Origin of the sequence: Capnocytophaga canis (genome assembly GCF_000827555.1) — a bacterium.
Classification (GTDB): Bacteria; Bacteroidota; Bacteroidia; order Flavobacteriales; family Flavobacteriaceae; genus Capnocytophaga; species Capnocytophaga canis.
In genome coordinates, this window is the sequence record NZ_CDOI01000101.1 from 1 (window position 1) to 57,671 (window position 57,671).

Annotated in this window: 43 protein-coding genes and 1 tRNA gene (1 of these 44 running past the window's edge); 16 read left to right on the forward strand and 28 right to left on the reverse strand. The window is 36.4% G+C overall.

What is annotated here, in order from left to right:
• The 3 genes from CCAND38_RS02835 to CCAND38_RS11325 form a co-directional block, all read right to left on the reverse strand.
• Positions 1–3,015: efflux RND transporter permease subunit (locus CCAND38_RS02835; protein WP_042343827.1), on the reverse strand; the 3,015-nt coding region annotated here is incomplete at its 3' end.
• A 589-nt stretch (positions 3,016–3,604) separates the two neighbouring features.
• A complete protein-coding gene (locus CCAND38_RS02840; RefSeq protein WP_052458096.1) occupies positions 3,605–4,702 on the reverse strand; it encodes an efflux RND transporter periplasmic adaptor subunit in 1,098 nt (365 codons plus the stop codon).
• Positions 4,699–5,166, reverse strand: a complete 468-nt coding sequence (locus CCAND38_RS11325; protein WP_052458098.1) for a GbsR/MarR family transcriptional regulator — start codon at positions 5,164–5,166, stop codon at positions 4,699–4,701. Before CCAND38_RS11325 ends, CCAND38_RS02840 begins: the two co-directional genes overlap by 4 nt.
• Before the next feature lie 182 nt (positions 5,167–5,348).
• On the opposite strand from CCAND38_RS11325, the gene CCAND38_RS02850 reads away from it, so the two are divergent.
• The gene (locus tag CCAND38_RS02850; protein ID WP_042009628.1) at positions 5,349–5,912 is read left to right on the forward strand and encodes a hypothetical protein; all 564 of its coding nucleotides are present in this window, start codon (positions 5,349–5,351) and stop codon (positions 5,910–5,912) included.
• Between the two features lie 88 nt (positions 5,913–6,000).
• Positions 6,001–7,455, forward strand: coding sequence for an alanine/glycine:cation symporter family protein (locus CCAND38_RS02855; protein ID WP_042009626.1), 1,455 nt, complete (start codon positions 6,001–6,003; stop codon positions 7,453–7,455).
• Positions 7,456–7,495: 40 nt separating this feature from the next.
• On the opposite strand, the gene CCAND38_RS02860 is transcribed toward CCAND38_RS02855, so the two are convergent.
• Positions 7,496–8,662: a dicarboxylate/amino acid:cation symporter gene (locus CCAND38_RS02860; protein WP_042343777.1), complete on the reverse strand. Its 1,167-nt coding sequence runs from the start codon at positions 8,660–8,662 to the stop codon at positions 7,496–7,498.
• Positions 8,663–9,008: 346 nt separating this feature from the next.
• Here CCAND38_RS02860 and aspA point away from each other — a divergent pair, with 346 nt between their 5' ends.
• Together aspA and CCAND38_RS02870 are read left to right on the forward strand one after the other, a co-directional pair.
• Positions 9,009–10,400, forward strand: coding sequence for an aspartate ammonia-lyase (gene aspA, locus CCAND38_RS02865; RefSeq protein WP_042343779.1), 1,392 nt, complete (start codon positions 9,009–9,011; stop codon positions 10,398–10,400).
• A 164-nt stretch (positions 10,401–10,564) separates the two neighbouring features.
• Positions 10,565–12,064 carry a GH3 auxin-responsive promoter family protein gene (locus CCAND38_RS02870; RefSeq protein ID WP_042343780.1) on the forward strand — a complete coding sequence of 500 codons (1,500 nt, stop codon included), beginning with the start codon at positions 10,565–10,567 and terminating at the stop codon, positions 12,062–12,064.
• 75 nt (positions 12,065–12,139) lie between these two features.
• Here the strand turns inward: CCAND38_RS02870 and brnQ are convergent, their stop codons facing one another.
• Positions 12,140–13,438 (reverse strand): branched-chain amino acid transport system II carrier protein, encoded by a 1,299-nt coding sequence (brnQ, locus tag CCAND38_RS02875; RefSeq protein ID WP_042006367.1) that lies wholly within the window; start codon positions 13,436–13,438, stop codon positions 12,140–12,142.
• A gap of 1,418 nt (positions 13,439–14,856) precedes the next feature.
• On the opposite strand from brnQ, the gene CCAND38_RS02885 reads away from it, so the two are divergent.
• The 3 genes from CCAND38_RS02885 to CCAND38_RS02900 all read left to right on the forward strand — a co-directional run bounded on the left by CCAND38_RS02885 (position 14,857) and on the right by CCAND38_RS02900 (position 17,966).
• Positions 14,857–15,456, forward strand: coding sequence for a hypothetical protein (locus tag CCAND38_RS02885; protein WP_156129752.1), 600 nt, complete (start codon positions 14,857–14,859; stop codon positions 15,454–15,456).
• Positions 15,457–16,171: 715 nt separating this feature from the next.
• Complete coding sequence (locus CCAND38_RS02895; RefSeq protein WP_182859263.1) at positions 16,172–16,348, forward strand: CAL67264 family membrane protein; 177 nt, start codon at positions 16,172–16,174, stop codon at positions 16,346–16,348.
• 31 nt (positions 16,349–16,379) lie between these two features.
• Entirely contained in the window at positions 16,380–17,966 is a 1,587-nt protein-coding gene (locus CCAND38_RS02900) for an NADP-dependent glyceraldehyde-3-phosphate dehydrogenase (RefSeq protein WP_042343791.1), read from the forward strand.
• Positions 17,967–18,083: 117 nt separating this feature from the next.
• Here the strand turns inward: CCAND38_RS02900 and CCAND38_RS02905 are convergent, their stop codons facing one another.
• Positions 18,084–21,284 carry a glycoside hydrolase family 2 TIM barrel-domain containing protein gene (locus CCAND38_RS02905; RefSeq protein WP_500681092.1) on the reverse strand — a complete coding sequence of 1,067 codons (3,201 nt, stop codon included), beginning with the start codon at positions 21,282–21,284 and terminating at the stop codon, positions 18,084–18,086.
• A gap of 79 nt (positions 21,285–21,363) precedes the next feature.
• Positions 21,364–22,281 carry a GYDIA family GHMP kinase gene (locus tag CCAND38_RS02910; protein WP_042343831.1) on the reverse strand — a complete coding sequence of 306 codons (918 nt, stop codon included), beginning with the start codon at positions 22,279–22,281 and terminating at the stop codon, positions 21,364–21,366.
• A 145-nt stretch (positions 22,282–22,426) separates the two neighbouring features.
• Here CCAND38_RS02910 and nadE point away from each other — a divergent pair, with 145 nt between their 5' ends.
• From nadE to purD, 3 genes are read left to right on the forward strand one after another with little or no spacing between them, the layout of a single operon-like run.
• Entirely contained in the window at positions 22,427–23,218 is a 792-nt protein-coding gene (gene nadE / locus CCAND38_RS02915) for an NAD(+) synthase (protein WP_042006356.1), read from the forward strand.
• A gap of 45 nt (positions 23,219–23,263) precedes the next feature.
• Positions 23,264–24,154 carry a carboxypeptidase-like regulatory domain-containing protein gene (locus CCAND38_RS02920; protein ID WP_082024940.1) on the forward strand — a complete coding sequence of 297 codons (891 nt, stop codon included), beginning with the start codon at positions 23,264–23,266 and terminating at the stop codon, positions 24,152–24,154.
• Between the two features lie 43 nt (positions 24,155–24,197).
• Positions 24,198–25,469 carry a phosphoribosylamine--glycine ligase gene (gene purD, locus CCAND38_RS02925; protein ID WP_042343795.1) on the forward strand — a complete coding sequence of 424 codons (1,272 nt, stop codon included), beginning with the start codon at positions 24,198–24,200 and terminating at the stop codon, positions 25,467–25,469.
• A gap of 222 nt (positions 25,470–25,691) precedes the next feature.
• On the opposite strand, the gene CCAND38_RS02930 is transcribed toward purD, so the two are convergent.
• The 12 genes from CCAND38_RS02930 to CCAND38_RS02985 all read right to left on the reverse strand — a co-directional run bounded on the left by CCAND38_RS02930 (position 25,692) and on the right by CCAND38_RS02985 (position 41,154).
• A complete protein-coding gene (locus CCAND38_RS02930) occupies positions 25,692–26,501 on the reverse strand; it encodes a formylglycine-generating enzyme family protein (RefSeq protein ID WP_042343796.1) in 810 nt (269 codons plus the stop codon).
• A gap of 125 nt (positions 26,502–26,626) precedes the next feature.
• A complete protein-coding gene (locus CCAND38_RS02935; protein ID WP_041990812.1) occupies positions 26,627–27,142 on the reverse strand; it encodes a P-loop nucleotide/nucleoside kinase family protein in 516 nt (171 codons plus the stop codon).
• Between the two features lie 11 nt (positions 27,143–27,153).
• Positions 27,154–29,049 (reverse strand): amidophosphoribosyltransferase, encoded by a 1,896-nt coding sequence (locus CCAND38_RS02940; protein ID WP_042343797.1) that lies wholly within the window; start codon positions 29,047–29,049, stop codon positions 27,154–27,156.
• A gap of 112 nt (positions 29,050–29,161) precedes the next feature.
• Positions 29,162–30,088 carry a PfkB family carbohydrate kinase gene (locus tag CCAND38_RS02945; RefSeq protein WP_042006344.1) on the reverse strand — a complete coding sequence of 309 codons (927 nt, stop codon included), beginning with the start codon at positions 30,086–30,088 and terminating at the stop codon, positions 29,162–29,164.
• Between the two features lie 55 nt (positions 30,089–30,143).
• Positions 30,144–31,877 (reverse strand): TonB-dependent receptor, encoded by a 1,734-nt coding sequence (locus CCAND38_RS02950; RefSeq protein ID WP_042343798.1) that lies wholly within the window; start codon positions 31,875–31,877, stop codon positions 30,144–30,146.
• A 79-nt stretch (positions 31,878–31,956) separates the two neighbouring features.
• Positions 31,957–34,950: a tetratricopeptide repeat protein gene (locus tag CCAND38_RS02955; RefSeq protein ID WP_042343799.1), complete on the reverse strand. Its 2,994-nt coding sequence runs from the start codon at positions 34,948–34,950 to the stop codon at positions 31,957–31,959.
• Between the two features lie 283 nt (positions 34,951–35,233).
• The gene (locus CCAND38_RS02960; protein WP_042343800.1) at positions 35,234–36,727 is read right to left on the reverse strand and encodes a YfcC family protein; all 1,494 of its coding nucleotides are present in this window, start codon (positions 36,725–36,727) and stop codon (positions 35,234–35,236) included.
• 23 nt (positions 36,728–36,750) lie between these two features.
• The gene (gene pth / locus CCAND38_RS02965; protein WP_042343801.1) at positions 36,751–37,317 is read right to left on the reverse strand and encodes an aminoacyl-tRNA hydrolase; all 567 of its coding nucleotides are present in this window, start codon (positions 37,315–37,317) and stop codon (positions 36,751–36,753) included.
• Between the two features lie 24 nt (positions 37,318–37,341).
• Entirely contained in the window at positions 37,342–37,797 is a 456-nt protein-coding gene (locus CCAND38_RS02970) for a hypothetical protein (RefSeq protein ID WP_042343802.1), read from the reverse strand.
• Between the two features lie 64 nt (positions 37,798–37,861).
• On the reverse strand, positions 37,862–39,103 hold the full coding sequence (rocD, locus tag CCAND38_RS02975; protein WP_042343833.1) for an ornithine--oxo-acid transaminase: 1,242 nt from the start codon (positions 39,101–39,103) through the stop codon (positions 37,862–37,864).
• 611 nt (positions 39,104–39,714) lie between these two features.
• Positions 39,715–40,827: a HigA family addiction module antitoxin gene (locus CCAND38_RS02980; protein WP_042343803.1), complete on the reverse strand. Its 1,113-nt coding sequence runs from the start codon at positions 40,825–40,827 to the stop codon at positions 39,715–39,717.
• Positions 40,828–40,839: 12 nt separating this feature from the next.
• The gene (locus CCAND38_RS02985) at positions 40,840–41,154 is read right to left on the reverse strand and encodes a type II toxin-antitoxin system RelE/ParE family toxin (protein ID WP_042343804.1); all 315 of its coding nucleotides are present in this window, start codon (positions 41,152–41,154) and stop codon (positions 40,840–40,842) included.
• A gap of 133 nt (positions 41,155–41,287) precedes the next feature.
• Between CCAND38_RS02985 and CCAND38_RS02990 the strand changes: the two genes are divergently transcribed.
• The 5 genes from CCAND38_RS02990 (at position 41,288) to CCAND38_RS03010 (ending at position 46,443) form a co-directional block, all read left to right on the forward strand.
• Positions 41,288–41,758 carry a hypothetical protein gene (locus CCAND38_RS02990; RefSeq protein ID WP_197066319.1) on the forward strand — a complete coding sequence of 157 codons (471 nt, stop codon included), beginning with the start codon at positions 41,288–41,290 and terminating at the stop codon, positions 41,756–41,758.
• A gap of 451 nt (positions 41,759–42,209) precedes the next feature.
• A complete protein-coding gene (locus CCAND38_RS02995; protein ID WP_042343807.1) occupies positions 42,210–43,469 on the forward strand; it encodes a putative DNA modification/repair radical SAM protein in 1,260 nt (419 codons plus the stop codon).
• Entirely contained in the window at positions 43,469–44,224 is a 756-nt protein-coding gene (locus CCAND38_RS03000; protein ID WP_042343808.1) for a TIGR03915 family putative DNA repair protein, read from the forward strand. The genes CCAND38_RS02995 and CCAND38_RS03000 overlap by 1 nt, the downstream gene beginning before the upstream one ends.
• A 266-nt stretch (positions 44,225–44,490) precedes the next feature.
• Positions 44,491–45,795, forward strand: a complete 1,305-nt coding sequence (locus tag CCAND38_RS03005) for a Na+/H+ antiporter NhaC family protein (protein WP_042009601.1) — start codon at positions 44,491–44,493, stop codon at positions 45,793–45,795.
• A gap of 51 nt (positions 45,796–45,846) precedes the next feature.
• Complete coding sequence (locus CCAND38_RS03010) at positions 45,847–46,443, forward strand: NAD(P)H-dependent oxidoreductase (RefSeq protein WP_042009598.1); 597 nt, start codon at positions 45,847–45,849, stop codon at positions 46,441–46,443.
• A gap of 148 nt (positions 46,444–46,591) precedes the next feature.
• Here CCAND38_RS03010 and CCAND38_RS03015 read toward each other — a convergent pair whose 3' ends face one another.
• From CCAND38_RS03015 to CCAND38_RS03060, 9 genes are all read right to left on the reverse strand, one after another.
• Positions 46,592–48,943 carry a GumC family protein gene (locus tag CCAND38_RS03015; protein WP_042343809.1) on the reverse strand — a complete coding sequence of 784 codons (2,352 nt, stop codon included), beginning with the start codon at positions 48,941–48,943 and terminating at the stop codon, positions 46,592–46,594.
• Positions 48,944–48,946: 3 nt separating this feature from the next.
• Entirely contained in the window at positions 48,947–49,699 is a 753-nt protein-coding gene (locus CCAND38_RS03020; protein WP_194295667.1) for a polysaccharide biosynthesis/export family protein, read from the reverse strand.
• Positions 49,700–49,706: 7 nt separating this feature from the next.
• On the reverse strand, positions 49,707–50,099 hold the full coding sequence (locus CCAND38_RS03025) for an HIT family protein (RefSeq protein WP_042343811.1): 393 nt from the start codon (positions 50,097–50,099) through the stop codon (positions 49,707–49,709).
• 23 nt (positions 50,100–50,122) lie between these two features.
• Positions 50,123–50,596, reverse strand: coding sequence for a transcription elongation factor GreA (gene greA / locus CCAND38_RS03030; protein ID WP_042009591.1), 474 nt, complete (start codon positions 50,594–50,596; stop codon positions 50,123–50,125).
• Positions 50,597–50,729: 133 nt separating this feature from the next.
• Positions 50,730–51,206, reverse strand: coding sequence for an S-ribosylhomocysteine lyase (locus CCAND38_RS03035; protein WP_042009588.1), 477 nt, complete (start codon positions 51,204–51,206; stop codon positions 50,730–50,732).
• A gap of 722 nt (positions 51,207–51,928) precedes the next feature.
• The gene (gene trxA / locus CCAND38_RS03045; protein ID WP_042009583.1) at positions 51,929–52,249 is read right to left on the reverse strand and encodes a thioredoxin; all 321 of its coding nucleotides are present in this window, start codon (positions 52,247–52,249) and stop codon (positions 51,929–51,931) included.
• A 153-nt stretch (positions 52,250–52,402) separates the two neighbouring features.
• Positions 52,403–52,473, reverse strand: a tRNA-Gln gene (locus CCAND38_RS03050).
• A 136-nt stretch (positions 52,474–52,609) separates the two neighbouring features.
• The gene (locus CCAND38_RS03055) at positions 52,610–54,094 is read right to left on the reverse strand and encodes a M56 family metallopeptidase (RefSeq protein WP_042343814.1); all 1,485 of its coding nucleotides are present in this window, start codon (positions 54,092–54,094) and stop codon (positions 52,610–52,612) included.
• A gap of 3 nt (positions 54,095–54,097) precedes the next feature.
• The gene (locus CCAND38_RS03060; RefSeq protein ID WP_042009579.1) at positions 54,098–54,457 is read right to left on the reverse strand and encodes a BlaI/MecI/CopY family transcriptional regulator; all 360 of its coding nucleotides are present in this window, start codon (positions 54,455–54,457) and stop codon (positions 54,098–54,100) included.
• Between the two features lie 317 nt (positions 54,458–54,774).
• Here CCAND38_RS03060 and mfd point away from each other — a divergent pair, with 317 nt between their 5' ends.
• Positions 54,775–57,671: the 5' portion of a transcription-repair coupling factor gene (gene mfd / locus CCAND38_RS03065; RefSeq protein ID WP_439096213.1), read on the forward strand. The gene runs 412 nt beyond the window's last position; only the first 2,897 of its 3,309 coding nucleotides appear in the window; the start codon lies at positions 54,775–54,777; its stop codon lies beyond the right edge, outside the window.

Consider the following 57,671-nt stretch of genomic DNA (forward strand, 5'->3'; position numbering starts at 1 on the left):
CCCTGTGGCTACCGATCGGTTACCTGCTGCCCCCACGCCACCGGCAAATACTAAAGGTAGTAAGCCTACGATAAAGGCAAATGAGGTCATCAAAATGGGTCTGAGCCTTGCCATAGCGGCATTGATTGCCGATTTGGATAGGCTCTCGCCGTGATGCCTACGTTGTACGGCAAATTCCACGATTAAGATGGCATTCTTAGCCAACAAACCGACCAACATAATGAGCGATATCTGAAAGTAAATATTGTTTTCCAAGCCCATTGCCCATTGCCCCAAATAAGCGCCCATAATTCCGAACGGAAGTGAGCAGATTACCGCCAAGGGTAACAGATAACTTTCATACTGAGCCGATAGAATGAAATAGGTGAAAATCAGCGAAAGTGCAAAAATAACAAGGGTTTGCGTACCTGCACGTTGCTCTTCGCGAGTAAGCCCCGTATAGTCAATGCCATAATTACTATTTAAAGTTTCCGATGCCACCTCTTTTACTGCATTTAAGGCATCGCCGGTACTGTATCCTTCGGCATTAGCGCCGGTTAAGGCTACCGAAGTAAACAGATTATAGCGGTTCACACTCTGCGGACCAAAGGTACGTTTGAGCGTAACGAATTGCGAAATAGGTGCCATCTGCCCGTTGGAGGTACGTACGGTAAGTCCGTCAAGGCTTTGAATGCTTTTTCGGTCATCAGGAAGTGCTTGTACCATTACTCGGAATTGTTTTCCGTACTTGGTAAAGTCTGTTGCATAGAGTCCACCGATATAATTTTGTAGCACCGAAAGGATATGCGTAACGCTAATGCCCGATTGTGCAGCACGTTCTACGTTTATTTCCAACTGATACTGCGGATAGTTTACGTTGAAAGAGGTTTGCACATACTGAATTTCAGAGCGTTGGTTAAGGGCTTGAAGGAACTGCTGTGTGGTGCTGTTAAGTTCGCTGATTTCGCCCCCTGTTTTGTCCAACAAAACCATTGAAAACCCTGAACTCATACCGAAACCGGGTACAGCAGGTGGCTGAAAGAAAATGACTTTGGCATCGGTAATACCTGAAACTGCCCCAAAAGCCTGACCTAATATAGCTTGTATGCTTTGCCTTGGGTCAGCTTGTCGCTCGGCGAAGGGTTTTAATCGTAAAAAGCCCATTCCGTAGTTGCTTCCGGCACCTGAGATAAAGCTTCTACCTGAAATTCCTGTTACCGAATGCACTCCGGGTATTTTACGAACTCGCTCCTGTACCTCTTGCAGTACGTTTGCCGTACGCTCCATCGAAGCACCGGGGATAAGCTCTACGTTCATCATCAGCATACCATTATCTTCCGTAGGAACGAATCCTGTTTTCATTTTCTCGTTACTGTAATAAAGCACACCTCCTGCCACTACAAAGAGGATAAGCGTTACCCATTTGTGGCGTAAAAAGAAGGTAAAGGTTTTTCCGTACCGCTTGGTGGCTGCCTCGAAAGCAAGGTTAAACTTATGGAAAAACTTGCCAATGAAAGATTTTTCTTCATAGGCTTTATCCGGATGAGGTTTCAGTAGTAAAGCACATAGTACGGGGCTAAGCGTAAGGGCATTTACTGCCGAAATAGCAATAGCAATGATAAGTGTAATCCCGAATTGTTTGTAAAATACACCTGTAGTTCCGCCAATGAACGTTACCGGAATGAATACCGCAGCCATTACTAAGGTTACCGAAATAATCGCACCTGTTATCTCGTGCATAGCCGATAGGGTAGAAGCCTTGGCTTTGTCGCGAGTTTGCTCCATTTTGGCGTGTACGGCTTCCACTACAATAATAGCATCGTCCACTACAATACCAATGGCAAGTACCAAAGCGAATAGCGTAAGCATATTTATAGAGTATCCGAATAGGTTCAAGAAGAAGAATGTACCTACTATTGATACCGGAACTGCTATGGCAGGAATTAGTGTGGAGCGGAAATCTTGTAGGAATAAGTAAACTACTAAGAAAACAAGTAGAAAGGCTTCGAGTAAAGTGGTTAAAACTTTGGAAATGGAAGCGTCTAAGAACTCATTAGAGTCCATATTTATGGTGTATCCGATACCTTCAGGAAGGGCTAACTCGGCTTCTTTGAGGTATTTTTTTACATCGTTGATAATGTCACGTGCGTTAGAGCCCGGCGTTTGATATACTCCCATTGAAACGGCAGGGTTTCCGTTATTACGTGCAAATCCTGTGTAATACAAAGCCCCTAATTCAATATCAGCTACGTCTTTCAATCGGAGTATCTGACCGTTGTTCATTGCCTTTATTACGATGTTCTCATATTCTTGAACCTCATTATATTTTCCTTTATACTTGATTACGTATTCGTAAGAGCTACCGCTGTTCTGACCGAGTGTACCTGCTGCAGCCTCACGACTTTGGTCGGTAATGGCAGCGGTAACTTCAGCAGGGTTTAAACCATAAGCGGCTAACTTTTCGGGGTGTAGCCAAATCCGCATAGCGTAATCCTTCCCACCGAATACATTGGCATCACCCACACCATTGATACGCTTTATGGCAGGAATGATATTGATATTTAAGTAATTCTGTATAAAGATGTCGTTAATCTTATCATTGGTGGAGTAAAACGTCATAAACATCAAAGCCCCTGTGTTTTGCTTTTGAGTAACCACCCCTGCGCGAGTAACTTCGGCAGGTAAAATGGAGTTGGCACGAGCCACACGATTCTGTACGTTAACTACAGCAATATCAGGATTAGTTCCCTGCTTAAAATAAACGTTTATCGATGCCGAACCATTGTTCGTAGCGGTAGAGGTGATATAATCCATATTCTCCACACCATTGATTTGCTCCTCTAACGGAATTACTACCGATTTCAAAACGGTTTCCGCATTAGCACCGGTATAATTTGCTGATACTTGAACCGTCACCGGAGCAATATCAGGGTATTGCGAAATGGGTAAGCCTACAATACCCAATATACCGAGTATTACAATGAGTATGGAAATCACTGTTGACATTACAGGTCTGTCGATAAATAGTTTTACCATATTTGTTTTATTTTGATTTTTTATGGTTTTATATACGGATAAACATATAAATACGATGAATTGAATGAGTTTATCTGATTTATAAAACTTATTTTTCTATAAATGATTATTGTTTGTTATTCGTTGTAACCTATCTTTATAACTGACTTACGTAGTTTTATACTTTTAAAAACTGCTATAATTTTCCGAGAAATGGCTTTTTTACTTTTGAAAATGACTATATTTTTCAGATATGTCGTTTTTCACTTGTAAAAAACTGCTATAATTTTCCAAGAAATAGCTTTTTCACTTTTAAAAACTGCTATAATTTTCGGATATGACGTTTTTCACTTGTAAAAAACAGATATAATTTTCCAAGAAATGGCTTTTTCACTTTTGAAAACGACTATATTTTTCGGATATGACGTTTCTCACTTGTAAAAAACCGATATAATTTTCCGAGAAATGGCTTTTTCACTTCTGAAAACGACTATATTTTTCAGATATGGCGTTTCTCACTTGTAAAAAACCGATATAATTTTCGGATATAGCATTTTTAATTATTGATAAACTCAAAAAATAGGTTGCTTTTATTGTTTTTATATAGAAATTATCTGAAAGCAGGTTTGATGGCTTGTACTAAGCTATCCATAGAAACGGGTTTCGTTTGGATTTTCATACTTGTTCGGATACCATTAAGTCCTTGCACGACCAAAATATCGCCTTTTTGCAGTCCGTCAGACACTACGGCTAAGTTATTATTTCGGTTTTTAAGGGTAATGATGACTTGTTTTACAGTGTCTTGCTCTACTTTATAGGCGAAAATTAAGCCTTGTTGCTCAAAGGTGGCTACCTCCGGAATTACTAAACTATTTGCGTGTACCTCCGGAATAAGTATGGTACCGCTGTTACCATTAGTAAGCAGTCCTTCCGCATTGGGGAATGTAGCTCGAAACCGAATGCTTCCGGTGTTTTTATCAACTTGACCCGTTACGGTACTGATGGTTCCTTGGTGTGGATAGCGTTCGCCATTGGCTAAAACTAATGTAATCTTGGGCAAATTACCGATTTTTTCATTCAAGGACTTGCCTTTGGCAACCTCTAAGAAGGTAATATAGTCTTTCTCATTCATAGAAAAGTAAGCATATACCTCTTTCACATCTGAAACGGTAGTCAAAACCGTGTTATTGGCACTAACCAAAGCACCTTCACGTAAGGGAATGCTACCCACTACACCTGTTACAGGGGCTCTGACTATGGCATAATCAATGTTGGCATTCACTTCGGCATAACTTGCCTTTATCCGAGCCAAGTTGGCTTTGGCAGTTTCTAACTGTACGGGACTGATAATATTTTTGGCGACAAGAGGTTCAAGGCGATTGACTTCCACCAGCGCTGCATCTACTGCCGATTTGGCGGCTTGAGAGCTTTGGTTAAGTGCTTGAGTTTCCAATCTAAAAAGAGGTTGACCTTTGGTTACTTGCTGACCTTCATCAACCAACACTTGTGTAATATATCCCGATATCCGCGCTTGTACAGGGCTATTCACTTTTCCTTCAATGTTCACCGGATAAGAAAGGTGATACGTACTGCTTTGTTCCCCCACCGTGATTACCGGAAGCGTTTTTATACCTTGTTGAACTTGTTTTGGGGTGTTGTTACAGGCTGTCATTAGGCTCAAACCTGCCAAAATGAAGAATATTCTCATACGTTTTCTATTTTAAAAAGGGTTTCTTTAAATGCTTCTATACCTTGTTGTAAAAATTCTTGATGGATTTGTTTGCGTTTTAGTAAGGTTTTAGGAGTATTGGGGTGCTTTTTCGATAGGTTATTAACGCGTTGTACTACGCTAAGGGTGTATTCCATCCGTTCGATGGATTGTTTTAACCATAGTATAATATAGTCTTGATTGTAAACGAAGTAGGTTTTTCTCTCGTTGAACTTGTTAATTTCTAAAATAATCCCCTTATCGATGAGTTTACGTAGGTTCATCGAGATGGAACCCTTACTTACCCCTAAGGCTTGTTGAAGTTGGTCGAAGGTAGCACCATTTCCTTCGAAGTCCAATTTCAGATAAGCACAAATTTTTGCCATAATAGGGCTTAGCCCAAAATGGTTGGTGTACAAGGTAATCAAATCTTGTAGTAAAGTATGGTCTGTGTTTTTTATCATTTCTGCGAAAAAATCATTTCGGAGCAAAAGTAGAAAAAAAAGTTTAATTAGTTCAATAAGTATTGAACTTTTTAGATTTTTTTAATTGTTAGAGGTGTGAAAAAGACGATTAAAGATGTTCATGGGTTTGTATTTTAATTTTTTTTTATATGTTTGCTTCGCTTTAATTAAAATTTATTTTCATGAAAAAAATCATTGCTACCATGTTTATGGTATTAGGACTGAATGCAGTTTATGCGCAACATGTAAGTGTAGAGAAAGATCTTGTAGGCGTTCAAGCAGGATTATTGGGGGTAAATATTTACAATGAACACCGGCTTTCCGATGCTATAACTTTGCGTTCTGATGCAAGTTTACATGGAGGTTTTTGGACAGGAGATATTTATGACAAAACGGGCTTTTTACTTGCTCCTGCTATTTCCATAGAGCCAAAGTGGTACTATGGATTGAACCGCCGTGTAAAAAAAGGAAAAAATATTAGCAATAACTCAGGAAATTATTTTTCACTTAGGACAGAATTTTCTCCTAATTGGTTTGTAATCTCTAATGATAGTAATGTAAGCAACGACTATAATGCGATTAGTGTTATACCTGTTTTTGGGATTCGCCGTAGCTTTAGCCGAAATTTTAATTACGAATTTAATGTTGGTTACGGTTATTCGACCACACTTGGAAGAACACCTAATAGCAAAGGAGGTACTTTTTGGATTAGTTTTAAAATTGGTTACGATTTCTTTAAACGTTAGTTTTCGTTGTAAAATGCGTATCTGATAGAGTTGAATTTCCTTAACAACAAATGTTGAGTTTAAAGGCTCCGAACTTAAAGAAAAGTCTATGGAAAAATATTTTGAAATTATCAGTGGATATGTTTGGTCGTATGCCTTAATTGGTTTATGTATCTTTTCGGGAGTGTATTTCACCATTCGCACAGGTTTTTTGCAGTTTCGTTATCTAAAAAGTATGGTTCGTTTGCTTTTTAGCGGAGGTAATTCGGCACAAGGTATATCGCCATTTCAAGCGTTTTCGTTGGCAATTTCAGGACGTGTAGGTACGGGGAATATTATCGGAGTTGCATCGGCAATCTCTTTTGGTGGGCCAGGGGCCGTTTTTTGGATGTGGGTGATTGCTCTTTTGGGTGCTACTTCGGCATTTGCAGAGGCTACGCTTGGTCAGGTTTACAAACAAGAAATCAAAGGACAATACCGTGGAGGCCCTGCTTACTATATCGAAAAAGGATTGGGAATCAAGTGGTATGCTGTGTTTTTTGCCTTGGTGGCAATTCTCAGTTGTGGTTTTTTGTTACCAGGTATTCAAAGTAATAGTATTGTAACCTCGCTGAATCAATCTGTACAGATTCCAAATGTAAACATAGCTGGATATGAAGTTCATACAGTAGGCGTGGCAATCATTATTCTGGTTTCGATTATTATCTTTGGAGGTGTGAAACGTTTGGGTAAAGTAACGCAAATCATAGTGCCTTTTATGGCGGTTAGTTACATTGTGATGGTTTTGATCATTATAGGTATGCATTTTTCACAAATTCCCGATGTTTTTATGTTAATAATTGATGCTGCATTCAGTAGCGAGTCTATTTACGCAGGTATAACAGGTTCGGCAATCGCATGGGGTGTAAAGCGTGGTATTTATTCTAATGAAGCAGGACAGGGAACAGCACCACACGCCGCAGCTGCATCCGAAGTAAAACACCCTGTGGAACAAGGATTGGTACAGGCATTTTCCGTTTACGTTGATACGCTTTTCATTTGTACTGCAACTGCTTTTATGATACTTTTCACAGGAAAGTACAACGTAATTAATGAAAAAACAGAAATAGCCATCGTCGAAAAGATTCCTTCTGTGGAATATAGTTTTTTTACGCAAGAGGCGTTGAATATTCATTTTCCAGTTATCGGAAGTCATTTTGTGGCACTTGCACTCTTCTTTTTTGCTTTTACTACTATTTTGGCATACTATTACTATGCTGAAACTAATATCGCTTACATCTTCAAAGGGAAACGAAATGCTCAACTTTATATTTGGATTTTGCGTATCGGTTTCCTCTATGGAGTGTATATGGGAGCAATTAAAGAAGCTAAATTGGCATGGACTGTTGGGGATATTGGTGTAGGGCTCATGGCATGGGTCAATGTAGTTGCTATTTTGCTACTCAGCGGTGTGGTTATCCGCGTTTGGAAAGATTATGTTTCTCAAAGGAAAAAAGGCATAAAAAATCCAATTTTTGATCCTAAAAAATCTAATATAAAGAACAGTGATTTCTGGAATCCGTAGATTAGAAATATTTAGAATGGTGTGAGTTGGTAAATGTCGGTTATTCACCGACTTGTCTGCTACTTAATTTATTGACTATTAAGGATACTGCCCCGTCACCAGTAACGTTACAAGCAGTCCCGAAACTATCCATAGCAATGTACAGGGCGATCATCAGTGCTTGTTGCTGAGCATCGAAACCAAGTATTGATTGTAGTATAGCTAAAGCAGCCATAATAGCACCGCCTGGAACGCCAGGGGCGGCAACCATAATAACTCCCAACATCATAATGAATCCCGCGAATAGATCAATACTAACCGTTTGTCCGTTCATCAACATTAATGCCATGGCACAGGCTGTGATTTTCATGGTGCTTCCCGAAAGGTGAATAGCGGCACACAAAGGCACAACAAAACCAGCTATTCGTTCCGAAACCCCCAATTTGATTACTTGTTGTAAAGTTACAGGAATGGTTGCTGCTGATGATTGTGTTCCCAATGCTGTGGCATATGCAGGCATCATGGTCAATAAAGCCTTCAATGGATTTTTTTTAGAGATAATTCCCGCTAGTAAAAATTGAAGTAGCAACAAAGCAATGTGCATCACAAAAATGATTCCGATGATTTTAAAAAATAGCCCCATTACAGAAGCAACCTTCTCGCTGTAGGCTATTTCAGAAAATATACTCATGATATAGATCGGTAATAATGGAATAATCACTTTTTCAATTACCAGTACAATGATGTCTTTAAAATCTTTAAGTACACCTCCTAACGTTGAGTTACTTTTTAGTGATAACCCAATTCCGATCATAAAAGCCAGTACCAAAGCACTCATTACATCCAGAATTGGCGGAATGTCGAGCGTGAAAAAAGGAGTTAATGTACGCTCAACAACTTCTGTATTTACGGTTGGGCTTTGTCCTAATAGTTTTGGAAAGACTATTTTCCCTACAAAAAAAGTAGAAAATCCTGAAAATAAAGTAAATGAGTAGGCTATGATTACTGTCATAAAGAGCAGTCGTCCTGCATTTTTACCCAATTCAGCAATAGCAGGCATTACCAATCCCATGATAATAAGAGGAATAGAAAATCCTAAGAAACTTCCGAATAGCTTGTTGAATGTCACAAACAAACGATTATACCATTCAGGGGCATATGATCCTACAAGAATACCAATGATAATGGCAATAAACACTCTAAATAGAAGATTATTAAATAGTTTCATTTGATTTCGGTTTATGTGAGAAATACATCTGCTACAAAAATAGTAGATCCTTTCAAAAAAGACAAAATAATTTTCAATTTAATTCAAATATATTTAGTATCTTTACACGAAATAAGGTTTAATGATTTCTAATGTTAATCGTTTTTCTTAGGTACAAAAGCAAATTGGTACGCTTATTTCTTTTTGATAATCAATCTTTTTAGGAAAAGATTTTTTAACAACAAAATATTTAAGATTATTTACAACCATTGGTAGAATAGATGATTGCATAAAATAAAAGTGAAGCACTCGAAGTTATAGATACATGAAATTTCAAAAAAATAGATTAATAAAAAAATAAGAAAATATGTCAAAATTTAGAACTGAATCTGATTTGTTAGGTGATTTACAAGTGCCTTTTGATGCCTATTATGGGGTACAAACTCAACGAGCTATTGACAATTTCCATATTTCAGGAAGTAAAATGAGTGATTTTCCGGAGTTTGTCCGTGCCATTGCTTATGTGAAACTGGCAGCTGCACAAACCAATCACGAGTTAGGATTGTTAAGTGACTCGTTGTTGAACGTCATTTCTCAAGCGTGTAATGAATTAATCGAAGGCAAGATGCACGATCAGTTCCCTGTGGATATGATTCAAGGAGGGGCTGGTACATCTGTGAATATGAATGCGAATGAAGTAATAGCAAACCGAGCTTTACAGATTATGGGACATGCGTTGGGAGACTATCAGCATTGCTCTCCTAATGACCATATAAATTTATCACAATCAACCAACGATGCCTACCCAACTACCATAAAATTGGCAATTATCCGAATGAATCAAACCTTGATTGAGCATTTGAGATTATTGATAGCTTCATTCCGTAAAAAGGGAGTAGAATTTGCCGATGTGATCAAAATGGGACGAACCCAGTTGCAAGATGCTGTGCCGATGACTTTAGGACAAGAGTTTGAAGCTTTTGCCGCAACGTTGGAGGAGGAAATCACTCGTTTGCAATACAACGCTAATTTGTTTTTAGAAATTAATATGGGAGGAACTGCCATCGGTACGGGTATCAATGCACCCAAAGAATTTCCTGCTGTATGTGCCAAAAAATTAGCAGATTTGACAGGAGAAGCATTCGTAGCTGCGTCGAATTTAGTTGAAGCCACTCCCGATACCGGATCGTACGTAATCTACTCATCTGCATTGAAGCGTATGGCAGTTAAATTATCTAAAATATGTAACGATTTGCGTTTACTTTCTTCTGGTCCACGTGCTGGATTAAACGAAATTAACTTACCCCCGATGCAACCTGGTTCATCTATTATGCCGGGGAAAGTAAATCCTGTTATCCCCGAGGTGGTTAACCAAGTGTGTTACAAGATTATCGGAAATGACCTTACGGTTACTTTTGCCGCTGAAGCTGGTCAATTGCAATTGAATGTAATGGAACCTGTTATATGTCAGTCGATTATAGAATCTATTGTTTTTGTACAACGAGCTATAGAGACCCTCAGAACCAAGTGCATTGATGGCATTACAGCCAATCGTGAAGTATGTTTAAATATGGTAAAAAATAGTATCGGTATCGTTACTGCGTTGAATCCACATATAGGTTACAAAAACAGCACGAAAATTGCCAAAGAAGCCTTAGAAACAGGTAAATCAGTCTATGATTTGGTTTTAGAAAAAGGACTGCTTTCGCAAGAGCAGTTGGATACAATCTTAGACCCTAAAAATATGTTGGGAATATAAACTTTTCTAAGCAATGATATTTTGGATCTACCGTAAAAGTTAAAATGAATATTTTAACCTTTACGGTAGATTTTTTCTATTTGCTTGTCTATCAATTGTTTCTGTGAGGTGTTAATAGGTAAAAAAAAATACGTATCTTTGCCAATATAAAATAAATACGTAGGATGTCACTAAAATCGTTTGGAGCCAAACTATTTGCGTCTATTGTTAAGAGAAAAATAGACAAATGGGCAAAAAGGCCTATTGAAACGCAGCAAAACGTCTTTGAGGAACTTATTCGTAGAGCAAAACATACTGCTTTTGGCAAAGATCATGATTTTGAAAATATAAAAGACCATGCCGATTTCGTTAAAAAGGTGCCTGTTCGAGATTATGAAGACTTAAAACCTTATATTCAGCGTTTGATATCGGGCGAGAGAGATGTGCTTTGGAGAGGAAAACCACTTTATTTTGCTAAAACTTCGGGTACAACCAGCGGAACTAAGTATATTCCAATCACAAAAGAATCTATGCCCTATCAAGTACAAGCTGCACGAGATGCTTTTTTGTGTTATATTCACGAAACCAAAAAAGCTAATTTCGTTAACGGTAAAATGATTTTCTTACAAGGAAGTCCTGTTTTAGAGGAAAAAAATGGTATCAAAATAGGTAGGCTATCAGGGATTTCGGCACATTATGTGCCTCAATATCTACAAAAGAACCGTGTTCCATCATGGGAAACCAACTGTATCGAAGATTGGGAAACCAAAGTAGATGCTATTGTTGAGGAAACTATTAGCGAAAATATGACCCTCATTAGCGGTATTCCTCCTTGGGTACAGATGTATTTCGAGCGACTTAAAGCAAAATCAGGTAAAAATATAGGTGATTTGTTTAAGAATTTTTCACTTTTTGTATATGGAGGGGTCAATTACGAGCCGTATCGCCAAAAGTTTGAACATCTTATCGGAAGAAAGGTCGATAGTATTGAGCTTTTTCCTGCCAGCGAAGGCTTTTTTGCTTTTCAAGATACGCAAACTGAGAGAGGAATGCTTTTGTTGCTCAATTCAGGTATATTTTATGAATTTATCAAGTCTGACGATTTTTTTTCAGAAAACCCAAAACGTCTGACCTTAGCTGAGGTAGAACTGAATGTAAATTATGTGATGATTATTTCGACCAATGCTGGGCTTTGGGCATATAATATTGGTGATACTGTTCAGTTTACAAGTTTAAATCCGTACCGAGTAATTGTTTCGGGACGTATAAAACATTTTATTTCGGCTTTTGGAGAACATGTCATCGCTAGTGAAATTGAAGAAGCTATGATTCAATCTATTCAAGGTACGGAGGTGCGGGTTTCCGAATTTACGGTAGCTCCACAGGTAAATCCTTCCGAAAATCAGTTGCCTTATCACGAATGGTTTGTCGAATTTGAAAAAGAACCTGATAATATGGCAGATTTCGTCTCGAAATTAGACAATTTCCTACAGCAAAAGAATTCATATTACTTCGATTTGATTCAAGGAAAGGTACTACAACCTTTGAAAATAACTAAAGTTGCCAAAGATGGATTCGTACGTTATATGAAACAAAGTGGTAAATTTGGAGGACAAAACAAAGTACAACGTTTGGCTAATGACCGAAAGATTGTTGAGCAACTAGAACTTGAAAATTTAAAATAAAAACTTTGACAGGAGTCCTACGGTTTGTCATAAAATTTCGATAAAGTACGAAAAAGCATTTTTCTATTTACTTTTTTAATTTTGATTTCGATCCAAAGCAGTTCCAAAGACAAAAGCTATTAAGGATGGTAATAACCATTCTAAGCTATATTCCTGTAATGGTAAATAGGATTTTAGAGTGCTTAACAACTCTTTTTGCATATCCAAATTGATTCCTACGGAAATTAAAGAAACGATAGCGGTAGTAATGATACTTGCTACGTAGGGTTGTCGTATTTTTACGTATCGACCAAAAAGTAATAAATATAGTATTAATGCAAAGACAATCGGGTAGATGAACAATAATATGTTGACAGCATATTTTATAATAGCATCTACTCCGTTAATGGATAAGACTACCGAAATCAGTGTGCAAAGAATAACGCTTAAACGATAAGGTATTTTTCCGTGTGATATTTTTTCAAAAATGCTTCCAGTGGCCGTAGTCAATGCAATTGCCGTGGTTAAACACGCGAAAGCAATAGCAATAGCTACTACGAAAGTTCCTTTTTCTCCCAAGATGGAGGAGGAAATGTGCAATAGCAATTGCGTACGGGTACTGTTATCTTGCATTGGAAAATCGGTTGTAGCTCCCAAGTAAATTAATCCTCCATAGATGAGAAGCAATGAAATAGTAGACACCAGTCCTGCGGCAAGTGTTATCCTACTTCGTTCATTCTCAGAAGAGAACCCTTTGTCAATAACAGCTTCAATTATGACTCCTGCAAAAATTACCGATGCTAGTACATCTAATGTTTGGTAACCTTCAACAAATCCGAAAGAAAAAACCTCGGTTGCGGTCATTGTGCTTTCAGTAATGACATCAGGAGGGTTTATGACTCCCAGAACTACTAACAGTACCAATGATAGCAATAAAAAAGGGGTCAGAAACTTACCGATAATATCCACTGTTTTGGTTTTTGAAATTGATAATAGAAATACTGTTCCAAAAAATAGAATAGCGAAAACAACATTGCTAAATGAAGGAAAAGACGGTTGCACTCCAATTTCAAATACAGTGGCTCCTGTGCGTGGGATTGCTACTAACGGCCCGATACACAAGATGATTAGTATTGCCAACACATTGATTAACTTTGGATGAGTTCTATATCCCAAATCCGTAAACGAAAGTCCTGATTTTGAAATAACAAGTACACCAAGAAAAGGAGCTAAAATGGCTGTTAGGAAAAATCCTACTAATGCCATTAGCCATTCATCGCCTGATTGAAGTCCTATGAAAGGAGGTAAAATCAAGTTTCCAGCTCCAAAAAACATAGCAAATAAGGCAAATCCAACAGTTGTTATAGTAAGAGTTTTATTTTTGTGTGTTTTCATTCTTTAAGGTATAAAAGGTACTTATGTTTCTGCAAAAGTAAAAATAAAAAGGGTCTCTTGAAATTTTTGTGATGTAAACTTCTTAAATTCCATTAGTAAGTGCAATTTTTTGGGATAGTTTTTCTCTCTTTTTCTTTGGGCTAGCCCAAAGAAAAAAGAGAGAAAGTAAAAAAACTTTCTCCCTTCAAAACAAAAGATTTTCTATTTAGGGAACTCAAAATTGAATTCACAGAAAAATTACTAAAGCCATTTCATTTGGTCTGTGAACAATTGCAACTTACAGATTTACAACCTTCAACAAATCGTTTAATAGCATCAATTCCTTTTATGGTAAAAAGGACAGTTACTAAAAAGACAAAAATTCTTTTAATAACAGACGCTTATTTTTCATTACCTTCATAATTCTGAAAAACTTTTTCGTAAAAGTAAAAATTGCGAGATTATCGTAAAATCTCGCAATTCCATGAATAGAATTAATTATAAAAAGTAGACGAAATTAATAACACTATGGTTATCAGGTTAATAATAAATATAAGTCTAAAGCTATTATCTTTTTTTATTACTTTTATTAAACTAAAAATAAACATAAATAAAAGAAATAAAATCAATGGAATAGTCAGTAGTTCACCGAAAAAGCTAACAGAACCAACCATTATTTCATTATTTAGTGAATGATAGTTAATTAACAGTAAAAATACAAAGTAACAAAAACAGAAAATACTTCCTGCCAAAAACCATCTTTGAGAATTTGTTTTCATATAAAAGTATGTTATAAATTAGTTATTTCACTGATTTTTTGAAGATTTGTTATTCACTTATGGAGATATATCAACAATGAGATTTTAGTATATCATATTTTTGCACTATTTTCCTATGAAGAAACTTCTCGTAGCTTAGAAATCTGTCAGAAAAACCTTTAAATGACATTTATCTTCGTATAATTTCCGCCAAGATAATGTTTTTTGCTGTAATAGGAAAATTATTTTGTAAAATGTTTTACAAAACAATAAGTAATTGATTATTAGAAATTTTAAAAAATCATAAAGTTTTGAAAATATGATAATTATATGTTGTACAGGAATGCGTTACAAAAAATGGAGTACAGTTTGTCGGTGTTAAAAATATATTTATATTCGCAACGAGTTTTAAAATTATTGTTCATAACTATTTTTACTTTTACTCTTTTTAAAACAAGAAGCAAAGATTTTGGTTTCATAAAGAAACTGCTCAAAAACCATGTTGATATTTGTCAGCGTATACTAAGAACTACTCAAAAAATATTTTTTTTGTTTACAGTTTATAAGCATACAGAAATGGACATTTATCTTTCCTCCGGTAAGGACATAGTGAGTCAATTTAAGTTTATTATAGGAATAATTTGAGAATCTACTTGAATTACTTCTCTGAACATGTACTATATGAAAAAATCAATTACATATTTGCTTATTATATGCGGTTTTTGCCTTTCAACAGCACAAAATACCGTAGAAAATGACACTATTTTTCTTAGTGAAGTCGTGGTAACACAATTTCAAAAAGAAAAATTAAATAAAATAGCTACTAAGGGAAGAAAAAATTACAGCATAGGAAGCTATTATAATACGTTTTTTGCTAATGAAATTAAAGTAGATAAGTGTTTTATAATCAAGAAAATAGTATTCTTTATAGAAAAAATAGAGAAAAATTACGACACGAAAGCAACCTTTGAATTAGTATTTTTTTCAGTAGGAGAAAACGGATTTCCTGATAAAAAATTGCATAGTCAAACACTATTATTTGAGTCTGTTAGGAAAAATAAATTGGAAATAAATATCGAAGATTTATCACCTAAATTCTGTGAAAATTTCTTTGTTGCACTGAAAAAAACTGAAGATACAAACAAAAAGTCAACAAATTACAGGATTTTAGGACACATGAACAAACGAAAGGAAATATACCTAAATTCAGAAAATAAAGGTTGGCACAAACTCGAAGGAGGTAATTTAGCAATAGAAATTTATTATATAGAAGAGAAATAAAATTGCGAGATTATAGTAAAATCTCGCAATTTAAATTCAAAAAAACGTTTTCTTTCCGAAAATATATCTAAAATAGTAGTACACATCGGCAAAAGGTACCCAAATATAAAACGATTTGTTTGTAATATTCTTATTATAAACCAAGTGAACGCGGACTTTATACTTTACGAACACAATAAAGCCTAACAAAAGTAATATTGATATTCCAAATAAAATAGGTAGTGTTTCCATAGTTAAAAATTTTATCGTACCACTTAAACATGAACACAACCAATCCTATGGTTTTAATTTAATGGACTGATTTTTAGAACATTATATTTTGCACTATTTTCCTATGAAGAAATTTCTCGTAGCTTAGAAATCTGTCAGAAAAAAACTTTAAATGACATTTATCTTCGTATGATTTTCGCTAAGATAATGTTTTTTGCTGTAATAGGAAAATAATTTTTGTAAAATGTTTTTAGAAATAATATAAATCACAGAAAATAAATAAGTTAATTGTTTGATGTGTCTCTAAAGTTACAAAAAAAATATAATCAATATTAAAGAGAAATATAGGATAGAGCTCTATGTTACTATGTGGTTTTAATCATAATAAATTCTAAAAAATATTTCAGGAGTTTAACCTAATTAAAATACCCTAAAATTAAGTTTGTTTTTTCAAAATAAAGAACGACTTTTGCAGTTGCAATCCATTAATTTTGCAGTTATGACAATGAATAAAAATACTATTTTAGGGTATGCCACTTTGATTATGGTTGTTATGGGGTTGATTCTCATTGGTTTGGGGATTTTTAAATACAACGAAGTAGCAGGAATAGGTTTTGCTACTGTAGGGATAGGTTTTTTAGCCATCGCATGGGTGTTTAACTCGCTAAAAGGCAGAGTGTAATGCTTTAAATTATTAAACAGATTAATATAGAATGAAAAAATTTAGAGAAATTCCTGAAGAGTTTCGTGTTGAGCCTTTGCATCAAGATATTTATTTGGCAAATGGGGAATTACGCAAATGGGAAGGAGCCATGACAGATGTTTACTCCACCATTTCATCGACCGAAAACTATGAGCCCACATTTTTGGGGAGTGTTCCCAATATGGGAGAAGAAGAGGCTTTAGAGCTATTGTATTCATCATGCGAGGCTTACAACAAAGGGAAAGGTTTGTGGCCAACCATGAAAGTGAAAGACCGAATTCAATTTATGGAAAAATTTGTCAAGCAGATGGCAACCAAACGCGATGAGGTCGTGAAACTAATGATGTGGGAGATTGGGAAAAGTTTAGAAGATTCTCGCAAAGAGTTTGATAGGACGATACAGTATATTTATGACACTATAGAGGAATATAAAAACCTCGATCGAGATTCCTCTCGTTTTGAAAAAAGAGATGGTATTTATGCTCATATTCGTCGTGGGCCTTTGGGAGTGGTGTTTTGTTTAGGGCCTTACAACTATCCGCTGAACGAAACTTTTGCGTTGCTGATTCCTGCTGTGATTATGGGTAACACCGTTATTTTCAAACCCGCAAAACATGGAGTTTTGTTATTTGCTCCGTTGTTAGAGGCTTTCAAAAACAGTTTCCCTCGTGGAGTTATAAACATCTTGTACGGACGCGGTAGAACGGTAGCTCCACCCATTATGCGAAGTGGTCGTGTGGATGTGTTAGCACTTATTGGAAATAGTAAGACTGCTATCGCACTACAAGATTTACACCCTAATAAAAACCGATTGCGATTAGTGTTCGGGTTGGAAGCAAAAAACCCAGGAGTAGTGTTACCTGATGCTAATTTAGAATTAGCCGTTGAAGAATGTGTGAAGGGAGCTTTGTCTTTCAATGGGCAACGTTGTACTGCTCTGAAAATCATATATGTACACAAAAAAATTAAAGATAAATTCATCAAAGAATTTTCTAAAAAAGTGGATGAGTTGGTCTATGGAAATCCTTGGGAGAAAGATGTAACTCTTACTCCATTGCCTGAGAAGGAAAAACCTGCCTACATCCAAGAACTGATAGATGATGCTATTTCAAAAGGAGCTAAGATTGTTAATCAAAGAGGAGGAGAACGCTCTGAAAATTATATTTTCCCTGCAGTTTTATACCCCGTTTCAACCGATATGCGTGTGTTTTCAGAGGAACAATTCGGCCCATTAGTGCCAATCAAATCTTTTTCGCACATCAACGAAATTTTAGATGAGATTGCTAATTCAAAATACGGACAGCAAATCAGTCTTTTCGGGGAGGATGCTTATGAGCTTTCACCTTTGATTGACAATTTAGTGAATTTGGTTTGTCGTGTGAATATCAATAGTCTCTGTCAGCGAGGTCCAGATGTTTTTCCGTTTACGGGTCGTAAGGATTCTGCAGTAGGAACTTTGAGTGTTCACGATGCATTGCGTTCATTTTCAATACGTACTTTTGTAGCATCACGGGATGATGACTATAACAATAAAATTGTAGAAAATCTCCTACGAACAGGGGTTTCAAACTTTATGAACACGGATTATATTTTGTAGATTTTATTGGGTTCAATTGAAGAACACGCCGAGATGAGGCATTTGCCTCATCTCGGCGTGTTTTTAAAACATGCTACCCCAATTTGATGTTTATATCCTATAAAAAACTGAGAGTTCTTATTTTACAGGTATAATACGATAAGAATAACTGTAAGGTCTGTGTAAATAAAGCAGATACTGTGCCATTGGTAAATTACCCCAGCTGTTATCGCCTCCTACACCTAACTGCTGATAATCAACGTCTAAATGTATGTGTTGATCTTTTTCCAATTCTTCGGAATGTGTTTGTTGTTTTTCTTCTCCAGGGTAAAGTGATGCAGGACTATAGGGTAATGCATTGATATTCATGAATTTTTCTTCGCTTTGGACAAGAATTCCACTGCCATCTTTACGCAGTAATTTTGCATATCGCACTTGGGTTTTATTCCCCGATTCTTGTGGTCGTACATACGGGTGGTATTGTTCGTCAATACTTCCTTTGTAAAGTCCTACAAAAGCCGAGGTCTGACGATCTTCATAGCTTTCCCAAGGTCCTCGTCCGTACCATTCGAGATTTGTAAAATCTTTTGAAAGAGTAACATGGTTTCCTATTTTGAAAGTTAATCTGTCGCTTTCCCTCAAAGGAACAAATGTATTTTCTACTAAAAAGCTTCCTTTTCCGTCGAAAGTCAATGTTTGAGTGAATTTAATGCTGTTTTCTATCAAAAATTTATATATTTTCACTTGCTTTTGTCCATTTTCAGCGTCCGAAAGCGTTATTTTTTCAATTTTTGCATCTTTATCAGCATATCTTAAGTCTTTTAACTTTTTTTGTAAACCAGCTCCAAAATCATTGTCAGTAGCAGGTCGCCAGAGGTTTAGGTAAAGCCCTTCCCCTGAAATGTTTTCTTTTCCATTAGTTTGGTGATATACCAATCTTCCTTTTTCTTTAGAAATGGTTGCTTTGAAATTTCTGTTTGATAGTGTTATTTCTTTGTCTGTTTGTTCGGTAGTAATAATGTTATTATCTACTTGATATACAGGTTTTTTGTAGGTGTTTAATGGAAATTCGGCAAAAGCCAATGAGGTGTTGGCAGTTAAAATACCTTCATCAGATTTCAATTTACCTTCGATCTGCAAGTAGTATTCATTCTCTGGGTCATTTTTTACGATTTCGGATGCTAATCTGTTAATTTCCTGTGTGTTTTTCCCTTTTTTTGTCAATTTTTCTCTGATTACCAACGGGAAAACTCCTTTTTGTCGTGGTAGTACGTTAATGTTATCTAATTTGCCTTGGTTTATAGGAGTTCCATTTCTTAAAAGAGTCCAGCTGAATTCGAAGTTCGATAAATCACGGAAAAAATATTTGTTTTGAACCATTAATTTATCTTTTTCAAAGGAAAATCCAATTTCTTGGTACACCTTTCTGACCTCATAACTATGAGGATGAAAGGTTCTGTCCGATGCGATTACTCCATTAATCAAGAAGTTATTGTCGCTGGGTGTGTTTTTATCACCAAAGTCGCCGCCATATGCCAAGATGGTTTTTCCTGAAGCATTTTTCTTGTAAATACCTTGATCCATCCAATCCCAGATATAGCCACCTTGCAAACCGGGATAGCTCTCAAAAACATCCCAATATTCTTTAAAATTCCCAATACTGTTACCCATTGCGTGAGCGTATTCGCAGAGTAGAAATGGTTTTTTTGGGTGGGACAAGCCGTAGTCAATCAGGAATGGGATACGACGATACATTCGTGATTCTATGTCAGTATTCCAATCATAGTGAGCTAGTTCGTGGTGTATAGGTCTTTGAGGATCAAGAGCTTTTAGCATTTTATAAGCTTGGTAGAAATTCCAACCGTTCCCTGCCTCGTTGCCTAAACTCCAAATAATAATGCTTGGGTGGTTTTTGTCTCGTTGATACATTCGCATAATTCGCTGTTTATGAGCTTCTTCCCATGCGGTGTTAGTGGCAAGTGTTCGTTCTGGTTTGTAACCCATACCATGGCTTTCTACGTTGGCTTCATCCATCACATAAAGCCCGTATTTATCACATAATTCATAGAAATAAGGGTCGTTAGGATAGTGTGAAGTACGTACACTGTTGACATTCAATTGCTTCATCAGTAGGATGTCTTTTTCCATACTTTCTCGACTGATAACCTGTCCTGTTACAGGATCGGTATCGTGACGATTTACTCCTTTGATGAATATTCGTTTTCCATTCACCATTAAGTCGCTACCTTTGATTTCGATACTTCTAAATCCGATGTGCATACTTACTGCTTCGCTGATTTGATTTTTATCGTCCCTAAGTAGAACTTCCAAGCGGTACAAGTTTGGTATTTCGGCACTCCATTGCTTTACCAGAGGTAAGTTAGCTGAAAAATAAAGCTCTGTTTTGCTGTTTTTTCGTTGAATTTGGGTAATGCTTTTAGTTTCTTGCCATATTTTTTGGTTTTTATCGTTGAAAATAGCAGTTTCTAACTGATAATTACCTTTGTTTTCATCAGTTTCATTCCAAATTTGTACTAGCAAATCCAATTTTCCGTCGGTATATCCATTCGAAAGTCCTGTTTTAGCGTCAATATCGTAGAGATGTACTTTCGGACGTGCATACACATAGCAATCGCGAGTGATACCTGAAAGTCGCCACATGTCCTGAGCTTCTAAAAAACTTCCATCTGTCCATCGGCGAACTTCCATCGCAATTTGATTTTTCCCCGCTGAAACGTAGTCAGTTATGTCGAACTCTGAAGCTAATTTACTGTCTTTACCTACACCTACAAATTTCCCATTTACATATAATTTGAAAGCTGATTTTACAGCTCCTAGGTGAAGATAAACCTTTTCATTTTTCCAATCCGAAGGTATTGAAAATTCTTTACGATAAAGTCCCGCAGGTTGATTGATTCCATCTGGGACATCTGGTGGATTTGGGTTTTTTGTTGCAAATTCGAACTTTTCATTTACATAAATTGCTGTTCCATAACCGTTCAATTCCCAAACGGAAGGCACTTGTATTTTGTCCCAAGAACTGTCGTTGTAATCGGTTTTAAAGAAGTCCGTTGGTAATTGTTTGTAATCTTCTTTCCAAAGGAAATTCCATTTCCCGTTCAGGTCAATGTACCGGTTGGAGGCTTTGTAGTTTTTCTTTTCAGCCTTTTCTGAGGATTCAAAAGGCAGGTAGTGACTACGCATGGGCATACGGTTAATTTCCTGAACCGCTGGATTTTCAAAAATAGGGTCTAAAAAGGGTTGATCTTGTGCATGTAAGTTTGCTGAAAAGCAGGATAACAACAAAGTCGATGCAAAAAATTTTACAACTGTGGTCATAAGTATTTATGGTATTGGTTATATTATTCTGTTGATTTTTAAGGTTTTCTATGTCAAATCATGAAAATGTATTTGTTGTTTAAGGTTCTATATATACCATTTCTTGAAACGGAACTACTGTTGAAAATCCTTTTTTGTGGAAATAATCGAATACGTAGTTTCGTTCGCCCACGGCCAAAACAAAATCCCCTCCCCATGCTCCTAAACTTTTGATACTTCCTGAAAAATCTCGAAAAAGAGTTTCTTTGACCGTGGGGATTTTGAGAAAATCGGCTATTATTTGCTCGTGATTATCAATCAATTGGCAAAAATCAGATAGCGAAGTCGTTCGGATAATATTTTCCGTGATTTCTGTAATGCGACTTGCCAAGTTTTTCTTACTTCGTTTGATGGATTTATATAGGGCGATACCTTCCTTACTATTTTGTTTCTTATTCAAATATACGAAAAACAACTGGTCGGTCTGTGGCAGTAAAAATTGTAACGGATAGGCGCTGGGGCGATTTTCCGTCAGTTTGTACAGTATGGGGGTTTTATGCATGGCACAAGCGATGTCATAGCCACTGCCTCCAAAACTTTTGAATAACAACTCAAATGGGTTTACTCCTGCCCATTGAGCGATATTGTTAATTAAGGTGGAAGAAGTACCTAAGCCCCATTCTCGCTCAAACTCTAAATGAGTTTCTATCTGACAGTGACTTAGTTGAGTAGCGAATGTAGGATTCAACTCCACGGCCGTATTTAAGATATTTAGCAAAGTTTCAGCCGTTGTTGAAAATGTTGTATTTTGTTTAAAATCATCGAAAGTCAATTCATGGTGTTCAAACCATACTTTTTTATTAAAGTCAAAACTTTTCCACGAAAATCCTTGATTTGTTTCCGAAATACATAAGGATTGTCCCAAACGCGTAGGGAAAGCTAAACTCAACGCTCCATCCAAAACGGCATATTCTCCCGTGAGTAATAGTTTGCCTCTACTGTGAAAAAATTTTGTCATATCTTGTCGCTGAATATTTTTTTCGTACATTTGTTTCTTGTGTTGCAAAGGTAAAAAATATTACGGATAAATGTCCTATTTTTTTGGGATAAGCACTCAAATATGTGTTTGAATTTGTAAACATCTTATGTTAAAAATATTAAAAATGAATGCAGAGAAAGTTACTAATCATATAGTACATTGGCTAAAGACCTATGCCGAAAATGCAAAGGTAAAAGGCTTTGTCATTGGAATTTCAGGAGGAATTGATTCAGCAGTTGTTTCCACACTTTGTGCCGAGACGGGCGTGCCGACACTTTGCTTGGAATTGCCAATACATCAGGCAGAAAATCACGTGAGTAGAGCTAAAGAACATATCGCTTTTTTGAAAGAAAAATACAGTAACATCACTGATTTGCAAGTAGATTTGACACCCGTTTTTGACCAGTTTGTAAAGCAAATTCCTACTACCGATCAACATTCCTATGAAATGGCATTGGCAAATACGCGTTCTCGACTTCGCATGACTACGCTGTACTATTTTGCAGGTTTGGACGGACGCTTGGTTGTTGGGACAGGTAATAAAATTGAAGATTTTGGAGTAGGATTTTTTACTAAATATGGCGATGGGGGAGTAGATATTAGTCCTATTGCCGATTTGATGAAGAGTGAAGTCTATCAGTTGGCGCGTTATTTAGGTGTTCCTGAATCCATTGTAATGGCGAAACCTTCCGACGGGCTTTTTGGCGATGACCGAAGCGATGAAGACCAACTCAAAGCGAATTATGACGAACTTGAATGGGCGATGTTGCAACACGAAAACGGCAAAACGACTGAGGATTTTTCAGGCAGACAAAAGGAAGTTTTTGAGATTTATCAACGGCTCAACCGAGCTAATCAGCATAAAATGAATCCCATACCTATTTGTAAAGTTGAGAATAGCGTGAAAAAAGGTTAGATTACAAGTATATTCAAGAATACAGTCGTTTTTTCTGAAGAATAAATGAGAATCATATTGTTATTTATCATAAGTTTTTCGATGTATAGCCAAACATTGGAAGGCTTTGTTATTGATTCTCTGACCCAAGAACCGCTTCCGTATGCAAATATTTCTTTTTTGGATAGAAATATTGGAGTTTCAGCAGATGAAAATGGATTTTTTAAGTTGGATATATCAAAAAAAGAGTCTGAAAATGTATTAATATCGTTTGTAGGTTATGAAAGTAAGATTATTTCATTAGAAAAGTATGTTGAAAACAGAAAATATACGCAAAAAATAAACTTATTGCCCACAACCGAAGTTTTAGAAGAAGTCGTTTTAGTAGAAAAACAATTGCAAAAGGCAAAAAAAACGAATGTAGGGACGTTCCATAAAAAGGGTGTTTTTCTGAATTCTGTTCCATTCGGATATGAAAAAGCGGTTTTTATTGAGAATAAAACACGAAAATCGGGACAAATAACCGCTGTTACGCTCTATTTTAAGTCAGAAACGAACGAGCTTTATGAACCACTTGAAGCCTTTTTCAGATTGAATTTTTACAACGTGGACGACAGAGGTTTTCCAAAAGAAACGCTTTCAAAGGAGTTGTTTTTGATAAAACCTGGCGTAAAACAGCAAAAAATTAGGGTAGATTTATCAAATTATGGATTACCTTTTCCGGAAAAAGGGATTTTTGTTGGAGTAGAAGTGATTAATCCGACAGAAAAACAACCAAAAGGGAGTTTGTACGTGACAAAGCCGAGTTTAGTCCATACGCATACGGATAAAAACATCGTAATAACACGATTTCGAGGTAAGGAATGGTATAAAAATAGTAAAAAATCGACTTTTAAAAAGGAATATTACGCCGTTCCGAGAGTGAAAATGGAAGTTTTATTGCCAAATCGTGAATGATACAAATTTATGTGTGAAACAAAAATAATAAAAACATATAGAAATGAACATATTAATATTAGGTTCGGGTGGACGTGAACATGCTTTTGCCTTGAAAATTAGTCAAAGTAAACTTTGTGAGAATTTGTATGTAGCTCCAGGCAATGGAGGAACGCATCAAGTGGCTACCAACGTGAGTGTTTCTCCTACTGATTTTCAATCGGTTAAGAAATTTGTTTTGGACAATCAGATTACTATGCTTGTGGTAGGCCCCGAAGATCCTTTGGTACACGGAGTGTATGATTTCTTCAAAAATGATTCTGATTTACAGCATGTCCAAGTAGTAGGGCCTTCAAAGGAAGGAGCAAAACTCGAAGGTAGCAAGGAGTTTGCCAAACAATTTATGCAACGTCATGGCATACCTACGGCAAGATATGAAAGTTTTACAAAAGAAACTGTTGAACGGGGGTGCCAATTCCTATCCACGATGCAACCTCCATATGTTTTGAAAGCTGATGGACTGGCAGCAGGAAAAGGGGTGTTGATTATCAATGATTTGTCTCAGGCACAATCTGAATTGAGAAATATGTTACTGAACGAAAAGTTTGGAAGTGCAAGTCAAAAGGTGGTTGTGGAAGAGTTTTTGGATGGTATCGAATTGAGTTGTTTTGTACTGACTGACGGTAAAAATTATAAAATTTTACCTACAGCTAAGGATTACAAACGAGTAGGGGAGAATGACCAAGGACTTAACACAGGAGGTATGGGAGCTGTTTCGCCTGTGCCATTTGCGGATGCGGATTTTATGCAAAAGATTGAGGAACGCATCGTTCAACCGACAATCGCAGGGCTCAAAAAAGATTCCATTGAATATCAAGGATTTGTGTTTATAGGATTAATAAAAGTTAAGGGAGAACCTTATGTGATTGAGTACAACGTACGCATGGGCGACCCTGAAACAGAAGTCGTACTACCTCGTATTGAAAGTGATTTAGTAGCTGTTTTTCAGTCGCTTAGAAGTCAAACATTGGATGAATTAACCCTGCAAATCAATCCAGAAAGTGCTACTACAGTGATGATGGTCTCTGGAGGATATCCCGAAGACTATGAAAAAGGAAAGATCATTACAGGCGTAGAAAACGTTTCAGGAAGTATCGTTTTTCACGCAGGAACAGCGCGTAAGGGTGATGATTTAGTGACTTCAGGAGGTCGCGTATTGGCGGTGACATCTTTTGGAAAAGATTTTAAAGAAGCCTTAAAAAAATCGTATGAGAATATCGAAAAAATTCATTTCGATAAGATGTATTTCAGAAAAGATATAGGGTTTGATTTGTAAATAATCGATTGTATATCACTTTAAATGTAACACAAGAGAAATGAGACTATCCGAAGAGTTTGGTTTTTAGCAATACTACATTGAAAACCAACTTTTTCAGGTGGTCTCTTATTCTTTTCTTTCCTTTTTCATTTAGATTTAGCAGAACTAAAATTGTTGATAAGATTGATTTTCAGTAATTTATCATATTTTACAAACAGAATATGTTAAAAAATACTTCAGTTACATAAAAACCACCCGAAAACCAACGAAGATTTGCCCCAATGCATTGCGATTATCTCTTCTGGCTATGCGTATATTCATTTTTTGCTGATTGTAATGCCCTCCACGTGTAACTTTATCCTCTGGATACGAGTGGTTGCTTGGTGTCTTACTCATTATTGCCATAAAAAACGCACTGAAAACTGAAGGTTTTTCTTTTTTCTCTTCTGTATTCCCGAGTTTATAGTCATACGACGTGAAATCATCTTCGCACCACTCTGAAACATTGCCATTCATATCATAAATACCGAGTTCATTAGGTTTTTTCTTACCAACTGGCTGAAGATAATCTGTATTTTGCCGATGCCAAGCTACTTCATCAAGCGTATTACTCCCCGCATAAGTGTACTTTTGAGTTTTATTTCCTCCACGAGCTGCATATTCCCATTGTTCTTCCGTAGGTAATTTGCCTCCAACCCATTGAGCGTACGCATTTGCTCCGTACCACGATACCAATACCACAGGATGTTGTTCATATCCCTTTTTGGCGATGTACTTGCCGTTTACTTTTTCAATCTGGCTCCAACCTTCTTTTAGTTCTATGTAAGGAATGTCGCCTTTCATCTGATTGCCTTTTGCATTTAGGAATTCGGCATATTGTGCATTAGTGATTTCGTATTTGCTTATCTTAAAAGTTTGTAAAAACACCTTATGTTGCGGGTGCTCAATGGTTTCTCCTTCCGATTTTGGACTTCCCATCAGGAAAAAACCTCCTTCTACTAAGACCTTATCCTTTTCTGGGTAAGTTCCTTTCGTTTGTGCTTTTATCATTGTCGCAAATGAAACAAGAAAAATAAAAAATATTTTGTGATGCATAAATTATTATCGGTTTTTTACAGAAAATAATTACTTCTTTATAAAAAAGTAGAAAGGACAAGTTAGTTCTTGCCCTTTAATTATTTTTCCAAAATTAGTTCTATTTTTGAAAATAGTTCCCTGACACATTCTTCTATGGTTTTATGCGAAGTATCAATCTGTATTCTATTTTCAGTCCAATTTTCGTAATGATATTCTGATATAGCTTCCCAATTGGGTAATTTCAAATTTTCTATTTCAGATATTCGATTAAAAACTCGCCTATGGTGTTCCTCTTTATCTGAACACACAATTTCAATGTTAATTAGAAAAGAATTTGTGTTATGAGCTATATTTTTCCATTCATCACGAGTTAAGGTGATTGGGTTGCAACAATCAGCAACTACATTCATTCCCAATAGTAAATTGTCTTTGGCGATTCGATATGCCATTCGATATCCTTCTCCTTCTACATTAACATTACACAAGTCACGAAGCCCTTGCTCAATGGTATCTATACGAAGATACACTGCAATAAATTTTGATACTATCCATTTGGAGAGTGTTGATTTTCCAGAAGCAGGAAGTCCTGAAAAGACAAATAAAATAGGACGCATAACTCACCAAATTAGTACGCTCTATCTTTCTTTCCTTCGTAATAGTTGATAAAAGCTCGGTTCACTACCCTATTTCCGCCGTTGGTAGGATAATCGCCTGTGAAATACCAATCGCCCAAGTTCTGCGGACAAGCTTGGTGTAGATTTTCAACGCTTTGGAAAAGTATTTCTACCTCTGGCATAAAGTTATCAGGTAATAGCATCTGTGTGATTTTTCGAGTAATTTCCTCATCGGTAAATGGTGCATAAATTTCTTTTACATGATTAATTACCTTATCGTCACTCAAATTTACTTGGGAAATACATTTCTTATACGTCTCATCAACAATGTTGTATGTTCCCCGTTCGCGATGTAATGCTAACGCAGCCTCAAAAGCAATCAATTCTTCCATACGAGCCATGTCAATTCCGTAACAATCGGGATAACGAATTTGAGGAGCGGAGGAAACTACCACGATTTTCTTTGGATGTAGGCGACCAAGTATACTCAAAATACTCTTTTTTAGAGTTGTTCCACGTACGATACTATCATCAACAATAACTAGATTATCTCCTTTTTCTACCGAACCGTAGGTGATGTCATAGACGTGAGCCACTAAATCATCACGCGAACTATCCTCAGTGATGAATGTGCGCAGCTTAGCATCTTTGATAGCGACTTTTTCCTTACGGATTTTTTCAGAAAGGATTTCATTCAATCGCTCGGGAGTTATGTTTTTCTCTGCTAAAATGAGTTGTTGTTTCAGTTGGTTGAGGTAGGTGTTAGCTTCTTCCACCAATCCTAAATAAGAGGTTTCTGCCGTATTGGGAATGTAGGCAAATACGGTGTTTTTCAAGTCATTATCAATTGATTTTAAAACATCAGGCAGTAATAAAGCTCCTAATTTCTTACGTTCTCGATAAATTTCCTTATCGCTTCCTCGTGAGAAATAAATCCGCTCAAACGAACATGCTTTTCGTTCCAACGGTTCTACGATTTGCTCAATACTGAGGTCTCCATTTTTTTTGATAATAATTCCTGAGCCTGGTTCAAGTTCGTGGATTTGGTCGAATTCCAAATTGAAGGCCGTCTGAATTACAGGTCGTTCCGAAGCTATAACTACAACCTCTTCATCTTTATAATAGTATGCTGGACGGATACCTGCTGGGTCACGAACCACAAACGCATCACCGTGTCCGAGAATTCCTGCCATTGCATATCCGCCATCCCATCGCCGTGCTGATTTTCGCAAGATTTTCGCCACGTCCAGTTCCTCAGCAATGCGTTTGGAGGCTTCTATCTTTGAAAGTCCTTCGTCCTTAAATTTACGGTAAAGATTTTCTACTTCGGTGTCCAAAAAATGTCCGATACGCTCCATAACCGTAACGGTATCAGTGTTTTCTTTCGGATGTTGACCGAGTTCTACCAAACGTTGGAAGAGTTCTTTGGCATTGGTCATGTTGAAATTTCCTGCCACAATCAAGTTGCGCGATTGCCAGTTGTTTTGTCTTAAAAATGGATGTACACTCTCTATGCTGTTCTTCCCGAAAGTTCCGTACCGAACGTGTCCTAAATAAATCTCACCCAGATAAGGCAACATGCGACGTTGTTCCTGTACATCGTTTTTTAGTTCTGGATATTCTTTTAGCAAATTACTAATCCGAGTGTTAATTTGCTTGAAGATGTCTTGAATCGGTTGTGATTCGTTTGACCGTACTCGACTGATGTAGCGTTCACCTGCCTGCATGTCAAATTTGACACTCGCCAAACCCGCTCCATCCTGTCCGCGATTGTGTTGTTTTTCCATCAACAGGTACATTTTGTTGATAGCATAAAAAAGGGTTCCGTACTTTTCTTTGTAGTACTCTAAAGGTTTTAGCAGTCGCACCATCGCGATACCGCATTCGTGTTTTAAATTGTCACTCATTGTCTTTTTCTCCTATCCCTCTAAATAAGAAAGTTTTTTGTTTTGAAATTGTCGGGCAAAAATACAAAAAAGAAAGCAAATCACACATCTGCTTTCTTTTGTAATGTTATTTTTATGGTGTATCTATCTCAAATTTTGTCAGTTCTTTAAACTGTAGTAAACGTTGTGAGAATTCATTTTTGCTTAGGTTGAGAACTCGTTCAGTACCAAATTTTTCCACGCAGAACGAGGCCAGAACAGCACCGTAGACGATGGCGTTTTTGATGCTTTCGAAAGAATAATCTTCAGCGTTAGTCAAAAAGCCAACCATTCCACCAGCAAATGTGTCACCTGCACCTGTGGGATCAAAGACTTCTTCCAAAGGTAGGGCAGGAGCAAAAAACACTTTGTCTTGGTGAAACAATAATGCCCCGTGTTCTCCTTTTTTGATAACTACATATTTGACTCCCATCTTCATAATCCGTTGTGCAGCTTTTACCAACGAGTATTCTCCCGTAAGCTGACGTGCTTCTTGGTCGTTGATGGTAATCAGGTCTACCTTTTGGATAACTTCCATCAGTAAATCCCATGTGTGAATCATCCAATAGTCCATTGTGTCAAGAACCACCAAACTTGGTTTCTGCTGCATCTGTTCCAACACATCCAATTGAATCCTTGGGTGCAAATTCCCTAACATCAGCACATCTGCTTTTTTATATTCTTCAGGAACTACGGGCTTAAAATCAGCAAGAACGTTCAGTTGGGTTTCGAGTGTATCACGTTTGTTCATATCATGATGATATTTACCTCTCCAAAAGAATGATTTGCCTCCTTTAACAATTTCAATACCTGAAGTTTTGATGTTTCTATCGCTAAGAAGTTGTAAATATTCGGAAGGATAATCTTCTCCTACAATTGAAACGACCGCCGATTCTCCACAACAGTGCGATGCTGCCAAAGCAATATAGTTTGCAGCACCTCCCATAATACAGTCTGTTTTTCCGAAAGGCATTTCAATTGCATCAAAGGCTACGGTTCCAACGATTAAAAGTTTTCCCATTATAAATCAGATATGAACAAAAAACTATAAAATATTTTATCCTATAATGAAAGTATTATTTTTTCTTTAAGCTAAACAAATAACGTAGTCCTGCATAGGCTTGTATACCTTGAACAGGATAGTACGCCCATTGGTTGTAGTTGTTTGATAATAAATTGTTTACTTTAGCAAAAAGCATAAATTGTTTGTTGATTGTATAATCAACGTGGAAGTTGAGGTCGAAATATCCATCAACAGTTAAAGTTTGGGTGGAGTAGTTTAAGTCATACCGATTCCCTACATAAAATGCATCTACTCCTGCAAAGAGGTTTTCTATGATTTTAACATCCGTAAACAACGATGCTTTGGTTTCTGGTAAGTTCCATACCTGAGTTTGGATGTCGGGTGTGAAGCGGTTGTATTGAGCTTCAAAATCAAAGAAAAATCGTTCTGCGATGCTACCCTCCATACCTGCTGTTAGGTTGAACATGTTGACTTTGTCATAGACCAAACTGAAAGCATTATTATGTTGATATCCAAGGTTTCCTGTTTCTGTGTGGGTGATGAACATTGGCAAGTTCTCACATTGCTTGTAACCAGCTTTAATTTTGTAGTACAATCCTGTACCCACCTCTCCCTTGACTCCTCCGAAAGCATCAATGCCAATATTTGTAGGTGTAATATGCTGTATTGGGGCTAAAAAAGGATTGTTTTTAGAGAGTTTCTCAAAGGTATTTTGCTGCATCATCCCACGAACACCTCCGTGGAAAATAGTATTCCCTTCCAAAAGTTTATACGAAATTTCTACGTCGGGGTAAGCCTTGAATCGACTTTCATTGGTTTGATTTCCTCCTAAATAAGCTATAGCAAGTCCGACTTTCAAATCCAGGTTATCCATGGTTAAATTATACGATGGATTAGCACCAAAAATTAACCATTTATTTTCAATTGCACTTGGAGTAAGAGCGGTAGCCCGATTGAATTTACTATTGTAGTAATCCAATAAGACTCCAAAATGTATTTTTTGTTCTTCACTGCTGATAGGTAGCTCAAAAGAAGGTGATGTTTTCACGTTTATTTCGCTAGTGTCAAACGCATCTGACAATCCACTAAACTCAAAATCAAGTCCTTTAAAGTATGGGTTTGCGAGTTTTATGTAAGCATTTACACCATAATCGATATAGGTTTGCTTTAATCCGGTAAGGGCTTTCAGCTGTTCTTCGGAAGCGTAGAATCCTTTTTGGATTCCGTACCAATTGTTCGATCTTCTCCCGAAATCGGCAGCTATACCGAAGTTGTAATCACTATTCAAAAAGTCGTATCGCAATTGAGCTGTTGTTTTCGCATAGTTGTTATCTGGAATCACTCCTTTTATGTCACCATTGGAAGACAGATGTTCAGCTATGAAAGCCAAATTACTTTCGTTATTTACGGGTAAGGTTATGGACGCATCACCATATAACGTGTTTGCATTTCCAAAAGCTCCTCCTATGTATGAATCCAAGTAACGTTCTCTTTTTATGTTGGTTCTCATGGCACTTGCCTTTCCCTTTTCAGGTACGAAAGTTGATGCCACAGGTACAGAGTAAATAGAATAATTGATTTGTCGTTTAGCTATTGACAACGAATCGGCTTTGAGATTAGCATCTTCACGTTTTTTGTAAGCATCGGCAATTGAGGCTGTGTAGGAACGAACTACGTCTACTACTTTGGTGCTTAAGCTGTCACGTTTAGTTTGCCCCGTAACTATTCCAAAAGTTGATAACGCAATTATCAATAGGGATTTACGGTAGGATATATGTTTATTCATTGTTCTTTTTTTTAGAAATATACCATTAATATATTTTGTTTTTGTTCATTTGGCTTTGAATTGTCTTCAAACAAATCAATTACATTTTCACAGAAGAATTACTCTTCGCTGCTTCTGCCTTCACTACAGCCAATTCTTTTTTAGCTTCTGCAACCACTTCGGGGTAATCCTTGAAATTATTTATCACGTTCTCAAGGATATAAGTGGCTTGATAGGAGTCTTTCAGTCCGTAGTAGTTCTTTGCCATTACTACCAACCCTTTGGAAGCGAATTCTTTATGTCCTCCGTATTCTTTTGCCAACTGTTGTACTACGTCGTTCGATTCTTTGAACTTGCCGTCTTTATGTTTGAAGTAAGCATCATAGTACATAGCTTCGGCAGCCAAACTTCCTGTAGCGGTTTTTGCTACTTCTTGGTATGCTTTGCGAGCCTCTGCCTCATTTTCTGTTTTGATGTAGGAGCGTGCTAAAACGCTGTAAGCGTCGTTTTTAATGCGTGTGTCGACCGATTTTTCGGCTAATACCTTTTGAGCATACTGGATAGCGTTGCTGTACAATTTTTCGGTATAGCAAACTCGCATTAAGTTTGATTGTGCATAGACCTTATTCTGTGCGATGGTGGCTGTTTTTTCCAACTGCTCCAAATGAGGTTTTGCTTTCAGATAGCTCCCCGCATCCAACAAAATCTGTGTTAATCGCACTAATGACTGTTCTGAATATTCTTCTGAACCACTGTTGATTACGTTTTCGTATAAAGTTACAGCTTTTGATTTTTGGTTTGAAGCGTTGTAAAGTTGTGCTAAATGGAATTGAGCGTTTGTAATCCGCATTCCGTTAGGGAATTCTTTGATGTATTTTTCAAATCCTGCAATAGCTTCTTTTTCATTTTGTTGAATGTGTTGTCGTTCGGCAGCTTCATAGGTGGCATTTTCTAACTCCAAATCTGACACTTCAACATAGCCTAAACTTTTTGCCCAAGAAGCGTATTCGTTCACTTGTCCCATGTCCATATAAATTTGTTTTGCAGATGCAATGGATTGAATTGCTTCGTTTGAGTTTGGATATTGTTTTGCGATGTCTTTAAAAAGTTGCAACGCTTTTTGATTTTCATTTTTGTTGTAGTAAACTAATCCTTCGCGAAGCATGGCACGAGGAACTAAATTACTATTCTTGTATTCGGTTTGTACCTGTTTGTAGAGTTTTGTGCCTTTTTCGGAATTTCCTGCGGACACATAACTGTTTCCTAATTCGAATAACGCGTTTGGGCGTAGATTTGAGTTGCGATATGTTTTCACGAACTTTTCTAAGTCTTCAATTTTGCGTTGTGGTCTGTCCACAAATCCGTAGCTCATAGCTTTTTGATAGGCGGCATAATCCTCGTCGGCTGATTTTAAGTCAATTAATTTATTGTAACGTTCCATGGCAGGCCAATATTTTCCCTGTACGAAATAGGAGTCTGCTAAACGCAATAAAGCATCGTTTGTCCAAGAATTTGCTTTCGGATTTTGTTTCAAATATGCCTCAAAATTATCTACAGCTCCTCCGTAATTTTTTAAATTAAAATTACTGTACGCCAAGCTGTAATGAATATTTTTGTATTCATAGGTTGATTTTGCATTCGGATGGTTGATAAATTCGGTGTAATATTTTTTAGAACTTTCAAAATCATGTAGTTGATAAGCCGATTCACCACTCCAAAACAGAGCACGAGCCGATAGTTTAGGGTCGCCACCAACGGCTTTTTGTAAAAACACCAATGCTTCGGCGTATTGCAATTCATTAAATAGTTCTAACCCTCGGTAGAAGGCTACTTTTTTGTAAATCTGTTGATCTTTTGGGTCATTTGATTTTTCTAAAAGATTAATCGCAGCTTGGTAGCTACGCGAAGAAATGTACGAATCCACCAACAAAGCTTGGATTTCTTGCTGATTGTCGTTTGGATAATTTTTGGAATAGTCCAACAACACACCAGGCACACTTTCGTATGGGTTTCCAATATCATAACTCAAACGAGCGTAGTTCAGATGAGCATCCTTTTGAATTTGTGGCTCATAGTTCATCTGATATGCATTGCGAAAAGCGTTCAAAGCCTGTGGTTTCTGTCCTGTTTTCAGATAGCATTCCGCTAAATGATAGTAAGCATTTTGTGCTACGGCATCGCGTCCGTCAATGATTTTGTTGAACTGGTCGATGGCATTGGCATAGTCTTTATTTTTGTAGTAAGCATATCCTAAATAATAATAATCAGTATTTGAGAACTTTCCTCTTTTTCCTTTGTATTCCTTCAAATACGGGATAGCTTCATCGTATTTTCCTAAATTGAAATAACTTTCCCCAATGATTTTGTTGATTTCCGATAAGTCTTGTGCGTTTTTAGTTTTGGATTTTTGCTTTAAACCTTCGTCTATAGCCTCTTGGAAAAGCCCTTGCTTAAAGTTCATATTTGCTTGAAAATATGACACACTTGGGTCGTCTTGTACTTGACTGAAGTAAGTAGATGCTTTTTCATAATCATCGGAGTCGTAAGCGATATATCCTAAATAGTAGTTAGCATCCGTGCTGTAGTCGGGATGATTTTTTACAAAGTTGAAATATTTTTCCGATTCTGCCTTTTTGTTCGTAGCAAACAAAGCATATCCTTTTTGGAAGTAATATTTGGAGCGTTCACTTTTGCTGATGCCACTTTCTTTGACCTGATCATACCATTTTAGAGCTTCTTTGTAGTTTCCTTGTTGAAAATAAAGATCGGCCATACGTAAAAAGGCTCCTGAAGCCAATGGTGATTCGGGATGTTCTTCAATAAAATTTCGCATTAAGGATTCTGCCCCTGGCTCTCCTAAAATGACAGCAATTGAAGCTACGTAAAACTTTGATTTTGTCCGTAAATCACTATCAGTAGTTTCAGCGATTTCTTTTAGAAACAAATGCTGAGCAGGTTTGTACAAATTTCGGTTGTACAAAAACATTGCTTTTTCAAAATTTACCAACGAATTGGTGTGTGTTTCAGTGCTTTGAGCCATCAAAAACGGGCAAAAAACACTTAAAAGAATAGTAACAAAAAATGCTCTTATCATAAAAAAAGTTTTAATGGACAAACTTACGTATTTTTACCGAACTAAAAAAGAAAAGTGTTTTTTAGTTGAGAGCTTAGATTCAATCTCAAGTATAATAATTCGATTGAATCTTTTTAACGCAAAATAATATCCTTATTAATAGTTATAGATTCTTATTTCTCTCTCAAAAACCTACTGAATCAATACTAAAGGTGTCAATTTTAGTGTTTAAACTTTCACGTAAAATTACAAGTTATCTGATTTTGTTTGTTTTGAATTTTTGCTATGTAAAATGAACAAAAACTCACAAATAATACCCCAATAGAAGCATTCCTACAGAGAGTAGCAAAAGCATTAGCAACAAAGGTGACACGAATTTTAACCATTGTTTATAATTCAAATTCACCATCGCTAAAGAAGGTAGGATAAGCCCTGTGGGGGTAATGAAACTCATCAAACCCATTCCAAACAGATAAGCATTTACAACGTGTTGCCCTTCGATACCTACTACCGTTGCTAATGACCCCATGATGGGCATCGTTACTACAGCCATTCCCGATGAGGAAGAAATAAACAATGTTAATAATCCGAATACACACATCAATACAGGCAAGAAAAGAATGGGCGACATACCTCCCACTAAGTTTGTTGAATAATGTAAAATAGTGTCCGAAATTTGTCCGTCATTAAGGATAAAAGTCACTCCACGAGCAATCCCAATGATGAAAGCTACCCCAAGCAAATCTTTTGCTCCTGCGATAAAATCAGCGATGAATTGCTCTTCACTCATTCGTAAGAACAAGGCAATACATACGGATGCTACCAAAAACAAGGCAGTCATCTCCTCAAACCACCATCCCCAACGAGCTACCCCTATAATCATTATCAAAAACGACAAAGCGAAAACAAGAAGTAACCATTTGCTTGACAATTTCAATCTTTCAACAGGAGCTACCTTTTGCGAAGTCAGTGAATCAGGTAGTGGTGTTTCGTATGCAATTGACAGTTGTGGGTTTCTTTTTACTCTCTCCGCATAACGTATGACATACGCAATGGTGATAGTCAAAGAGGCAATAAGCATAATGACACGAATGGTTGTTCCTGTAGTCCAGTCCACACCTGCTGCGTCAGAAGCTATAATGACTGAGAACGGATTGATGGTCGCTGCCATCGTTCCTATAGAGGAACCTAAATAAATAACCGCTAACGGAACCATCAGGTCATAACCTGCGGCTAAAAAGACAGGAATCAAAATCGGATAAAAAGCCAAAGTTTCTTCGGCAAGTCCAAAAGAAGTTCCTCCCAAAGCAATGAGTGTACACACGATGATAATCAATATACCTTCACGTCCTTTGAGTTTATGAGACAAATAACCTACCCCTTCGTTTAACGTTCCTGAATTGTTAAAAACTCCAATGAATCCCCCCAGAATCAGTACAAATAAGATGATGTCTATAGTTTCATAAATTCCTCTTATGGGAGCGAATAAAACCTCTTTAACTCCTTGAGGGTGAGGAGATGTTTCTGTGTAGGTATTTGGAATTGATACAGGCTTTTTAATTTTCCCTTCCTTAAATTTGGCAATATTGATAGCTATGGATTTTTCGTCCAAAGTCTGTTGCGTAGCTGGGAGAGTTTGGGTTATTTCCTTCGATTTTAACACAAAAACATCTTGAGTAGCGTCATAGGTTAGAGTGTCATACGAACCCGATGGCAACAAATAAGTTAGCAATGCGGCAAACATAATCACTATCATCAGAACCGTATAAGGGGTTGGGAATTTTAAAAATCGTTTCATTTTTTTGTTTTATCGAAAAGAGTTTATTTATTGTTAAACGTATTCATGGTTATGTTGATACCGGACAAACCAAAAGAAAGTACCGCTTGAGCACATTTTTCCAATCGTTCGGGTAAGGCCGTGTTTTCTTCGTCGCTCCATTCCCCCAATACGTAGTCCACCTGTTTTCCTTTAGCAAAATCATTACTGATTCCAAAACGGAGTCGTGCGTAATTGATGCTATTCAATTGGGCTTGTGTGTCTTTCAGTCCGTTATGACCTCCATCACTCCCTTTGGATTTGATGCGAATTGTTCCAAAAGGCAGGTTTAAGTCATCAGTAATTACTAACAGATTTTCTATGGGAATATTTTCCTTTTCCAACCAATAGCGAATGGCTTTTCCGCTCAGATTCATATAGGTAGATGGTTTCAATAGAATAAAGGTTCTTCCTTTGTGCTTTACCTCAGCCAAATCCCCTAATCTTTGTGTAGAAAAAGTTGTAGTATGTTGAGATGCTAAAAAATCAACCACTTTAAAACCAATATTATGACGTGTGTTTTTGTATTCCTCGCCAATATTTCCCAGTCCTACGATCAGATATTTTTTCATTTTATGACTGCTTAAACAAAGATATTAATACCCTCCTATCGCTCCGAGAAATCCTACGATTAATAACACTCCTATAAGAATCAGAATGTACAACGATAGCATCACGATGGTAAAGATTCCCATAAATTTGTAATGAGACTTCAAATTTTCAAAAGCTCTACTAAAAACAATTCTGTTGCTCGTTTTCAATGAATCTTTCATATTTGTAGCAAAATCATACAGATATTTTATGGGAAAGTAATAGACCGCCGCCATACCTAAATATAGAACTCCAACAAAAGCAAGAGGAAAAGGAGTATCCTCCATGCTGGAAGCAATCACTCCGAAAATAATTGTGAAAATAGATACTAGCACAAGAATCGCTATGCCTACGAACCCTAGAATAGCTAAAAATTTCGCCCATTTAGCAATTTCTTTTAGATTTTCTTGAATGCTTTGTGTAAACTCTAATTTGTCAGCACTCAAATATTGATTCTCCATTTTTTTTCGTATAACTTTTTCTAATTAACAATGATTTTAAAAGCCGAATCTCTTAGCAAAGAATCTAGCGTTCGAATTCTTTTAAAGTGCTTATAATAATATCAATACACTCTTTCAATTGCTCTTGGTTAATAACCAATGGAGGAGCAAAACGAATGATATTTCCGTGAGTAGGCTTTGCTAACAGACCTTTATCGCGCATACGTAAACATATATTCCATGCGGTGTCGCTTTCTTCTGTATCGTTGATAACTACCGCGTTAAGTAATCCTTTTCCACGCACTGCTGTAGCGATATTTGAGTTTTCGATATACGCACCGATTTCCTTACGGAAGATTTCACCCATTTTTTGTGCATTTTCGGCCAGTTTTTCGTCTTTTACCACTTGTAGCGCTTCGATAGCTACGGCTGCGGCTATAGGATTTCCGCCAAAGGTACTTCCATGTTGCCCTGGCTTGATCACGTGCATTACCTCATCATCTGCTAAAACCGCACTCACTGGATAAGTTCCTCCACTCAAAGCCTTTCCTAACACCAAAATATTGGGCTTTACGTTTTCATGATCAACAGCTAAACGCTTTCCTGTACGAGCAACTCCTGTCTGTACCTCATCGGCGATAAACAGTACATTGTATTTTTCACAAATAGCTTTGGCTCCACTCAAAAATCCATCCGAAGGAACGTATACACCTGCTTCCCCTTGAATAGGCTCCACCAAAAATCCTGCAACATTCGGATTTTCAGCCAAAAAAGACTCCAAAGCTCTCAAATCATTGTACGGAATGCTTACGAATCCCGGTGTGTAAGGTCCAAAGTTTTTACGTGCGTTTTTGTCCGAAGAAAAAGAAATGACTGTAGTAGTACGTCCGTGGAAATTTTGCTCACAAACCACGATAATCGCTTGGCTCTCAGGGAGATTTTTTCGTTCGTACGCCCATTTTCGGCATATTTTGATAGCTGTTTCTACTGCCTCAGCACCAGTGTTCATCGGTAACATCTTTTCAAATCCGAAATATTCGGTAATATATTTCTCATATACCCCTAACTTATCGTTGTAAAACGCGCGTGAGGTCAACGTTAAAGTTTGTGCCTGTTTAGTCATCGCTTCGATAATTCTAGGGTGGCAATGCCCTTGATTCACAGCTGAATATGCGGAAAGAAAGTCAAAATATTTCTTCCCCTCCAAATCCCACACGTACACACCTTCGCCTTTGCTGAGTACTACAGGTAGTGGATGATAATTATGGGCTCCATATTTGTCTTCAAGCTCCATCGCTTGTTGTGAAGATAATTTTTCTGTTTTCATATCTAAAAAAGTATAAATCGTTAAAAAGTTTGGCAATATACGAAATAGATTTCTCTTTGCAAAGAAAAATTACCTTTATAAGTTGGATGTAGCGTCAACAAAAACACCTTAACCATTTTTAATTTTCTAAAATTATGTTTTATTTTGCATTTCCGTACGATGAATTTCTTTTGATAGAAGGCTGAAAACTATTAAACTTCACCTTTTATTTTCTTGATTTGTACTGATACCATTTAATAACCAACATATATTGTATAATGAATCTTTCGTTATTTGGAAAAACTATATCCAGCGGACTTAAATATTTTGCTTATTTCTTTTTATTTTTTTCTCGCTAATCGTTTCCTATTTTTATACGTATATGGTAATTATGAGCAACTGTCCTCTATATTCCACAAAACCAAATGTGCTAAAATTCAAAACGAAATGTACATTTTTTAAACGTACGTACAAAGCAATCAAATGTATTACTCAACAAAAAAAGCCCCTTTTGGGGCTATATTTTACCCCGTAGATAGACGAGGCACTAATGCGGATGCAACGGAATAATCTTTGTTGTCAGATGTTCGTTTTGCATAAAATTTGGCAACTAACAACAACAAGTTTATTTGTTATTGATTTTTTTCAGTAAAACTAACTTGTCTAATGTCTTTATCTATCTTTTTTATTTTATAATTATTGTTTTCTTTTGAATATCTTCCTTGTAAAATAGCAGGGTGTATTCCGTAATGTTTAGAAACACTCATCACAGAACTTTCATTATGAAAATTTATCGATTTTATTTTTTTCCACACATCATCAGGAATAAGCAGTTTAGATGCTAATTCATCAGCCTCTTGTTCTTCTTTTTGGTGCTTTTCTTCCAAATTGATGTATTCCTTTCTGTTATTATTCACCAAATGCAAATAAATATGAGAAAGCTCGTGAAAGAGCGTAAAAGCAAAAGAATCTATACTTTTGTTTCTCAAACTCAAACATATAGTAGGGTTTTCACTCCAAAAAGAAACTCCATCTACTGCACAATCTTTTGGTTTTGGAACTATTAGAAATTTTATTCCGTAAGAACTTAAAACTTCTTTTACTTCATCTAATATATTTTCTTTATTTTTATATAAAACCTCTCTTATTGCCTTAAAAACCTGTTCCTTTTCAGATTGGTTAAAGTCCGAAACATACAATTGACTTGCCTTATATTTCACATAATTTACCCAACAAACAAGGCTGTTTCTCTCAATATTTGATTTTTCGGACTTTCTAAATCGTTGATATTCTAACTCTGCAAATCGCCCAACAAATCCATCTAAATCGCTAACTGCAAACACTTTAAAAATAATGTTGATGTTTTGCTTTAAGTCATCAGTGATAACCCCCTCACGCTTGAAAAATGGCATACGAATATAGGATTTTATTACACTCCATATTTCATTGTTTTTCACAAATTCTTGATGTTTTTCCTCCACTCTTCGTTTGTCTATTTCATAATCAGCCTGTGCGTTGAGCCAAAATTTAGCAGGAATTCCCAATACTTTTTCTAATCTCAATGCGATGTCTGTATTTATATTTTTTTTACCCTTAATAATTTCATTAACAACAGATTTTGGTAAATCCATTTCCATAGCCAAATCTTTTTGACTCATCTCCCTTGCTTGTATTTCATCAAGAAGATGTTCGCCGGGGTATGTTGCTTGTTTTGGTACTAATTTTTTTATATTTATCGTTGCCATTCTCCTCTTTATTTACTGATAATGATTACTTAATTCTTCAATGGACAAAATAATTACTTTGCCCTCTTCGTCTTCTATTTCTTCAAAAATGATTCTGTATTTTATATCTACTCTCACAGATGATTTTCCACTTAAATTACCTTGCAACTTTTCATAATTTAATGATTTAAATAAAAAAGCATCTTCTATTTTTTCTAATGATTTTAATCTATCTACTGTTTTGATGAATAATTTTTGAAGATTACCATTTGATTTTAATTCTTTATTTTTGACCTTTCCTCCTTCATAAAATCTTGCTAATTCTTCATCTATAAATTCTATCTGCATTGCGGTGAAATTTATTTTTGCACAAAGATACAAAAAGTTCGTGATTTAGCGAACTTTTTTCGATTTTATTTAAAATATTTTCGGTCTGAATTTTAAGAAGCCTGCCACTACAAGCAATATAAGTCCTGCAATGATGTATGCCGAAGCTGGCGACCATAATATCCGACAAGTTTTTGAATACGATAGTGAGAATGCTTTTCTCCAGCGAAGTGTTCCGATACTTTTCTACGTTCCAGAAGATTATAAACCCCTGTTCTTTGATGCAAACGTTATGGCTTCGCACAAAGATATTTTCCCTACGTTATTTCATTTGAGCCTTTCCAATCAAAAATATATGTATTCGGGAGATGATTTATTTTCAAAATCTTTAAATTATCGCTTTGGTATAAATGATTATAACTTCATTGCAGATTCTCTCGGAGTACTTTTCAAAGGAAACCAAAAGCCCTTATATTTTACGTGGAAAGACAGCATAAAACGGAAACTTGCTCCTAACAATTCTGATAGTCCACACGCAGAATTTCTGTCAAACAAACTGAAAAGTTTCGAAACTTTACAGACAATCCAAATTTATTCCGACATCAAAAATCAGAAAAAAAACTAACGGATTGGGTTTAGTAACAACAGTATCCCATAAAAAACCAACGCAAATTCGTGACAAAAGAAAAGTCGCAGCTTTTTAAATGTAAAACTACTAAGTTGAAATTCTGCTATTTCGCTCAGATTGGCATACCGTTTGTTTTACTAAGTGGAACCGAAGCATCAGTGATGATTACAGTAAATTCAATAATGATTTGAAGTGTTCCTACACTTGTTTTACAATTAGAAACTCACAAAGGCTAACGTCTTTTTTAGAAGAACCCTCCCTTTGCTTTGTTGTATAAATAGTTTGTTTATTCTATATTTGCGAGGGGCTCTTAATGCTGAAATCCTTTTTATTCAATTAAAAATCAGCAATAAAAAGTGAACTTTCTTTTTTAAAAAAAGAGAAAAAAGAGAAGTTTTCAGCAAAGGACGATATTCTCTTTTTCATCAAAACCTCAAAACCTTACACGATGAACTACGACCGCATTAACGAAAAACTAACCATACTTGCCGATGCTGCCAAGTACGATGTTTCTTGCTCTTCCAGCGGAGGCAACCGAAAAAATACTCATAAAGGCTTAGGAAATTCGGCACCCTCGGGCATATGCCACACCTACACCGAAGACGGACGCTGTGTGTCTCTGCTCAAAATATTACTCACCAACCACTGTATTTACGATTGTATCTACTGCATATCCCGAAAAAGCAACGACATTAAACGAGCTGCTTTTACTGTAGATGAAGTGGTGGATTTGACCATCAACTTTTACCGTCGTAACTACATCGAAGGGCTATTCCTCAGCTCGGGAATTTTCAAAAATGCCGACTACACGATGGAACGCCTGATTCTTATCGCCAAAAAATTAAGAACCGAGCATCGTTTCAATGGGTATATTCACCTGAAAACCATTCCAAATGCCTCGCCAGAGCTTTTGCAAGAAGCCGGTTTGTGGGCTGACCGACTCAGCATCAATATGGAAATACCTACTGTTTCGGGCTTAAAGCTATTGGCTCCTGACAAAAGCCACGAGCAGATGATTCAACCAATGAACCATATAAAAAACAGCATCGTACAAGCTCAATCGGAACGAAAAATCATAAAATCAACTCCCAAATACGCTCCTGCCGGACAAAGTACACAGTTTATCATCGGTGCAGCGGGCGAAAACGACGTACAAATTATCCTCAGTGCCGACCATTTTTACAAGCAATTTCAACTCAAAAGGGTATATTACTCGGGCTATGTTCCTGTTACGGCCGATAGCAGACTACCCGCACTTACCACGCCTGTTCCCACGATTCGGGAAAATCGGCTTTATCAGGCAGATTGGCTGATGCGCTTCTACGGATTTGAAGCACGCGAAATTTTAACGCCTCAAAATCCTTTTTTGGATTTAGAGATAGACCCAAAACTAGCTTGGGCACTTAGAAATCCCCAACTTTTTCCCGTGAATTTACAAACAGCAGCCTATGAAATGATTTTGCGTGTTCCAGGTATTGGGCGAACTTCGGCTTACAAAATCGTAAATTCCAGAAGATTTCAGACCATTACAATGGAACATCTGAAAAAAATGGGGGTTGCCGTAAATCGAGCTAAATTCTTCATTGATTTGGCAGAAAAGAATCCGTTTCTAAAATATTTAGACCAACTTGAACTTAGGCAATTGGTTATCAGTAGTATGAAATCTAAATATAAAAATCATTTTTCCCAGCAATTGAGTTTATTCTGATGATACGTTTGGTCTATGATGGCAGTTTCGAGGGATTGCTTACGGCTGTTTTCGAAGTTTTTGAATACCACTATGCGGATGTTGAGATTGTATGTAGCACTCATACCCTTGGTGCACTTTTTTCGGAAGAACAAGAGGTGGTAACCCATTTCGAAAAAGCAGAACGCGTAGTGAAAGGCATTGAAAAATATGCCGATAAATCCGCAGTAAACCAACTTCTGAAAGTATTTCTATCGGAAGACCCTCAGCGAGAGTCTTTGATTCTGTATGCCGTACGCTATTTAGTAAATACCAAGGAAAATATTTTCGAAAATTATGCCGATGCTCAAATGATGCGCATTGCTCGTTTGGTAAAGTCGGTTCAAAGGGAATCCCACAGAATGAAAGCCTTCGTGCGTTTCCAAAAACTGCAAGATGAGAGCTTTTTCGCTCAAATAGCTCCCGATTTTGATGTTCTACCTTTAATCATCAAGCATTTTAAAGACCGATATGCCGACCAAAAGTGGATGATTTACGACCTCAAACGCGGTTATGGTATTTATTATGACTTAGAAGAAGTACTTCCCGTAGTTCCTGATGCTGCTACCAAGCAAAAACTTAAAAATCCTGAGGCTTTTTTCCACGAGGAGGAGCGCCCCTACGAAACGCTTTGGAAAAACTACTTTCAAAGTGTGAATATCAAGGAGCGATACAACCCAAAACTCCACCGACAATATGTTCCTAAACGCTATTGGAAATATTTGGTGGAGAAATAGAGAGTAGTTTATACCTTTTATGAACTTTGAAAGAATGACTTTTTTGGGCATCCTCGAAATTTTATAAGTCAACAAAGCAAGACTTAAGATTTTATATTTTTGAGCATTTCTGTAAATATAAGGGCTACTTAGTTGATTGCATTGTTATTTTATAAATACTTTTATTAGAAGTATATTTTAATGAAAAAATGATTTTTTGTAAAAATATATTTTACTAATTGTTTTTTTATGCATACTTTTGCAGCCTTAATCTATAAAAGATCGCAATGTCAACTGATAAGCAACCTTCCATTATTTCAATTTTACCTCTTTTAATTTTCGTAGGTATATTCCTATGGAGTGGTATTTACTTCAATAATTTTTACTCTATTCCTTCTCCACTGATTGCTTTGGCAGGTGTGGTAGTGGCTCTATTGATTTACAAATCGACTTTAAAAGAAAAAATACAGATTTTTTTTACAGGAGCAGGAAACAGTAATGTATTAGCAATGTGTGTTATAAGTTTACTTGCTGGAGGGTTTTCATTCGTAACGAAAGCCTCGGGAAGTGTCGATTCGATTGTAAATTTAGGAACGTACTACATCTCTCCTGCGTATCTGCCGTTGGGTGTATTCCTCGTATCATCCTTTTTGTCCTTTGCCACAGGGACATCCGTAGGAACCATTATGACTTTGGGTACTATAGTTATTGATTTGGCTACGCAATCACAGTCCAACATATCATTGGTGGGAGCCTGTTTGCTTTCGGGAGCCATGTTTGGTGATAACCTATCCTTGATTTCAGATACTACCATTACTTCTACACAAACGATGGGAGCCGAAATGAGCGACAAGATGAAAGCAAATAGTAAGATAGCTATACCAGCCGCTATATTGACAATGATTATTCTAATTTTCATAGGAAATTCGGACGTGCAACCAGCTGTAAGTAAAGCTACTGCTGACTTTGATGTGGTACTTATTTTACCGTATATTGCCGTAGTTGTACTTTCTTTGTTGGGAGTAAACGTATTCGCCTCGTTATTTACAGGAATTATTTTTGCTGGAACTCTGGGCATCATCTACGGAAAGTTTGATTTTCTTGGTTTTACAACTAATGTCTATGAAGGTTTTATGAGTATGTCTGAAGTATTTTTACTGTTTTTCTTCACTGGAGGATTAGCAACTTTAGTTGAATATTTCGGAGGTATTCGTTTTCTTATGAATGGTATTCAAAAATACATAAAATCCTATAAAACAGCACTTTTAGGAATAGGAGCTTTGGTGAGTTCTGCGAATTTGTGCGTAGCAAACAATACAGTTTCAATCCTAATTGTATCGAAAATCAGTCGAAAAATCAGCACAAAATTCAATATCGCACCTCGCAATGGAGCTTCAGTTTTGGACATTTTTTCATGCTACGTGCAAGGAATCATCCCCTACGGAGCCCAGGTTTTAGGACTTATCTATTTGAGTAAAAACACTATAAATTATCCCGAATTGGTACTATATGCTGTTTATTTACACTTGTTGCTATTGCTAACTTTGGGATACATTATTTTTCGAAGTAAAAAAACTTTGCTCGAAAAATAGTTTTTTAGTATTGAATATCGTAATTTTGTGCGCATATGTAAAAACAATCTTATGAAATTTATAGAATTAGCACAAAACCGATATACAACAAAAGCATATAATAACAAGAAAATTGACCAAAATCTTATTTGCGAACTGAAAGAGATTTTGCGTTTAAGTCCTTCATCAATCAATTCACAGCCTTGGCGCTTTATCATTGTTTCAGACGAAAAGACAAAACGAGCCTTAGCTGATGTTTCTCATTTTAACAAGAGTAAAATCAACGAAGCTAGTCATTTAGTAGTTTTTTTAGGTTTTAAAGACCTTCGTAAATTTGAAAAACAAATCACTGATTTTCTCCCAGAAGGTGCGGTGAACTACTATCACCAAGTACTAAAACCCAAAGGCGATGAACAAGTTCATATATGGCTAAACAAACAAGTATACATTTCATTAGGATTCTTTTTAAGTGCTTGTGCATCAATGAACATTGATTCTACGGCTATGGAGGGCATCCAAAATGAGAAATACGATGAAATCTTACAAGAAGAAGGTTATCAAACTTTATTTGCGGTCGCTATCGGTTATCGCCATGAAGATGACGCAAACCAGCCAGACCGAAATCCAAAATTACGGTTACCCTTAGAACAGGTTGTAAAAGAGAGATAGAAATATTTCAGTTGTATAAATCTACGCTTGTATCAAGTCGGAATAGCACCTCTCTCTTGATTTTCAGAGGTGTATTCCTGTGATGGATGGTGATTAATCTAGCAAAACAATACACCTTGACTGAGGAGTGTTGTCCTACGCTATCGGACTACCACCTGAATTTATGTAAAATTTTCTTGAATAGTGATTTATTCTTTTGATTCTTAGCCCCGTAACCATAACCATAGTTATAACCATAATAGGGTGTCATATTTCCTAAAGAAACATCGTTGAGAACCACTGCCATATTAGGTAGCCTCTTGTCATCGTACAATCTTTGAACGGACTCAAGCATTCGCTTATCAGAAAAATTCTCACGAATTACATAAACACAAGCGTCCGCATATTTAGCTATCAATAGAGTGTCGGCAACCACATTAACAGGAGCTGTATCAACGATAATGTAATCAAATTCTTGCTTAAGTTGTTCAAACATTTTTGTTATTTTTGAACTGGTTAGCAATTCTGCTGGATTTGGAGGAACTACTTTGGTTGGCAACACATAAAACTCCCTGAAATTAGGGATTTTCACTATCACCGACGACAGATCGATATCCGAAGCCAAATAGTTAGTAAGACCAACCGAGCGTAAATTTAATTGCTCCCCTATTTTTGGATTTCGGATATCCATTCCTATAAGTAGTGTTTTTTTTCCAGAAACAGCAAATGTAGCCGCCAAATTGACTGATACGAATGTTTTACCTTCTTCTGGAAATGAGGAGGTAACAAGAATCGTTTTGCTTTGTCCTTGAGGGGTGTCGTTCAAAACAAAATCCATATTAGTACAAACCATTTGGAACCCCTCTGCCAAAGGAGAAAGAGTATCCAATGTTACTATTTGCTGAGTATCATCCGTATGTGGAATTTGCCCAACAAAAGGTACTGACAATCGCTCTTCGACATCTGATTTACTTCGCACTTTTATGTTAAATAATTCCATTATGTAGATAACCAAAAACGGAATTATACAACCTAGAACAATTGCTCCCAAGAGTATGATCATCGGGCGGGGCGAGATGGGGGTAGCCCCTCCTAAAGCTCTATCTATAACTTTAGCTTTGGGAGCTAAAGCCGCCATAGAAATCTCTGCTTCCTCTCGTTTTTCTAATAGATACAGAAATAAGGATTCTTTTACGCTTTGTTGCCGAGTTATTTCTCGCAATTCTTTTTCTAAAGTAGGAATGGTGCGTACACGTCCACTCAAAGAAGCTTGCTTTTTGCTGATCTCATTTTTCTGAATCAACAAATTCGATTTCATAAGCAATAGATTCTCTTTAATGGTTATTTTAAGAGCTTCGATTTCTTCTTCTATTTGCTTAAGCATAATGTTTCCTTCTCCTGCATTGAGAGCTATTTGATTTCGATGAATCGTCTTTTTGTTATGTTCCTCAATAGCTGCAGATAGCACTTGATTTGATGTAAAAACATCCAAAAGAGGAAAGGTTTTTCCCGTGCTTTTCACATCAATAAACCCTTTTATGGTGTTTTCTATAAGTTCAATTTGAGTGGTTGCTTCTACGTATTTTCTGTCAAATAAGTTTGCATTTTCTAAATTGAACTGAGCATCTGTCTGAATATTAGTAACTCTGTTTTCTTTTTTGAATATTTCGGCATGTTTTTCAACCTCATGTAACTCTTTGGTGAGGACTTCCAAACGCTTTGTAAGAAAATCAGAAGTATTCTGTGATATAAATCGCTGGTCAGTAATGGTTTCTGTATTGTATATTTCGACGAGAGTATTCAGATAATCCTCCGCTTTCTTTTTATTTTGATGGCTCACGGACAATTCTAACACAGATGTGTTTTTCCCAACTAATTTAATATTTAAACTACTTCTGTAGCTTGAGGCCACTCTAATAGGATCTTCAATATCAATCCCTATTGAGTATGGAAATTTTGTATTTTCTGCTGATTTATGTATAGAAAACAGCCCAATGTGATTTTGGATTATCTCTCCATAGCGAAACGTTCCTAACGGTTGTTCATCTTCAAATAGTGTAAATTCATTTTCTTCGCCAACGACCTTCAATTTGACGGATGACCGAACCAAAGTTTCGATGGATATAAAAGCAGGTGTATTGTTATAAACATCAAATGTCTTTACTTTTCCCTCAGAAATGTAAGATATATGAAGATTTAGTTTCTGTACGACCTTTTCAGATAAAGTCCGTGATTTCAGTACTTCTATCTGATTTTCAATATTATCCTTAATATCTTTGAGTATGTCCAAATCCGACAAAGCAGAAAGTTCATTCACTACTCCTCCTTTTTTGTCGTCTTTAAGCATTACAGTAGTTGTTGCTCTGTAAATAGAGGGAGCGTATCGCAAGTAGGCATAAGCAAAAATGAAAGCTACGACCACACTAATAGCAAACCACAGCCAACGAGAAAGGTAGGGCTGAATTATTTTTGAAAAATCTATCTTCTCGTCTTTTTCATTAAAGGATAACTGATTTTCCATAACCTAAAATTTTAGTAATAAGGCAATTACAGTAATTGTTACCGAAATAGCAGATAAGATAGTACTTGTATCTAAACCTAATACGGAAGAATTTATTCGTGTTTTATTAGGTTCAACATACACCACATCGTTCTGAGCTAAGTAGTAGAAATCGGAGTTCATAAATTCAGAGGAAGACATATCCACCACATTAAAAGTTCTTTGCCCATCCTGTTCACGAATGATAATAACATGACTACGCTTACCATAGATGGTCATATCTTCCGCCATACTCAACGCTTGTAATAATGTAATACGCTCCGATTCAATAGTAAACGTACCAGGCTTTCGTACCTCTCCTTGCACAGTTACCTTGAAATTAGCGATTCGCAGATTCACAGTTGCATCCTTGATAAAAGTGCGGACCGCTTTGGTCAATACATCAATCGCTTCATTACGAGTCAGACCTCCTAATTTAATATTTCCAATAACTGGATAAGTGATATATCCATCCTTATCAATCAAGTAGGTTTGTAGTGGTGAAGATCCTACCGCAGCTACGCCTGTATTTTGAGTTTTATTAAAATCCGAAAGTAGCTCCTCCGTTTGTGAATTAATAATTATTTTTAATAAATCATCAGGTTGGAGCCTAATTTCATAGGATTTTAAAATCTCTGTTTTATTGTTTTCAATATCCGAAAAGTACGCAACATTCTTTCTTGAGGTACAAGAAAAAAGTATTGAAACTAAACATATTATTACGGATATTTTTTTCATTTTCATGTTATTTTAGTTCTCTTTGTACTTTTTCAACTACCTCCTTGAACTGAGCATCAGTGAGCGAGACCTTGTGCCCAAAAGTCATTTCTTTCATCTCATTGATAGGAATAAGATGTACATGTACGTGAGGTACTTCCAACCCTATGACAGCCACCCCTACACGATTACAAGGAATAGCTCGTTCCAAGGCTTGAGCAACTTTTCGCGAAAATGTCATTAGTTCGTTGTAGGTGGTTTCATCCAGGTCAAACAATTTATCTGCCTCCTTTTTGGGAACACAAAGGGTATGCCCTATCGCATTGGGATTGATATCTAAAAACGCGATAAAACCCTCATTTTCAGCGATTTTATACGCAGGAATTTCTCCTTGAATGATTTTTGTGAAAATACTCGCCATTGGTCAGTTGTTTTTTAGATGATTTATCGACTAATTTCTAAAATTTCCATTTTCAATATGCCATTAGGCACTTGAATTTCAGCAATTTCACCAACAGCTTTGCCCAACAAGCCTTTCCCAATAGGAGAACTTACCGAGATTTTACCTGTTTTCAAATCCGCTTCACTTTCAGCAACTAAGGTATATGTCATTTGCATATTGTTGCTTAAGTTCTTGATTTTCACTGTTGAAAGCACCAACACTTTTGAGGTATCTAATTGAGACTCATCAATCAAACGTGCATTCGCTAACAATTGCTCCAATTTAGCGATTTTCATCTCTAAAAGCCCTTGTGCTTCCTTCGCTGCGTCATATTCAGCGTTTTCCGATAAATCTCCTTTATCTCTCGCTTCAGCAATTGCCTGTGATGCTTTCGGACGTTCAACGTCTTTGAGTTGGTTTAATTCATCTCTTAATTTTTTTAATCCCTCAGCTGTATAATACGATATATTATTCATAGTTTATGTAAATTTAAAAAAAACGAAAAATCCTCATTAGTTTGAGGATTCGGTGCAAAGATACAAATATTTTTTTGTTTTATTACCAATTATAGATTATTTAACGAATCATTCAATAGTCTAATTTTCAATTCTATAACGGATAATTCAGATTTTCTTCCTTCATATTGTAAAGCACTTCTTCAAGATATTTCTTTGCCTCAAACTTTGCCATTGGTAAATTGTTGTTGTAAAAGTTACCACATTCTAAGGCTGATGCTCCTGGGATTTCTCCTTCAAAATGAGTCATGTATTCAAACAATCGCGTGATAAGTGGCAGAATATCCTCTGAAGTGTAATCCCCTGCTAAAATAAGATAATTCCCTGTCATACAGCCCATCGGCCCCCAGTAAATGATTTTATCTTTCCAATCGCTATTTCGCAACCAAGTAGCTGCTAAGTGTTCAATAGTATGAATTTCAGCACCTCCCAACACAGGCTCACGATAAGGTAATTTCATGCGAATGTCAAATGAAGTAATTACTTCATTGCCAACAAAATCCTTACGCGAAACAAAAATACCACGTTGCAATTTCAAATGATCTATACAAAAACTGGCTATCCTTTCCATATGATTAAAAATTTCCGCAAATATACTCCTTTTTCATTTATAAGCAAAAATACGACGCTATACTAACAGTCAGTTCTCATAAAGGCAAAAGCATACAACAAAATCTTCCATAATACCACATCGAATTGAATTTTTTGGCAAGCTATAATGGATAAAACTCAATGTGCTATGTAGCTTTAAAACATTGAATTGAAAACACAAAAGGCATTAGAGTTTAATTCGGATTATGCACCAGTAAAAATATCTAAAGGAAGATGTATTAATTATCAGAAGAGATTGGAACTGTAAAAAAAACAATTGAGTTCATTATTTATTTTCATACATCGTTCTTTTCCTTAGATGAAAAGAACCAAAAATCAATACTTTGGATATTTGCCTAAAAATCAGACTCATGTCGCTAAAATTTTCCAAACTTGCTTCCTACGGTCGCTTCGAACAATGGAAAATTTTCCACATACTAAGCTCCAAGTTTTCGCTTACTTTGCTTTATTCGTTGATTTTCTTAACGCCAAATCTCCAATCCGATTAAAAGCGGTCAAAATGCTGAAAAATCAGCATTTAACCGTTAAAAAATATATGCAATTAAGTAGTGAACTCAAAAAAACAAATTGTGTTTGTGGTATATTCTAATTTCTGCATTAAGTAAAATTGCAAAAAAGTGTCCCACATAGACTTTGGATTACACCACAAACACAATGAAAAGTATTTAAAAATAAAAAAAACTAACCTAAGATTCCGTCAAGAGCTTCTGTGTATGTTTTTTTAGGGGCAACACCCACTTGTCTACCTACCACCTCTCCATTTTGGAATACTAATACTGTTGGAATGTTTCGCACTCCATACTTAGAAGCAAATTCTTGGTTGTTGTCTACGTCCACTTTTCCTACAACTACTCTTCCTTCATATTCCTTTGAGATTTCCTCAACCACAGGAGCTAACATACGACAAGGTCCGCACCAAACTGCCCAAAAATCTACCAATACGGGTTTATCACTCTTCAAAACCACTTCTTCGAAAGTAGCATCTGTTATTTCTAAAGCCATTTTTAAATTGTTTTAAGTGTTAATGGAGGCAAAGATAATAAATCAAATTCAATATACACAGTATGTTATATAAATTTTAACTATATCCGTATCGATTTTGTTTATTTAAACAAGATTAAAATAAAAAAGCTACCCACTGTAGGGTAGCTTTTGTTGGCTCACAAGGACTCGAACCTTGAATAACAGAACCAAAATCTGCTGTGTTACCATTACACCATGAGCCAATCGTTATTTTTGCGGTGCAAAGATACGTAAGTTTTTTAAACTTCCAAATAAAATAACGATAAAAATATTTTTATTATCTGATTAACCTATTTAATTAACTAAATATCAATATGTTAACTCTTAAATATTTTTTGATTATTTTATCAAAGTTATTAAAATAACTCCATTTTTTCCTTTTTCACCATATGCTTCAAGAGCTTTTTTGTCTTTCAACACTACTATGGATTGAATATTTTCAGCGCCAAGATCGGCTAATTTTGTATATTCCATTTCTTTTCCGTCAACTAATAACAAAGGGTCATTTGCCTTTTTTCCATTCATTTTAAAGGCTGTTACTTTTTGTGTTACTTGAACTTCCTTAACGTCAACAACTTTTGAATCAGACATAAGGGTATCGGACTCTTGTTTTAGTTTTAGAACGGTCATATTACCACTTGTAACTGGGGCTTTTTCGGAGGACTTTGAAAGTTTAAACGTCTTTTTGTCTTTTGCTTTTTTTGCAAATTCCTCTGGAACATTTCCTTGGGTGTAGATTTCAACAACGCCATTTTTACCTTTTTCGCCATACCTTTTTGTCGCTTTTTCATCTTTGAGCACGTTTATCCATCCAATGTTGTCCGCAGGTATTCCTGAAATTGCTTCCTTTGTTGCCTCTTTCCCGTCAATGAAAAACAACGGTTGCGGATTTTTATCATCAGTCACATAGCCTAAAACTACTATCTGAGGCTCTTTTTCTTGTGCTTGTATCGTTTCTGTTGAAGTTAACGACATGGTTAAAGTGGCAGCCAACGCCAGAGCTGCATAGCCCCATTTGGCTTTTGCGGTTGATTTGTTTTTCATTGTCATATAAATACGTTTTTTTAGGTTACTTGTTTCAAAATTATGTGCCATAGCTATTCGTTCAGCTCCTACACATAGGTGAATGAGTTGCTTTCGGTACTCGTTAGGATGGGTGGTTTGTTCAATTACTCGCTGATCAGCTTCAAATTCGTGTACAGTAATTAGTTGATTTTTAAGCAACCACACAAAAGGATTCCACCAAAAGGCTAAGCAATAAAGCTGTGCAAAAAGTAAGTCCCACGAATGCCCAAATTCAACATGTGCCAACTCGTGTTTGATAATATTATCAGCTCCTTTCGTCATATCTTCTTCAGAAATAACTACATAACCAAACCAACTAAATGGAGATACCTTTTTCTTGGTCACATATATATTCTTGTTATTTGTTGTTTTTTCAAGTGTGGCTCTGCTAACAATTCGACCAATGAATATAATTCCGATAAGATATCGAAGTAAAAAGAGCAAAATACCTACCACATAAACAATCCATAGGAGAGTTGTAAGGCTATAACTATTATCACTTTCTGTTGCTACGATTGACTCTGTTTGAGTCTCTGAAGAGGATAGCTCAAATGCAACTATTTGTTTTTCAGCGAATATACTATCATAAGGAAGTGGAATATTTACTAAAGGACACATCATTCCTATTGCAAAAATCAGCAATAGGGTGATTCTATTAGTTCTATGAAAAGTGTTACCACTGACAAACAAACGATAGCCTCCCCATAATATCCCCATAAAAACAAAATGTTTTAGCAGGTACAATACTAAATTTTCCATACTTTATTGTTTTTTTTCAATATCATCCAACAATTGTCGAATTTCTTCAATGGATAATTTTTCGGATTTTATGAACGTATTGACTACATTCAAGTACGAATTCTGAAAATATTTTGCTACAATATTTTTTAACGTTCGGTTGTTGTATTCCTCTTTGGAAATCAGTGGATAATATTGGTAAGAGGTGCCAAACGGCTCATGTGCCAAAAACCCCTTCTCTTCAAGCATACGTACATATGTAGATATGGTATTGAAATGTGGTTTTGGATCAGGATACTGCTCTACGATTTGCTTAACAAAGAGTTTATTATGTTTCCAAAAAAATGTCATTATCTCTTCTTCTTTTGCTGTTAATTCTTTCATTTTTTTGTGTTTTATTTATTGATTTTACCTATTTATCTGATTGTTTCTATAAACTTTCATTTCGCCTCTTTCTTACCGGAAGATAGCTTTATTAATTCACAGTGCAAATGTAAACTAAAAAATTTAGTTAAGCAACTATTTTTTATAGTTTGTTTAAAATCGCTTGTTCTTAAAGGCTCTGAAAAGCTATTCGATATTTGAAATTCTGCTTTTAAAACAGCTAATACATATTTTGCAAAGTTTATTAGAAATCGTATTTTTGCAAGAAAAAATAAGTGAAACTAAACGATATTCTTCTCAAAATAAGTGAAAATCCGATATTTATTGAGCTAAACTCAAAAATTAAAGCAGGAATATCCTCTCTGCAAATCAATCATTTATCAGGAGCTTCATTATCATTTGTCATTGCCAATCTTTTCCGAAACACGAAACGAAATTTGTTTGTGATGCTTTCGGATAAGGAAGAAGCAGCCTATTTTCTGAATGATTTGGAAAGCCTACTAGGCGATGAGCACGTAATATTTTTCCCCGATAGCTACCGCCGTCCGTATCAGATTGAAGACACGGATAACGCCAATGTTTTGCTTCGTGCCGAAGTGTTAAACCGATTGGGTTCACATCAAACGCCTTTGATCGTGGTGAGTTATCCTGAGGCTCTTTTTGAAAAGGTAATTACTCGCAAACAACTCGAGAAGAACACTTTAAAAATTAAAAAAGGAGACTCTTTATCTTTGGATTTCCTCAATGAAATGCTTTTCACCTACAACTTCAACCGAACAGATTTTGTCACCGAACCCGGGGAATTTTCAGTTCGTGGTGGTATTGTCGATGTTTTTTCTTTCTCGAACAACGAACCTTATCGCATTGAGTTTTTCGGCAATGAAATCGAAAGTATCCGAACTTTTGATGTTGAAACACAGCTTTCTACACAACAATTATCAAAAATCACGATTATTCCAAACATCGAAAACAAGGAAAATGAAGAAGTAAGGCAGTCCATTTTGGAATACATTTCGGAAGAAACACTTTTTATCGCGAAGGATATTGATAGTTTTCCTCAAAAAATCGATAAATTATTCAATAAATCCGTTGAAATTTACGAAAAACTATCGAACGAAGTCAAACATATCACTCCCGAAGTACTTTTCTGTCAAAGTAATGAACTTTTGGAACGTATCAGCTCCTTTCAATCGATTTTCACAGGGGCAAACTCATTATTTTCTTCAGAAAAAATCGTTTTTAGAACTAATCCGCAACCTGCATTCAATAAGCAATTTGAGCTATTAATCAGCTATTTAAATGAGAAACACGAAGAAGGTTTCACCAATTACATTATTTGTTCCACCGAGCAACAAGCAAAGCGTTTTGATGATATTTTCAAGGAAATGGAACAAAAAGTACATTATCAAACCGCCATTTTATCGCTACACAGCGGATTTGTAGATTCGGACAATAAAATCAACGTCTTTACCGACCATCAGATTTTTGAACGCTATCATAAGTTTCACCTAAAAAATGGATATGCTAAAAAACAAGCCATTACGCTTAAAGAACTCACTCAACTTACTGTTGGTGATTATGTTACGCATATCGACCACGGCATCGGGAAGTTTGCAGGATTACAAAAAATTGAAGTAGAAGGCAAAATGCAGGAAGCCATCAAACTTATCTATGGCGACCGCGATGTACTTTTTGTCAGCATTCATTCCCTACATAAAATTACGAAATACAACGGCAAAGACGGCAAACCTCCGAAGATTTACAAACTGGGTTCGGGAACGTGGAAAGCCCTGAAACAGAAGACAAAAGCTCGGGTTAAAGAAATCGCCTTCAACCTCATTCAATTGTATGCCAAACGGAAAGAATCTAGCGGTTTTACCTTTGCTCACGACAGTTATCTGCAAAATGAATTGGAAGCCTCATTTCTTTACGAAGATACGCCCGACCAAAGCAAAGCTACTGCCGAGGTCAAAGCCGATATGGAAAGTCCAAAACCAATGGATAGGCTTGTTTGTGGCGATGTTGGCTTTGGAAAAACGGAAGTTGCCATTCGGGCAGCCTTTAAAGCGGTTGATAACGGAAAACAAGTAGCCGTTTTGGTGCCTACGACCATTTTGGCATTTCAACATTATCAGACATTTAGCAGCAGAATGAAAGATTTTCCGGTGAGGATTGATTACTTAAATCGATTCCGAACGGCAAAAGAGAAAAAAAACATTTTGGAAGAACTCGCCGAAGGCTCACTAGATATCATCATTGGGACACATCAAATTGTAAATGAAAGTGTTAAGTACAAAGATTTAGGACTTCTAATCGTTGATGAAGAGCAAAAATTTGGTGTGGGTGTGAAAGACAAACTCAAAACGCTGAAAGAAAACCTTGACGTACTGACACTTACAGCAACTCCAATCCCAAGGACACTGCAATTCAGTTTGATGGCAGCAAGGGATTTGTCAGTAATCAATACGCCTCCACCAAATCGATATCCTATTGATAGTCAAGTTATCCATTTCAATGAAGAAATTATCCGTGATGCCGTTGCTTACGAAATTCAGCGAGGCGGACAAGTGTTTTTCATCAATAATCGAGTGGAAAATATCCGTGAAGTGGCAGGAATGCTACAACGGCTTGTTCCCGATGCCAAAATAGCCGTAGGTCACGGGCAAATGGACGGCAAAAAACTCGAAGAAACGATGCTTGCCTTTATGGACGGAACTTATGACGTTTTGGTAGCAACGACCATCATCGAAAGTGGTTTAGATGTGCCTAATGCCAACACGATTTTCATCAATAACGCTCATAATTTTGGCTTGTCTGACCTACATCAAATGCGTGGACGTGTGGGGCGAAGCAACAAAAAAGCCTTCTGTTATTTCATCACACCTCCGTTTGTAGCAATGAGCGATGATGCTCGCAAACGAATACAAGCCATTGCTCAGTTTTCGGACTTAGGAAGTGGGTTCAATATTGCGATGAAGGATTTGGAAATACGAGGAGCGGGTGACTTGCTTGGTGGAGAACAAAGCGGTTTCATTAACGAAATCGGATTTGAAACCTATCAGAAAATTTTGCAAGAAGCCATCGTAGAGCTGAAAGAAAACGAGTTTTCCGAATTGTATCAAACGAAGGAAGAAGACAAATCATATCTGAATGATACACAAATTGATAGTGATTTTGAGCTTTTATTTCCGGATACTTACGTAAACCGAGTTGC

What these genes read in the sequence shown, in the direction of transcription:
- CCAND38_RS02840 (WP_052458096.1), bottom strand. Translation starts at nt 4,702, where the DNA reads ATGAGAATATTCTTCATTTTGGCAGGTTTGAGCCTAATGACAGCCTGT.
- CCAND38_RS11325 (WP_052458098.1), bottom strand. Translation starts at nt 5,166, where the DNA reads ATGATAAAAAACACAGACCATACTTTACTACAAGATTTGATTACCTTG.
- CCAND38_RS02850 (WP_042009628.1), top strand. Translation starts at nt 5,349, where the DNA reads ATGAAAAAAATCATTGCTACCATGTTTATGGTATTAGGACTGAATGCA.
- CCAND38_RS02855 (WP_042009626.1), top strand. Translation starts at nt 6,001, where the DNA reads ATGGAAAAATATTTTGAAATTATCAGTGGATATGTTTGGTCGTATGCC.
- CCAND38_RS02860 (WP_042343777.1), bottom strand. Translation starts at nt 8,662, where the DNA reads ATGAAACTATTTAATAATCTTCTATTTAGAGTGTTTATTGCCATTATC.
- aspA (WP_042343779.1), top strand. Translation starts at nt 9,009, where the DNA reads ATGTCAAAATTTAGAACTGAATCTGATTTGTTAGGTGATTTACAAGTG.
- CCAND38_RS02870 (WP_042343780.1), top strand. Translation starts at nt 10,565, where the DNA reads ATGTCACTAAAATCGTTTGGAGCCAAACTATTTGCGTCTATTGTTAAG.
- brnQ (WP_042006367.1), bottom strand. Translation starts at nt 13,438, where the DNA reads ATGAAAACACACAAAAATAAAACTCTTACTATAACAACTGTTGGATTT.
- CCAND38_RS02885 (WP_156129752.1), top strand. Translation starts at nt 14,857, where the DNA reads ATGAAAAAATCAATTACATATTTGCTTATTATATGCGGTTTTTGCCTT.
- CCAND38_RS02895 (WP_182859263.1), top strand. Translation starts at nt 16,172, where the DNA reads ATGAATAAAAATACTATTTTAGGGTATGCCACTTTGATTATGGTTGTT.
- CCAND38_RS02900 (WP_042343791.1), top strand. Translation starts at nt 16,380, where the DNA reads ATGAAAAAATTTAGAGAAATTCCTGAAGAGTTTCGTGTTGAGCCTTTG.
- CCAND38_RS02905 (WP_500681092.1), bottom strand. Translation starts at nt 21,284, where the DNA reads ATGACCACAGTTGTAAAATTTTTTGCATCGACTTTGTTGTTATCCTGC.
- CCAND38_RS02910 (WP_042343831.1), bottom strand. Translation starts at nt 22,281, where the DNA reads ATGACAAAATTTTTTCACAGTAGAGGCAAACTATTACTCACGGGAGAA.
- nadE (WP_042006356.1), top strand. Translation starts at nt 22,427, where the DNA reads ATGAATGCAGAGAAAGTTACTAATCATATAGTACATTGGCTAAAGACC.
- CCAND38_RS02920 (WP_082024940.1), top strand. Translation starts at nt 23,264, where the DNA reads ATGAGAATCATATTGTTATTTATCATAAGTTTTTCGATGTATAGCCAA.
- purD (WP_042343795.1), top strand. Translation starts at nt 24,198, where the DNA reads ATGAACATATTAATATTAGGTTCGGGTGGACGTGAACATGCTTTTGCC.
- CCAND38_RS02930 (WP_042343796.1), bottom strand. Translation starts at nt 26,501, where the DNA reads ATGATAAAAGCACAAACGAAAGGAACTTACCCAGAAAAGGATAAGGTC.
- CCAND38_RS02935 (WP_041990812.1), bottom strand. Translation starts at nt 27,142, where the DNA reads ATGCGTCCTATTTTATTTGTCTTTTCAGGACTTCCTGCTTCTGGAAAA.
- CCAND38_RS02940 (WP_042343797.1), bottom strand. Translation starts at nt 29,049, where the DNA reads ATGAGTGACAATTTAAAACACGAATGCGGTATCGCGATGGTGCGACTG.
- CCAND38_RS02945 (WP_042006344.1), bottom strand. Translation starts at nt 30,088, where the DNA reads ATGGGAAAACTTTTAATCGTTGGAACCGTAGCCTTTGATGCAATTGAA.
- CCAND38_RS02950 (WP_042343798.1), bottom strand. Translation starts at nt 31,877, where the DNA reads ATGAATAAACATATATCCTACCGTAAATCCCTATTGATAATTGCGTTA.
- CCAND38_RS02955 (WP_042343799.1), bottom strand. Translation starts at nt 34,950, where the DNA reads ATGATAAGAGCATTTTTTGTTACTATTCTTTTAAGTGTTTTTTGCCCG.
- CCAND38_RS02960 (WP_042343800.1), bottom strand. Translation starts at nt 36,727, where the DNA reads ATGAAACGATTTTTAAAATTCCCAACCCCTTATACGGTTCTGATGATA.
- pth (WP_042343801.1), bottom strand. Translation starts at nt 37,317, where the DNA reads ATGAAAAAATATCTGATCGTAGGACTGGGAAATATTGGCGAGGAATAC.
- CCAND38_RS02970 (WP_042343802.1), bottom strand. Translation starts at nt 37,797, where the DNA reads ATGGAGAATCAATATTTGAGTGCTGACAAATTAGAGTTTACACAAAGC.
- rocD (WP_042343833.1), bottom strand. Translation starts at nt 39,103, where the DNA reads ATGAAAACAGAAAAATTATCTTCACAACAAGCGATGGAGCTTGAAGAC.
- CCAND38_RS02980 (WP_042343803.1), bottom strand. Translation starts at nt 40,827, where the DNA reads ATGGCAACGATAAATATAAAAAAATTAGTACCAAAACAAGCAACATAC.
- CCAND38_RS02985 (WP_042343804.1), bottom strand. Translation starts at nt 41,154, where the DNA reads ATGCAGATAGAATTTATAGATGAAGAATTAGCAAGATTTTATGAAGGA.
- CCAND38_RS02990 (WP_197066319.1), top strand. Translation starts at nt 41,288, where the DNA reads ATGTATGCCGAAGCTGGCGACCATAATATCCGACAAGTTTTTGAATAC.
- CCAND38_RS02995 (WP_042343807.1), top strand. Translation starts at nt 42,210, where the DNA reads ATGAACTACGACCGCATTAACGAAAAACTAACCATACTTGCCGATGCT.
- CCAND38_RS03000 (WP_042343808.1), top strand. Translation starts at nt 43,469, where the DNA reads ATGATACGTTTGGTCTATGATGGCAGTTTCGAGGGATTGCTTACGGCT.
- CCAND38_RS03005 (WP_042009601.1), top strand. Translation starts at nt 44,491, where the DNA reads ATGTCAACTGATAAGCAACCTTCCATTATTTCAATTTTACCTCTTTTA.
- CCAND38_RS03010 (WP_042009598.1), top strand. Translation starts at nt 45,847, where the DNA reads ATGAAATTTATAGAATTAGCACAAAACCGATATACAACAAAAGCATAT.
- CCAND38_RS03015 (WP_042343809.1), bottom strand. Translation starts at nt 48,943, where the DNA reads ATGGAAAATCAGTTATCCTTTAATGAAAAAGACGAGAAGATAGATTTT.
- CCAND38_RS03020 (WP_194295667.1), bottom strand. Translation starts at nt 49,699, where the DNA reads ATGAAAAAAATATCCGTAATAATATGTTTAGTTTCAATACTTTTTTCT.
- CCAND38_RS03025 (WP_042343811.1), bottom strand. Translation starts at nt 50,099, where the DNA reads ATGGCGAGTATTTTCACAAAAATCATTCAAGGAGAAATTCCTGCGTAT.
- greA (WP_042009591.1), bottom strand. Translation starts at nt 50,596, where the DNA reads ATGAATAATATATCGTATTATACAGCTGAGGGATTAAAAAAATTAAGA.
- CCAND38_RS03035 (WP_042009588.1), bottom strand. Translation starts at nt 51,206, where the DNA reads ATGGAAAGGATAGCCAGTTTTTGTATAGATCATTTGAAATTGCAACGT.
- trxA (WP_042009583.1), bottom strand. Translation starts at nt 52,249, where the DNA reads ATGGCTTTAGAAATAACAGATGCTACTTTCGAAGAAGTGGTTTTGAAG.
- CCAND38_RS03055 (WP_042343814.1), bottom strand. Translation starts at nt 54,094, where the DNA reads ATGGAAAATTTAGTATTGTACCTGCTAAAACATTTTGTTTTTATGGGG.
- CCAND38_RS03060 (WP_042009579.1), bottom strand. Translation starts at nt 54,457, where the DNA reads ATGAAAGAATTAACAGCAAAAGAAGAAGAGATAATGACATTTTTTTGG.